General features: G+C 66.2%; 50 protein-coding genes (1 of these 50 cut by a window edge). 23 read left to right on the top strand and 27 right to left on the bottom strand.

Annotation, left to right across the window (positions count from 1 at the left end; all coding sequences use genetic code 11):
• Both GGR17_RS08620 and GGR17_RS08615 read right to left on the bottom strand, forming a co-directional pair.
• Positions 1–280, bottom strand: the 5' portion of a protein-coding gene (locus tag GGR17_RS08620; RefSeq protein WP_054538664.1) for a DNA polymerase III subunit chi. Its footprint begins 185 nt before the window's first position; the window shows 280 of its 465 coding nt (coding positions 1–280); it begins with the start codon at positions 278–280; its stop codon lies off the left edge, out of view.
• Entirely contained in the window at positions 280–1,749 is a 1,470-nt protein-coding gene (locus GGR17_RS08615) for a leucyl aminopeptidase (protein ID WP_054538663.1), read from the bottom strand. Before GGR17_RS08615 ends, GGR17_RS08620 begins: the two co-directional genes overlap by 1 nt.
• Before the next feature lie 127 nt (positions 1,750–1,876).
• Between GGR17_RS08615 and lptF the strand changes: the two genes are divergently transcribed.
• The 6 genes from lptF to rsmA are packed head-to-tail and all read left to right on the top strand — an operon-like array spanning position 1,877 to position 9,331.
• The gene (gene lptF / locus GGR17_RS08610) at positions 1,877–3,007 is read left to right on the top strand and encodes an LPS export ABC transporter permease LptF (RefSeq protein ID WP_054538662.1); all 1,131 of its coding nucleotides are present in this window, start codon (positions 1,877–1,879) and stop codon (positions 3,005–3,007) included.
• The gene (lptG, locus tag GGR17_RS08605) at positions 3,004–4,104 is read left to right on the top strand and encodes an LPS export ABC transporter permease LptG (protein ID WP_054538661.1); all 1,101 of its coding nucleotides are present in this window, start codon (positions 3,004–3,006) and stop codon (positions 4,102–4,104) included. The genes lptF and lptG overlap by 4 nt, the downstream gene beginning before the upstream one ends.
• On the top strand, positions 4,104–6,218 hold the full coding sequence (locus GGR17_RS08600) for an LPS-assembly protein LptD (protein ID WP_054538660.1): 2,115 nt from the start codon (positions 4,104–4,106) through the stop codon (positions 6,216–6,218). The genes lptG and GGR17_RS08600 overlap by 1 nt, the downstream gene beginning before the upstream one ends.
• Positions 6,219–6,242: 24 nt before the next feature.
• Positions 6,243–7,466: a peptidylprolyl isomerase gene (locus GGR17_RS08595; protein WP_054538659.1), complete on the top strand. Its 1,224-nt coding sequence runs from the start codon at positions 6,243–6,245 to the stop codon at positions 7,464–7,466.
• Entirely contained in the window at positions 7,463–8,437 is a 975-nt protein-coding gene (gene pdxA, locus GGR17_RS08590) for a 4-hydroxythreonine-4-phosphate dehydrogenase PdxA (RefSeq protein ID WP_183314775.1), read from the top strand. Before GGR17_RS08595 ends, pdxA begins: the two co-directional genes overlap by 4 nt.
• Positions 8,438–8,488: 51 nt before the next feature.
• Entirely contained in the window at positions 8,489–9,331 is an 843-nt protein-coding gene (rsmA, locus tag GGR17_RS08585; RefSeq protein ID WP_054538657.1) for a 16S rRNA (adenine(1518)-N(6)/adenine(1519)-N(6))-dimethyltransferase RsmA, read from the top strand.
• Positions 9,332–9,335: 4 nt separating this feature from the next.
• Here rsmA and GGR17_RS08580 read toward each other — a convergent pair whose 3' ends face one another.
• The 7 genes from GGR17_RS08580 to dksA all read right to left on the bottom strand — a co-directional run bounded on the left by GGR17_RS08580 (position 9,336) and on the right by dksA (position 15,313).
• The gene (locus GGR17_RS08580; RefSeq protein ID WP_054538656.1) at positions 9,336–9,896 is read right to left on the bottom strand and encodes a DUF4167 domain-containing protein; all 561 of its coding nucleotides are present in this window, start codon (positions 9,894–9,896) and stop codon (positions 9,336–9,338) included.
• 231 nt (positions 9,897–10,127) lie between these two features.
• Entirely contained in the window at positions 10,128–10,994 is an 867-nt protein-coding gene (prmC, locus tag GGR17_RS08575) for a peptide chain release factor N(5)-glutamine methyltransferase (RefSeq protein ID WP_054538655.1), read from the bottom strand.
• The gene (gene prfA, locus GGR17_RS08570; protein ID WP_054538654.1) at positions 10,991–12,043 is read right to left on the bottom strand and encodes a peptide chain release factor 1; all 1,053 of its coding nucleotides are present in this window, start codon (positions 12,041–12,043) and stop codon (positions 10,991–10,993) included. Before prfA ends, prmC begins: the two co-directional genes overlap by 4 nt.
• A gap of 56 nt (positions 12,044–12,099) precedes the next feature.
• Positions 12,100–12,567 carry a DUF1499 domain-containing protein gene (locus GGR17_RS08565; RefSeq protein WP_054538653.1) on the bottom strand — a complete coding sequence of 156 codons (468 nt, stop codon included), beginning with the start codon at positions 12,565–12,567 and terminating at the stop codon, positions 12,100–12,102.
• Positions 12,564–13,535: an agmatinase gene (gene speB, locus GGR17_RS08560; protein ID WP_054538652.1), complete on the bottom strand. Its 972-nt coding sequence runs from the start codon at positions 13,533–13,535 to the stop codon at positions 12,564–12,566. The genes GGR17_RS08565 and speB overlap by 4 nt, the downstream gene beginning before the upstream one ends.
• A gap of 99 nt (positions 13,536–13,634) precedes the next feature.
• On the bottom strand, positions 13,635–14,807 hold the full coding sequence (locus GGR17_RS08555; RefSeq protein WP_054538651.1) for an FAD-dependent monooxygenase: 1,173 nt from the start codon (positions 14,805–14,807) through the stop codon (positions 13,635–13,637).
• A gap of 83 nt (positions 14,808–14,890) precedes the next feature.
• Positions 14,891–15,313, bottom strand: a complete 423-nt coding sequence (gene dksA, locus GGR17_RS08550; protein ID WP_037205536.1) for an RNA polymerase-binding protein DksA — start codon at positions 15,311–15,313, stop codon at positions 14,891–14,893.
• A gap of 179 nt (positions 15,314–15,492) precedes the next feature.
• Between dksA and GGR17_RS08545 the strand changes: the two genes are divergently transcribed.
• The 6 genes from GGR17_RS08545 to GGR17_RS08520 all read left to right on the top strand — a co-directional run bounded on the left by GGR17_RS08545 (position 15,493) and on the right by GGR17_RS08520 (position 20,374).
• Entirely contained in the window at positions 15,493–16,332 is an 840-nt protein-coding gene (locus GGR17_RS08545) for an AAA family ATPase (protein WP_037205533.1), read from the top strand.
• A gap of 109 nt (positions 16,333–16,441) precedes the next feature.
• A complete protein-coding gene (locus tag GGR17_RS08540) occupies positions 16,442–16,888 on the top strand; it encodes a GNAT family N-acetyltransferase (protein ID WP_054538650.1) in 447 nt (148 codons plus the stop codon).
• Positions 16,889–16,892: 4 nt separating this feature from the next.
• Positions 16,893–18,257 carry a DUF2927 domain-containing protein gene (locus tag GGR17_RS08535; RefSeq protein ID WP_157445545.1) on the top strand — a complete coding sequence of 455 codons (1,365 nt, stop codon included), beginning with the start codon at positions 16,893–16,895 and terminating at the stop codon, positions 18,255–18,257.
• Positions 18,254–18,418 (top strand): hypothetical protein, encoded by a 165-nt coding sequence (locus tag GGR17_RS08530; RefSeq protein WP_173585957.1) that lies wholly within the window; start codon positions 18,254–18,256, stop codon positions 18,416–18,418. Before GGR17_RS08535 ends, GGR17_RS08530 begins: the two co-directional genes overlap by 4 nt.
• Positions 18,419–18,423: 5 nt before the next feature.
• Positions 18,424–19,608 carry a vWA domain-containing protein gene (locus GGR17_RS08525; protein WP_054538649.1) on the top strand — a complete coding sequence of 395 codons (1,185 nt, stop codon included), beginning with the start codon at positions 18,424–18,426 and terminating at the stop codon, positions 19,606–19,608.
• A gap of 70 nt (positions 19,609–19,678) precedes the next feature.
• Positions 19,679–20,374, top strand: coding sequence for a M48 family metallopeptidase (locus tag GGR17_RS08520; RefSeq protein ID WP_054538648.1), 696 nt, complete (start codon positions 19,679–19,681; stop codon positions 20,372–20,374).
• 45 nt (positions 20,375–20,419) lie between these two features.
• Here GGR17_RS08520 and GGR17_RS08515 read toward each other — a convergent pair whose 3' ends face one another.
• The 3 genes from GGR17_RS08515 to GGR17_RS08505 form a co-directional block, all read right to left on the bottom strand.
• Positions 20,420–20,962 (bottom strand): RSP_2648 family PIN domain-containing protein, encoded by a 543-nt coding sequence (locus tag GGR17_RS08515; protein ID WP_054538647.1) that lies wholly within the window; start codon positions 20,960–20,962, stop codon positions 20,420–20,422.
• Positions 20,959–22,158, bottom strand: coding sequence for an RSP_2647 family RNA methyltransferase (locus GGR17_RS08510; protein WP_054538646.1), 1,200 nt, complete (start codon positions 22,156–22,158; stop codon positions 20,959–20,961). The genes GGR17_RS08515 and GGR17_RS08510 overlap by 4 nt, the downstream gene beginning before the upstream one ends.
• A 110-nt stretch (positions 22,159–22,268) precedes the next feature.
• The gene (locus GGR17_RS08505) at positions 22,269–22,949 is read right to left on the bottom strand and encodes a DUF6778 family protein (RefSeq protein ID WP_235974465.1); all 681 of its coding nucleotides are present in this window, start codon (positions 22,947–22,949) and stop codon (positions 22,269–22,271) included.
• 307 nt (positions 22,950–23,256) lie between these two features.
• Between GGR17_RS08505 and edd the strand changes: the two genes are divergently transcribed.
• Positions 23,257–25,062 (top strand): phosphogluconate dehydratase, encoded by a 1,806-nt coding sequence (edd, locus tag GGR17_RS08500; protein WP_054538645.1) that lies wholly within the window; start codon positions 23,257–23,259, stop codon positions 25,060–25,062.
• Positions 25,063–25,253: 191 nt separating this feature from the next.
• Here edd and der read toward each other — a convergent pair whose 3' ends face one another.
• From der to GGR17_RS08485, 3 genes are all read right to left on the bottom strand, one after another.
• Positions 25,254–26,714, bottom strand: a complete 1,461-nt coding sequence (gene der, locus GGR17_RS08495) for a ribosome biogenesis GTPase Der (RefSeq protein ID WP_054538644.1) — start codon at positions 26,712–26,714, stop codon at positions 25,254–25,256.
• Positions 26,715–26,762: 48 nt separating this feature from the next.
• Positions 26,763–28,091, bottom strand: a complete 1,329-nt coding sequence (locus tag GGR17_RS08490) for a PQQ-binding-like beta-propeller repeat protein (protein ID WP_054538643.1) — start codon at positions 28,089–28,091, stop codon at positions 26,763–26,765.
• A 66-nt stretch (positions 28,092–28,157) separates the two neighbouring features.
• The gene (locus tag GGR17_RS08485; RefSeq protein WP_054538642.1) at positions 28,158–28,811 is read right to left on the bottom strand and encodes a tetratricopeptide repeat protein; all 654 of its coding nucleotides are present in this window, start codon (positions 28,809–28,811) and stop codon (positions 28,158–28,160) included.
• Between the two features lie 222 nt (positions 28,812–29,033).
• Between GGR17_RS08485 and GGR17_RS08480 the strand changes: the two genes are divergently transcribed.
• Both GGR17_RS08480 and GGR17_RS08475 read left to right on the top strand, forming a co-directional pair.
• Positions 29,034–30,275 carry an efflux RND transporter periplasmic adaptor subunit gene (locus GGR17_RS08480; RefSeq protein ID WP_054538641.1) on the top strand — a complete coding sequence of 414 codons (1,242 nt, stop codon included), beginning with the start codon at positions 29,034–29,036 and terminating at the stop codon, positions 30,273–30,275.
• Positions 30,272–33,913 carry an efflux RND transporter permease subunit gene (locus tag GGR17_RS08475; RefSeq protein ID WP_082386571.1) on the top strand — a complete coding sequence of 1,214 codons (3,642 nt, stop codon included), beginning with the start codon at positions 30,272–30,274 and terminating at the stop codon, positions 33,911–33,913. The genes GGR17_RS08480 and GGR17_RS08475 overlap by 4 nt, the downstream gene beginning before the upstream one ends.
• A gap of 16 nt (positions 33,914–33,929) precedes the next feature.
• Here the strand turns inward: GGR17_RS08475 and GGR17_RS08470 are convergent, their stop codons facing one another.
• Together GGR17_RS08470 and GGR17_RS08465 are read right to left on the bottom strand one after the other, a co-directional pair.
• On the bottom strand, positions 33,930–35,762 hold the full coding sequence (locus tag GGR17_RS08470) for an ABCB family ABC transporter ATP-binding protein/permease (RefSeq protein WP_054538640.1): 1,833 nt from the start codon (positions 35,760–35,762) through the stop codon (positions 33,930–33,932).
• 66 nt (positions 35,763–35,828) lie between these two features.
• Positions 35,829–37,208 (bottom strand): LysM peptidoglycan-binding domain-containing protein, encoded by a 1,380-nt coding sequence (locus GGR17_RS08465; protein ID WP_054538639.1) that lies wholly within the window; start codon positions 37,206–37,208, stop codon positions 35,829–35,831.
• A 98-nt stretch (positions 37,209–37,306) separates the two neighbouring features.
• Between GGR17_RS08465 and GGR17_RS08460 the strand changes: the two genes are divergently transcribed.
• Positions 37,307–37,864: an LOG family protein gene (locus GGR17_RS08460; protein ID WP_054538638.1), complete on the top strand. Its 558-nt coding sequence runs from the start codon at positions 37,307–37,309 to the stop codon at positions 37,862–37,864.
• Here GGR17_RS08460 and rarD read toward each other — a convergent pair.
• From rarD to GGR17_RS08425, 7 genes are all read right to left on the bottom strand, one after another.
• Entirely contained in the window at positions 37,801–38,760 is a 960-nt protein-coding gene (rarD, locus tag GGR17_RS08455; protein ID WP_328705644.1) for an EamA family transporter RarD, read from the bottom strand. The genes GGR17_RS08460 and rarD overlap by 64 nt on opposite strands.
• Positions 38,761–38,851: 91 nt before the next feature.
• A complete protein-coding gene (locus tag GGR17_RS08450; protein WP_037211476.1) occupies positions 38,852–39,460 on the bottom strand; it encodes a superoxide dismutase in 609 nt (202 codons plus the stop codon).
• A 65-nt stretch (positions 39,461–39,525) separates the two neighbouring features.
• Entirely contained in the window at positions 39,526–40,104 is a 579-nt protein-coding gene (locus GGR17_RS08445; protein WP_054538636.1) for a sarcosine oxidase subunit gamma, read from the bottom strand.
• Entirely contained in the window at positions 40,097–43,108 is a 3,012-nt protein-coding gene (locus tag GGR17_RS08440; RefSeq protein ID WP_054538635.1) for a sarcosine oxidase subunit alpha family protein, read from the bottom strand. The genes GGR17_RS08445 and GGR17_RS08440 overlap by 8 nt, the downstream gene beginning before the upstream one ends.
• A 73-nt stretch (positions 43,109–43,181) precedes the next feature.
• Complete coding sequence (locus GGR17_RS08435; protein WP_054538634.1) at positions 43,182–43,511, bottom strand: sarcosine oxidase subunit delta; 330 nt, start codon at positions 43,509–43,511, stop codon at positions 43,182–43,184.
• A 72-nt stretch (positions 43,512–43,583) separates the two neighbouring features.
• On the bottom strand, positions 43,584–43,739 hold the full coding sequence (locus tag GGR17_RS08430; RefSeq protein WP_157445544.1) for a hypothetical protein: 156 nt from the start codon (positions 43,737–43,739) through the stop codon (positions 43,584–43,586).
• A gap of 67 nt (positions 43,740–43,806) precedes the next feature.
• Positions 43,807–45,120 carry a sarcosine oxidase subunit beta family protein gene (locus GGR17_RS08425; RefSeq protein WP_082386570.1) on the bottom strand — a complete coding sequence of 438 codons (1,314 nt, stop codon included), beginning with the start codon at positions 45,118–45,120 and terminating at the stop codon, positions 43,807–43,809.
• Positions 45,121–45,266: 146 nt separating this feature from the next.
• On the opposite strand from GGR17_RS08425, the gene ccmI reads away from it, so the two are divergent.
• The 4 genes from ccmI (at position 45,267) to GGR17_RS08405 (ending at position 48,822) form a co-directional block, all read left to right on the top strand.
• Positions 45,267–46,502: a c-type cytochrome biogenesis protein CcmI gene (gene ccmI / locus GGR17_RS08420; protein WP_054538632.1), complete on the top strand. Its 1,236-nt coding sequence runs from the start codon at positions 45,267–45,269 to the stop codon at positions 46,500–46,502.
• Between the two features lie 26 nt (positions 46,503–46,528).
• Positions 46,529–46,978: a Holliday junction resolvase RuvX gene (gene ruvX / locus GGR17_RS08415; protein ID WP_054540363.1), complete on the top strand. Its 450-nt coding sequence runs from the start codon at positions 46,529–46,531 to the stop codon at positions 46,976–46,978.
• The gene (locus tag GGR17_RS08410) at positions 46,975–47,208 is read left to right on the top strand and encodes a DUF1289 domain-containing protein (RefSeq protein WP_037211089.1); all 234 of its coding nucleotides are present in this window, start codon (positions 46,975–46,977) and stop codon (positions 47,206–47,208) included. Before ruvX ends, GGR17_RS08410 begins: the two co-directional genes overlap by 4 nt.
• 66 nt (positions 47,209–47,274) lie before the next feature.
• A complete protein-coding gene (locus tag GGR17_RS08405; protein WP_054538631.1) occupies positions 47,275–48,822 on the top strand; it encodes a phytoene desaturase family protein in 1,548 nt (515 codons plus the stop codon).
• Here the strand turns inward: GGR17_RS08405 and GGR17_RS08400 are convergent.
• Positions 48,819–49,643, bottom strand: coding sequence for a sulfite exporter TauE/SafE family protein (locus tag GGR17_RS08400; protein ID WP_054538630.1), 825 nt, complete (start codon positions 49,641–49,643; stop codon positions 48,819–48,821). The genes GGR17_RS08405 and GGR17_RS08400 overlap by 4 nt on opposite strands.
• A gap of 96 nt (positions 49,644–49,739) precedes the next feature.
• A complete protein-coding gene (gene dusA, locus GGR17_RS08395) occupies positions 49,740–50,753 on the bottom strand; it encodes a tRNA dihydrouridine(20/20a) synthase DusA (protein ID WP_054538629.1) in 1,014 nt (337 codons plus the stop codon).
• 108 nt (positions 50,754–50,861) lie between these two features.
• On the opposite strand from dusA, the gene GGR17_RS08390 reads away from it, so the two are divergent.
• Complete coding sequence (locus tag GGR17_RS08390; protein WP_054538628.1) at positions 50,862–52,046, top strand: site-specific integrase; 1,185 nt, start codon at positions 50,862–50,864, stop codon at positions 52,044–52,046.
• Positions 52,047–52,080: 34 nt separating this feature from the next.
• On the opposite strand, the gene GGR17_RS08385 is transcribed toward GGR17_RS08390, so the two are convergent.
• The gene (locus GGR17_RS08385; protein ID WP_157445543.1) at positions 52,081–53,397 is read right to left on the bottom strand and encodes a FliH/SctL family protein; all 1,317 of its coding nucleotides are present in this window, start codon (positions 53,395–53,397) and stop codon (positions 52,081–52,083) included.
• Between the two features lie 211 nt (positions 53,398–53,608).
• Here GGR17_RS08385 and GGR17_RS08380 point away from each other — a divergent pair, with 211 nt between their 5' ends.
• Positions 53,609–56,374: an AAA family ATPase gene (locus GGR17_RS08380; RefSeq protein ID WP_207642700.1), complete on the top strand. Its 2,766-nt coding sequence runs from the start codon at positions 53,609–53,611 to the stop codon at positions 56,372–56,374.
• Positions 56,371–56,982, top strand: coding sequence for an McrC family protein (locus GGR17_RS08375; RefSeq protein ID WP_054538625.1), 612 nt, complete (start codon positions 56,371–56,373; stop codon positions 56,980–56,982). Before GGR17_RS08380 ends, GGR17_RS08375 begins: the two co-directional genes overlap by 4 nt.
• Positions 56,983–57,025 lie beyond the last annotated feature (43 nt).

Below are 57,025 nucleotides of genomic sequence, written 5' to 3'. Positions count from 1 at the left end.
CCCCGTCCACCGCCATCAGGCAGGCCGCGCCATTCGGTGCCGCCATGCCCGTGGTCAGCAGAACCGGCTGATCGGCATCAAACCCCGACCCGGCCAGCCCATGCGGAAGGAACCCGTCTTCGGGGCCCAGCCACAGCTTGTCGTCCAGCCAACGCAGCTGCTGCTCGGTTCTGCCCCGCACCACCACCCGCCAGCCCGCCGCGCGGGATTTCTCCAGCAGCATCGGCAGCGTCACCTCCAGCGGGTGCCGCGTGAGGTGGTAGAACAGAACGCTTCCCATCAGCTCTCGAACTTGTCGCGCACCAGCCGGTCAAGCGCCATCACGCCCCAGCCGGTCGCCCCCTTGGGCGCCAGCGTGGTGTCGGATTTCACGCTTGCCACCCCGGCGATATCCAGGTGAATCCAGGGGCAGTCTTCCTTGACGAACCGCTGCAGAAACTGCGCCGCGGTGATTGATCCCGCCGGGCGCCCGCCGACATTCTTCATGTCCGCCACCCGGCTTTCCAGCAGCTTGTCATAGGCCGGCGCCAGCGGCATCCTCCAGGCGCCTTCGCCCTCCTGCGCGGCGGCGTCCAGAAAATCGGTGCTGAACACATCGTTGTTCGAAAACACCCCGGCCATTTCATGCCCCAACCCGATCACGATCGCCCCGGTCAGCGTGGCCAGGTTGATCATCGCACTGGGCTTGAAACGGTCCTGCGCGTACCACAGCACATCGGCCAGCACCAACCGCCCCTCGGCATCGGTGTTAATGATCTCGACGGTGTCGCCCTTCATGGATTTCACCACATCGCCGGGGCGCGTCGCCTCGCCCGAGGGCATGTTCTCGACCAGCCCGACCAGCCCCACGACATTGGCCTTCGCCTTGCGCAGGGCCAGCGTGCGCATCACGCCCGAAACCACGCCGGCGCCGCCCATGTCCATGGTCATGTCTTCCATGCCGGCCGCCGGTTTGAGCGAGATCCCGCCGGTGTCGAACACCACGCCCTTGCCGACCAGTGCCAGCGGCGCCTCGCCCGGCTTGCCGCCGTTCCAGTGCATCACAACCACCTTCGACGGGCTGACAGAGCCGTTGCCGACCGACAGCAGCAGCCGCATCCCGAGCTTTTCCAGATCGCTTTCCTCAAGGATCTCGACCTCCAGCCCAAGTTCCTGCATGGCGGCCAGACGGGCGGCGAAATCGTCGGTCGTCAGCACGTTGGACGGCTCGTTGATCAGATCGCGGGTAAAGAACACGCCCTCGGCCACCGCTGCCATTGGCGCGGCGGCCGTGGCCACGGCCTCGGGCTTGCCGACCATGATGCGGGCCTTGCCCGCCGGCGTCTTTTCGCCCGTCTTGTGCGCGTCGAACGTATAGGCCCGCAGCGCGAACCCCAGCGAAATCTCGGCGGCACGCGGATTGCTGCCCGCAAGGATCAGGCTTTCCGCGCCGTTCTGCAGCTTGGCCAGCGCCGCGCCGGCCTTGCGTGCCTCTTCCACTGTCGGGCGGCGGTCAAGCCGGACGACATCCACAGCCTCCGCCGCCATCCCCGCCGGAAAGGCCAGCGCCTTCGCCTCGCCCGGTTTCAGCTTGGTGAACCTTTCGCTTTGCACGAACCGGGCCAGCGCCCCGCGTGTCAGCCGATTCACCCGGCGGCCCGACGGATCCATCTTGCCTTCGGCGCCGATGAACACGGCAACCCGGCCGGTGGCATTTCCGATCGCATCGAGATCGGTCTCGCAAAAGCTGATTTCCGGCGGCGTCGTCATTGGCAGGTCTCCTCAGGGTTATCAATCCTACCTAGACCTTGCCCGCCGGCTTGACCAGATACCAGTTTTCCACGCCCGGCTTATGGTCTAGGGTCGCCGCCGATCAACCTGCTCCCAAGGAGAGTTCGTGCCGACATTCGACCGATATCTGCTGTCACGGCTGACGGTCCTGTTCGGGTTTTTCTCGCTGGTGCTGATTTCCGTCTACTGGCTGAACCGGGCCGTGATCCTGTTCGATCAGCTTGTCGGCGGTGGCCAGTCGGCCATGGTGTTTCTGGAGTTCACCGCGCTGGCCCTGCCCAACGTGATCCGGCTGGTGCTGCCGGTGTCGGGCTTTGCCGCCACCGTCTTCGTCATCAACCGGCTGACCGCGGAAAGCGAGCTGGTGGTGGTGCAGGCGATGGGGTTTTCGGCCTTCCGCCTGGCAAGGCCGGTTCTGGTCTTCGGGCTGATGGTGACGCTGCTGGTGACCGGGCTCAACCATTTCCTGGTGCCGGCAAGCCGCACCCAGCTGGCCCAGCGGCAGGCCGATATCAGCGGCGACATCACCGCCCGCCTGCTGACCGAGGGCCGGTTTCTGCACCCCGCCGCCGGCATCACCTTCTATATCCGCGAAATCACCCCCCAGGGCGCGCTGAACGACATTTTCCTGTCCGACGCGCGCAGCCCGTCGCACCGCGTGACCTATACCGCCAAGCGCGCGCTGGTGGTGCCCGATGCCGGGGGGCCCAAGCTGGTGATGTTCGACGGGATGGCACAGACCCTGACACTGGATACCCAGCGGCTTTCGATCACCCGGTTCCGCAACACGGTCTATGACGTGGCCGGGCTGATCCTGTCGGCGGGTCCGCGCCACCGCCGGGTCGAAGAGCTTTCGACGCCGGAACTGCTGCGCGCCACGCCCGCTCTGCTGGCCGAAACCGGCGAAACCCGAACCGTGTTCCTTTACGAGGCGCATGCGAGGATCGCGCAGCCCTTCCTTTCCGTTGCCGGCGCGCTGATCGGGCTGGGCGCGCTGTTGCTGGGCGGGTTCAGCCGGTTCGGCGTGTGGCGGCAGATCCTGCTGGCCGTCACCCTGTTGATCGGGCTGCAGCTCATGGATAACGCGATGGCCGATCTGGCGCGGCGCGGCCCCGGGATGTGGCCGATGGTTTATCTTGCGCCCGTCGCCGGAACGCTGGTGGCCATCGGTCTGCTCTGGGCGAGCCAGCGGCCCCGGCTGTTCAAAGGGCCGCGCCGCCGGGGGGCCGCCGCATGATTCTGCATTTCTATTTCGCGCGCAAGTTCATCACCACGCTGATCGCGGTCTTCGCGGTGTTCCTGACGATCCTGCTGTTGCTGGATCTGGTCGATCAGATCCGCCGCTTCGACATCGGCGCGATCACCTTTCCGCAGGCGCTGGGGCTGGCGGCGCTGAACGCGCCGTCCAACATGTACGGCATGCTGCCGCTGACGGTGCTGATGGCCACGCTGATGCTGTTTCTGGGGCTGGCGCGCACGTCGGAGCTGGTGGTGACGCGGGCGATGGGGCGCTCGGCGCTGCGCAGCCTGTTCGCGCCGGTGCTGGCCGCCGCCGGCGCCGGCGTGCTGACGATCACCGTGCTCAACCCGCTGGTCGCGGCCACGTCGAAGCACTATGAAACCCTCTCGAGCCGCTACAAGCGCGGCACCGAAAGCGTTCTGTCGATCAGCCGCGAAGGGCTGTGGCTGCGCCAGGGCGACGAAGAGGGACAGATGGTCATTCGCGCGGCGCGCGCCAATCTGGACGGCACCGTGCTGCATGACGTGACCTTCCTTGCCCTCGGCCCGCAAAGCGGCCCCGCCTTCCGCATCGAGGCGGAGATGGCCGAGCTGACAAGGGGCGCCTGGACGCTGACCAACGCGAAACGCTGGGCGCTGTCAGATCCGGACGCCAACCCCGAACGCGACGCCACCCGGCACGCGCTGCTGAGCCTGCCCTCCGACCTGACGCCGGAGCGGATCCGCAACAGTTTCGGCACCCCTTCGGCGATTCCGATCTGGGAGCTTCCGGCCTTCATCGACAGCCTCGAACGGGCCGGGTTTTCGGCCCGCAACCACCGTGTCTGGTTCCAGATGGAGCTTGCCCTGCCGCTGGTCTATGTCGCGATGGTGATGATCGCGGCCGGCTTCACCATGCGCCACACCCGCCTGGGCCGGACCGGGGTGATGGTCATGCTGGCGCTGGGGCTGGGGCTTGGGCTCTATTTCCTGCGCAATTTCGCGCAGGTGCTGGGGGAAAACGGCCAGATCCCGGCCGAACTGGCCGCATGGAGCCCGCCCGTGGTGGGCATCCTGCTGTCGCTCGGCCTGCTGCTGCATCTGGAGGATGGCTGATGCTGCGGCATCTGGCGATGACATTGTTGCTTTTCCTGCTGCTGTCCCCGGCCGCGCGGGCCGCCCCCGCGACGCTTGTCGCCGACAACGTATCGGTGGACGGCAACAGCCGCCTTGTGGCCGAAGGCCATGTCGAGGTGCTCTATGAAACCTACCGCCTGAAGGCCTCGCGCATCATCTATGATGCCGACACCGACCGGCTGACGATCGACGGGCCGATGACGGTGACCACGCTTGACGGGCGCATCCTGCAGGCCGATCAGGCCACGCTGGCCGGCGATCTGTCCGAAGGGTTGCTGACATCGGCGCGCCTCGTTCTGGATCAGCAGCTGCAACTCGCCGCCGCCGAGATCCGCCGTGTGGGGGGGCGTTATTCCGTGCTGGACAAGACCGTCGCCTCCTCCTGCACCGTTTGTGCCTCCAACCCGGTGCCGCTGTGGCAGATCAGGGCGCGACGGGTGATCCACGACGAGGAAAAGCAGCAACTCTACTTCGATCACGCGCGGCTGGAGCTTGTCGGCCTGCCCATCTTCTATCTGCCGCGCCTGCGCATGCCCGACCCGACGCTGGAACGCTCGAACGGGTTTCTGGTGCCCTCGATCCGGGCGACGAACGGCCTGGGCACCGGGCTGAAGCTGCCCTATTTCGTGACCCTCGGCAGGCATGCCGACGTGACCATCACCCCGTATTTCTCGACCAACCGCACCCGGACGCTCGAACTGCGCTACCGGCAGGCGTTCCGCAACGGCGAGATCGAGCTGAACGGCGCGCTGTCGCGCGACGATCTGCTGCCCGATGACACCCGGCGCTACCTGTTCGCCGACGGGCGCTTTGACCTGCCCCGCGATTTCACCCTGAGCTTCGAGATCAAGACGGTGTCCGACAGGGCCTATCTGCTGGACTACGGGATTTCGGAAACCGACCGTCTGATCAGCCCGATCACCATCTCGCGGACCCGGCGCGACGAGTTCATCCGGGCCGAGCTGACCTATGTTCATTCGCTGCGCGCCTCTGAAAACAATGCCACCCTGCCCAGCACCCTGGCCGGTGCCACCTGGCAGCATCGCTTTTCCCCCGCCACGCTGGGCGGCATCGCCGAGACAGAGCTGGAGGTTTTCGGCTACAACCGCCGGTCGGGCAGCGACATCGCCGGGCGCGACGTCGCCCGTGCCTCCGGCGCGGTCAGCTGGAAACGGGACTGGCGCGGGGCCAGCGGGCTGTTGCTGGAAGCCAAGACCGCGCTGGTGCTGGATTACTACGCGATCGAGGATGACAGCACCCGCCCCGACCCGATCTTCCGCGCCGCGCCTTTCACCGCCGCCGCGCTGCGCTGGCCGCTGGTCAAGCACGGCGCCAGCGGCGCGGTGCACGTGCTGGAGCCCGCGGCGCAGCTGGTCTGGAGCCGCGACGACAGCAGCGACATCCCCAACGAGGACAGCCTGAGTACGGAGTTCGACGAAGGGAACCTGTTTTCCCTCAACCGCTATCCCGGCTCGGACGCCTATGAACAGGGGCTGCGGGCGAATATCGGCATCGGCTGGACAAGGTTCGATCCCGGGGGCTGGTCGCTCAGCCTGGGCGCGGGGCGCATCCTGCGCGCCGAAAACAACAACAGCTTTTCCAGCGGCTCTGGCCTGAACGGCGTGAATTCCGACTGGCTCGCCACGGCCAACCTGACGACGGCGCGCAACCTGCGGCTGACCAACCGGGCGCTGTTCGATGACGAGCTTCGGTTCGAGCGCAACGAGCTGCAGGTCGGCTGGAACACCGAGATGCTCGAACTCTCTTCCAGCTATGTCTGGCTGCGCGCCAATCCGGCGGAAAGCCGCCCGGTGAACAGTTCGGAATGGGAATTCAACACAAGCTATCGATTCCGACGCAACTGGACGGGAGAGGCCGACTGGCGTTATGATTTCACCTCTGAACGCGCGGCACGCGCCGGGCTTGGGCTGGAGTATCGTAACGAATGCATGACCGTGGGCCTCTCCGTTTCTCGCCGCTTCACCTCGACCACGAGCTTGCGCCCGACCACGGATTTCGGTTTGACCGTATCGCTGGCCGGGTTCGGAAGCAGCAATGATTCCCGTGGCTATCGCCAGACATGTACCCGGTAAGACAAAGCAGGACGGACAACAGGCATGAAATCAACGATCCGCACCATAGGTGCCCTTCTTCTGGGGATGACATTCCTGGGCGTTCCGGCCGAAACCGCGCTTGCGCAAAGCGGCGGCGCCTTTGCCGAGCGGGTGCAGGTCAACGGCCGCGCCGTCACCAACTGGGAAGTGTCGCAGCGCATCGCCTTCATGCGCCTTCTGGGCAGCGGTGGCGGCGGCGGCATTGAACAGCAGGTGGTGGACATGCTGATCGAAGACCGGCTGAAGCTTGAAGCGGCCGATCGCGCCGGGCTGCGCATCACCGAAGAAGAGCTTGCCGCCGGCAAGGCCGAATTCGCCAGCCGCGCCGAGCTGACCACCGAGCAGTTCGTGCAGGAGCTTCGCGGCGCCGGCGTCGCCGAGGAAACCTTTACCGATTTCGTCGAGGCCGGCCTGGCCTGGCGCGCGCTTGTCCGCGCACGGTTCGGCCCCCGCGCCCAGATCACAGAGGCCGAGATCGACAGGGCGATGGCCCTGTCCTCGCGGACCGGCGCGGCGCGGGTGCTGCTGTCGGAGCTCGTGCTGCGCGCCGACACGCCCGAGTTCGCCGCCCAGAGCAAGGCGCTGGCCGAACAGCTTCTGCGGCAGATCACCACTCCGGCCGGGTTCGCCGCCGCCGCGCGGGAATATTCGGTGTCGAGCACCCGTGAAACCGGCGGCCGGCTGGACTGGCTCGATCTGGCCAACCTGCCGCCGCAGATCGCATCGCAGATCCTGGCCCTGGCCCCCGGCCAGATGGCGGAGCCGATCGAGGTGCCCAACGCCATCATCCTGTTCCAGCTGCGCGCCCTGGAAGAAACGACGCCCAAGGCCGCCGAAACCCTTTCGGTCGACTATGCCCGGTTCTTCGTGGCCCCCGACAGCCGCGCCAGCGCGCAGGAGATCATCGCCCGGCTGGACAGCTGCGATGATCTGTACGGCGTCGCCAAGGGGCTGCCCGAAGAGCAGCTGCAGCGCCAGACGCTGGCCGTGGCAGACCTGCCGCAGGACATCGGCATCGAACTGGCCAAGCTGGACGAGGGAGAGACCACCATCCTGACCCGCGACGCAAGCCAATCGATCCTGATGCTGTGCGGGCGGACGCCCGAGCTTGGCGAAGGTGTCGACAGAGAGGCGGTGCGCGCCCGGCTGTTCAATCAGCGGCTCAGTTCCTATGCCGACAGCTTTCTGGCAGAGCTGAAGGCCGATGCGATCATCCTGAGCCAATGAGCCTTGCCCCCATCGCCCTGACCTCTGGCGAACCAGCCGGAATCGGCCCCGAGATCACCGTGAAGGCCTGGCAGGCGCTTGGCGCCCGGCTGCCGTTTTTCTGGATCGGCGATCCGGCGCATCTGCCCGATGGCGCGCCGCATCACGAAATCCACGATCCGGCCGAGGCGCTGCATGTTGCCGCCACCGCCCTGCCGGTGCTGCGCCACCCCTTCCCCGCGCCGGCCACGCCGGGCATGCCCGCAGCGCGGAATGCCGCCGCCGTGATTTCGGGCATCGCGCGGGCGGTGGAGCTGACGCAGGAAGGCAAGGCCGGCGCCGTCTGCACCAACCCCATTCACAAGAAGGCGCTGCAGGATGGCGCCGGTTTCGCCTATCCGGGACATACCGAATATCTGGCGGCGCTGGCCGGGGCCGACCGGGTGGTTATGATGCTGGCCTGTGACGCGCTGAAAGTGGTGCCGGTGACGATCCATATCCCGCTGTCGCAAGTGCCCGCCGCGCTGACCGCCGAGTTGCTGGCCGACACGCTGCGCATCACCCATGACGCGCTGATCCGCGATTTCAGCATCGACACGCCGCGCATCGCGGTGGCCGGGCTCAACCCCCACGCGGGCGAAGGCGGCAAGATGGGCAGGGAGGAGATCGAGCTGATCACCCCGGTGCTGGAGCGCCTGCGCCGCGACGGGCTGAACCTGACCGGCCCGCATTCGGCCGACACGATGTTTCACGCCCCGGCCCGCGCGCGCTATGACGCGGCGGTGGCGATGTATCACGACCAGGCGCTGATCCCGATCAAGACGTTGGATTTCGCGGGCGGGGTGAACGTGACACTGGGCCTGCCGTTCATCCGCACCTCGCCCGACCATGGCACCGCCTTCGATATTGCGGGCACCGGCGTGGCCGATGCCGCCAGCCTGATCGAGGCGCTGCAGATGGCCGACCGGATGGCGCGGGCGCGGGCCGCATGAGTTTTCTTGCCTCCGGCGGGGATATTTCAGGAAAGATGAAGGGGAACCGGCATGGCCGCGATTGACGGGTTGCCGCCGCTGCGCGCGGTGATCGCCACGCATGGGCTGTCGGCGAAGAAATCGCTGGGGCAGAATTTTCTGCTGGATCTGAACCTGACCGCCAAGATCGCGCGGCAGGCGGGCGATCTTTCGCAATGCGATGTGCTCGAGATCGGGCCGGGCCCCGGCGGGCTGACGCGGGGGCTGTTGGCCGAGGGCGCGCGCCGGGTGCTGGCCGTCGAGAAGGACGCGCGCTGCATGGCGGCGCTGGCAGAGATCGCCGCCGCCTATCCCGGCCGGCTGGAGGTGGTGAATGCGGATGCGCTGACGCTGGATGCCACCGCGCATCTGACGCCGCCGATCCGGGTGGTGGCGAACCTGCCGTACAATATCGGCACCGAGCTTCTGGTGCGCTGGCTGACGCCGCCCGCATGGCCGCCGTTCTGGGAAAGCCTGACGCTGATGTTTCAGAAAGAAGTGGCCGAGCGGATCGTGGCCCAGCCCGGCGGCAAGGCCTATGGCCGGCTGGCGATCCTGGCGCAGTGGCGCACCGAGGCGAAGATCGTGATGACCCTGCCGCCCGAGGCGTTCACCCCGCCGCCCAAGATCCATTCCGCCGTTGTGCATCTGGCCCGGCGCGATGCGCCGCTTTACCCGGCCGACCCCGCCGTGCTGAGCCGGGTGGTGGCCGCCGCCTTCAACCAGCGCCGCAAGATGCTGCGCGCCAGCCTGAAGGGGGTGGCGCCCGATATCGAGGCAAAGCTGCACGCGGCGGGCCTGGCCCCGACCATGCGCGCCGAAGAGGTTTCGGTGGAAGGGTTCTGTGCCCTCGCCCGCGCCGTGGCCGCGGGCTGAGGCGTTATTCGGCGGCTGGCGTCTGGGGCGTTTCACCGCCGGTTTCGGGCGCATCCGCTTCCCGCGCCTTCGCGGCGGGTTTCTTGCGCGGCGCGCGCTTGCGCGGGGCCGGCTTTTCCTCGGGCGTTTCGACAAGGCCGCTGTCGCCGCTGTCCTGGGACATGTCGATCACCTCGGCGCTGTCGGAGCGGTCCTGCTGGGGCTGGGGCGCCTCTTCCTGTACCGAAGGCTGCTCTTCCTGCTCCTGGCCCTGATCGCGGGTATCGCGCTGGCGATCGCGGCTTTGCTGCTGCTCGTGCTGCTCGCGGCGGGCATCCTGTTCGCGCTGCGCCTCGCTCAGAAGGCGGGTGTAATGCTCGGTGTGCTGCTGGAAATTCTCGGCCGCGACCCGATCGTTCGACAGCTGCGCATCGCGGGCGAGCTGATTGTACTTGTCGATGATTTGCTGCGGCGTGCCGCGCACCTTACCTTCCGGGCCCGAACTGTCGAACACACGGTTGACGATGTTACCCACCGAGCGCGAGCGGTTCGATTTGGACCGCGAACGTGACTTAGATGATCTCATGTTATTTATCTGGTTCCAGCCTTATTGTGGCTTCTTCGGCCCCGTTCCGCGCCTCGTGCGCAGATCAATTTCCAGGTCCGGTTTACTGTCTGGCTTATGCGCAAGGGGGACCGCCTCGGGCATCCCGCCGCTTGCCTGTTCGACTAACCACGGCAATCCTGCCAAGACAAGCAAAAAATGCCAAGCCTGTGCGGTTTTAGGTAATCCGTGGCGCTGCATGGCACGCATGGCTCAGCCCTGTTTCAGCGAAACCCGGCCCGAAACAATGCGCGCTCTGCCATCGAGGTCGGCATGTACGGCAATGTTTTCAAGCCCCGCGGCAAGAAAAAGGGCCGAGACCGCCGCGCCCTGGGTCGGCCCGATCTCGACCAGAAGACGGCCGCCGGGGGCAAGATGGTCCGGGGCCTGTGCGGCGATGATGCGATAGGCCCCGAGCCCGTCGGCACCGTCGCTCAGGGCGATGTGCGGCTCCCAGTCGCGCACCTCGGGCGCGAGGCCGGGCATCTCTTCCGCCGCGATATACGGCGGGTTGGCGACGATCAGGTCGAACCGCCCGTCGACCGCGCCGAACCAGTCCGAGCGGGTGATCCGGGCGCGGGTCTCGAGCGCCAGCCGGGCGGCGTTATCCGCCGCGACCGCACAGGCCGCATCTGACAGATCGACACCCAGGCCGGTTGCTTCGGGCCGTTCGGCGAGCAGGGTCAGCAGGATGCAGCCCGACCCGGTACCGAGATCCAAGACCCGCGAAAACGGTTCGCGCAGCGCCAGTTCGATCAGCGTTTCCGTCTCGGGGCGCGGGTCGAGCACATCTTCGGTCACCCGGAAGCTTCGGCCGTAGAACATGCGTTGGCCGGTGATCTGCGACACCGGCTTGCGGCGGCAGCGCAGGGCGAGCGCGGCGGCGAAACGGTCGGCGGCCTCATCGGTCAGCGGATCGGGCAGCACCAGCGTCAGCCGCCCCGCGGAAATGCCGAGCGCATGGGCCAGCAGGCGCCGCGCATCGCGGGCCGGATCATCGACACCGGCGGCACGCAGCCGGGCGATGGCCGCCGCGAGTGCCGCGGTGCCCGTGGCGCCGGGCGGGATGGTGTTGCTCATCCCTCCATCTCGGCCAGCTTGCGGGCCTGATCGTCGGCGGTCAGCGCGTCGATCACCTCATCCAGATCGCCCTGCATCACCTGATCGAGCTTGTAGAGCGTCAGGTTGATCCGGTGATCCGTCATCCGTCCCTGCGGGAAATTATAGGTGCGGATACGTTCCGACCGGTCGCCCGATCCCACCTGCGCCTTGCGGTCGGCCGCACGCTCGTCGGCGGCGCGCTGGCGCTCCAGATCATAGAGCCTCGTGCGCAGCACCTGCATCGCCAGCGCGCGGTTCTGGTGCTGCGATTTCTCCGATGAGGTGACAACGATCCCGCTGGGGATATGAGTGATCCGCACCGCGGAATCGGTGGTGTTCACATGCTGCCCGCCCGCCCCCGAGGCGCGCATCGTGTCGATGCGGATATCGCCCGCGGGGATGTCGATATCCACCTCTTCGGCCTCGGGCAGCACGGCGACGGTGGCGGCCGAGGTGTGGATGCGGCCGCCGCTTTCGGTGGCCGGCACCCGCTGCACCCGGTGCACGCCGGATTCGTATTTCAGCCGGGCGAACACGCCTTCGCCCTGCACATTTGCAATGACTTCCTTGATCCCGCCAAGCTCGCTTTGCGTTTCCTCGATGACATCGAAGCGCCAGCCCTTCGCCTCGGCATAGCGCTGATACATCCGCAGAAGATCGCCAGCGAACAGCGCCGCCTCATCTCCGCCGGTGCCGGGGCGGATCTCGATGATGGCGGGGCGGGCATCCGCCGCGTCTTTCGGCAGCAGCGCCAGTTGCAGCGCCTGTTCCAGCGCGGGGATCCGGGCCTTCAGCGCGGGCAGCTCTTCTTCGGCCAGGGCCTTCATCTCGGGGTCGGCCAGCATTGCTTCGGCCTCGGCGATATCGTCCAGAAGCTGGCGATAGGCGTCGATCTGTTCGGCCACCGGCTTCAGCTCGGCATATTCGCGGCTGATCCGGGCGAAATCCTGCATCGCCCCGCTGGCGAGCTTTGCCTCAAGGAACTGAAAGCGCTGGGTGATCTGGGCGAGCTTGTCAAAGGGAACCATGCCGCTCTTTTGCGCAAGGCGCGGGCGCGGTCAAGGGGCGGCGGGCGCGCGGCCCTTCAGCCGGCCTGCTCCAGCGCCTGAAGCCAGCGCGTCACGCGGGCGCGGTTGACGCCGATGTCCGACCGCCCGAACCGCGCCCGCGCCAGGATGACCGGCGCGCTGTTGTCGCCTGCCCCGGCAACCGCCACCGTGCTGTAATCGGGAAAGCCGAAGACCCGCGAACGGGTGACATAGGTCAGCCGCCCCCCGGCCAGGCTGCCGGCGAACAGGCGGGTGCGCGGGGTGGCGAGGATGATGGCGTCGAGGTGGCGCAACAGATCCTCGGGGGCCACCGCATGTTCGACGGGCAGGATATCGCCATCCGCCGGCCGCACCAGTACGCCCGAAGGGCCCGGCGGCGCGGCCGACAGCGGATCGACATGCCAGTCCTCCGCCTTGGCCGGGGCCAAGCGCACATAGATCAGGGCCGAAACCACGATCAGCGGCACCAGCCACAGCATTTCGATGATCGAGCTTCGGATCATGGCCCGGCCTGCTTCCTGTTCCAGCACCACAGGCACAAGAGTTCGGTTGCCACATGCGCCCCGGCGATGGCCGTGGCGCCGGTAGTGTCGAAGGGCGGCGACACCTCGACCACATCGCCGCCGACCATGTTGATGCCCGCCAGATCGCGCAGCATGATGGCCGCCTGCGCGCTGGTCAGCCCTCCCCAGACCGGGGTGCCGGTGCCCGGCGCAAAGGCCGGGTCCAGCGCGTCGATGTCGAAGGTGACATAGGTGGGGTGGCTGCCCAGAATATCCTTCACCTTCGCCACGGCGGCCTGCGGCCCCTTCTCATGCACCTCGCGCGCGTCGATGATGTGAACGCCCAGCGTATCGGGATTGTCGGTGCGGATTCCCACCTGCACCGAGCGCGCCGGGTCGATCAGGCCAAGCTTGACCGCCTTGTAGAACATCGTGCCATGGTCGATCCGGGTCATGTCGTCATCGGCCCAAGTGTCGGAATGGGCATCGAAATGCAGCAGCGAGAGCGGCCCGAACTTCTTGGCGTAAGCCTTCAGAATGGGGAAGGAAATATAGTGATCCCCCCCCAGCGTGAGACTGCCCGCCCCGGCCGAGAGGATGCCGTCGATATGGGCGGTCAGCGCGTCGGGAAAGGCCGATGTATTGGCATAGTCGAAGGCCAGATCGCCATAATCGGCGATATAGAACTCCTCCAGCGGATCAAAGCCCCAGCCATAGGGCCTGTCAAACGCCTGCAGGGCCGAGGCCTCGCGGATGGCCCGTGGCCCAAGCCGGGTGCCGGGCCGGTTGGTGACCGCCTGATCGAAGGGCACGCCGGTGATGGCCAGATCGACGCCGGCCAGATCCTTGGTATAGCTCCGGCGCAGAAAACTGGTGGCCCCGCCGAAGGTGTTTTCACAGGACAGGCCCCGAAACCCCTTACGGGTAAAGGCGTTGTCGACCTCTTTTGCTGCGTCTTCTAGTGCCATTCGGAACATCCCTACCGCGTCATCGGAACACCGGCCCGCGCGCGCCGGCGGCACTGTCATTCCTATGCCCGGCGCGGGCACCGCACAAGGGGGGCGCCGTCAGGCAAAGGCGCGGGTGACGTCATGCCGGTAGAGCCAGTCGAACCGGCCCAGCATCGCCGCCGGCGCAAGCGCCCCGCCCAGCCGCAGCGCGCCATGCGCCGCCAGACGCAGCGGCGCGAAGCGCAGGTGATAGTTGCGCGCATTGCGCGACGCGGCGTCAACGATCCGCACGCAGCGGTCGCGCCGGGCGGTCTGATAGGCGGCAAGCCCGGCCTCGATACTGTCATGCCCGCCCAGCGCCGCCGCCAGAACCCAGGCATCCTCCAGCGCCATGTTCGCGCCCTGCGCCAGAAAGGGCAGCGTCGGATGCGCCGCATCGCCCAGCACGGCCGCCTGCCCCCTGTGCCAGTGCCGCGCCACCGGATGGCGGAACAGGCCCCACAGATGCACCTCATCGACCCGCGCCAGCAGCGTCCGCACCTCTGGCGCGAAACCGGCAAAGGCGGCGCGCAGATGCGCCGGATCATCGGTGTGCGACCAGCCTTCATCGGCCCAGGCGCGGCGTTCCTCGACGGCGACGATGTTGATCATCGTGCCGCCCCGCAGCGGGTAGCAGACAAGGTGCCGGCCCGGCCCCATGTAAACGGTGACCCGCGGCGCGGCGGCACCCTCGGCCGGCACAGTGGCGCGCCAGGCCACCTGCCCGGTGAATGCGGGCGGCGCGGGCGGGTTCAGCACGCCGCGCAACACCGAATGCAGCCCATCGGCCCCGATCACCACATCAGCGGCAAAGCGCGCGCCCTGCTCATTGGTCAGTTTTGCGCCGGCTTCGCCCAGCGTGACATCGGTGATGTTCTGAAGAAGCCGGATCTCGACCCCGGCCGCGCGCGCGGCATCGGCCAGCATGGATTGAAGATCGGCCCGGTGAACGAACAGGTAGCGGCCCCCGGCGCGGGTCAGGTCCAGCTCCAGAACCTTGCGGCCCGCGCGGAAATCCCGCAGACAGACCGCCTGCCCCCGCACCCCGATCCGGCCCAGCGCATCGCCCAGCCCCAGCGCGTTCAGAACCGCCCCGCCGTTCGGGCTGATCTGAAGCCCTGCGCCGATTTCGCGAATGGCGGACGCCTGTTCCAGCACCGTGACCCGCGCGCCGCGCCGGGCCAGCGCGGTGGCCGCGGCCAGCCCGCCGATACCCGCCCCGATCACGGTAACCCTGCGCCCGATCAGCATCGTGCCTTCCTTAACGCAACACCGGGGCGCAGGGCCCCGGTGCGTTGCTTCCGGTGTGTATCCTTCAGTCCCGGTCGCGGGACTCAGTCGTCGCGGTGCACCTTCTCGCGCCGCTCGTGCCGCTCCTGCGCCTCGAGGCTCAGCGTGGTCGTGGGCCGGGCGTCCAGCCGCTTGAGAGAGATCGGTTCGCCGGTTTCCTGGCAATATCCGTATTCGCCCTCTTCGATCCGGCGCAGCGCCCCGTCGATCTTGGCCACCAGCTTGCGCTGACGGTCGCGGATCCGCAATTCCAGCGCCCGGTCGGTTTCTTCGCTGGCCCGGTCGGCAATGTCTGGGATGTTTCTGGTGCCGTCCTGCAGCCCTTCGATGGTGGACTTGCTTTCGTCCATCAACTCGGCTTTCAGGGTCAGCAGCTTGCGGCGAAAATACTCAAGCTGGCGTTCGTTCATGAACGGCTCGTCTTCCGCGGGCCGGTAATCCTCGGGCAAGAAAACTTCGGCTTTCATACCTGCTCCTTCTCGCTCGCCGGGCCCGAATGTCGTCGTAACGTCAGTCACCCGGCTCTCCTGCGGCAGGCTTTATCCGAATGCGGAATGGTTGTCACTAGCTTATAGTCCGGCTTTAAGGCTTTTTGAAGTCTTGCTATGACTGTCTGAATTCGAGGCGCTAGGGGCATGGAAAACCGATGAAATTTGCATCGACAGAATCATACGTGGCAACCGAAGATCTTTCCGTGGCGGTGAACGCCGCCGTGGCGCTGGAACGTCCGCTGCTGGTCAAGGGCGAACCGGGCACCGGCAAGACGGAGCTGGCGCGCCAGGTGGCCGCCAGCCTGGACCTGCCGATGATCGAATGGCACATCAAATCCACCACCCGTGCCGCGCAGGGCCTTTATGAGTATGACGCGGTCAGCCGGCTGCGCGACAGCCAGCTTGGCGACGAGCGTGTGCATGACGTGAAAAACTACATCCGCCAGGGCAAGCTGTGGCAGGCCTTTGCCGCGCCGCACAAGACCGTTCTGCTGATCGACGAGATCGACAAGGCCGACATCGAGTTCCCCAATGACCTGCTGCAGGAACTCGACCGGATGGAGTTTCACGTCTACGAAACCGGCGAGACGATCCGCGCCGAAACGCGGCCCATCGTGATCATCACCTCGAACAACGAAAAGGAACTGCCCGACGCCTTCCTGCGGCGCTGCTTCTTTCACTACATCCGCTTCCCGGACATGGAGGTGATGAAGAAGATCGTCGATGTGCATCACCCCGGCCTGAAGCCCCAGCTTCTGACCGCGGCGCTGACCCAGTTCTACGAGATCCGCGAGACGCCGGGGCTCAAGAAAAAGCCCTCCACCTCGGAAGTGCTGGACTGGCTGAAGCTGCTTCTGGCCGAGGATCTGAGCGCCGAAGACCTCAAGCGTGACGCCACCAACGCCCTGCCGAAGCTTTACGGCGCGCTGCTGAAGAACGAGCAGGACGTGCAGCTTTTCGAGCGGCTGGCCTTCATGGCCCGGCGGCAGCGCTGACATGCCATGGATTTGCCGCTTTACTGCCATCGGGAAACACAACAGCTTTCCAATAAGGGTGGGCCGGTTCTATCCTGCGTTGAAATGACTGAAAGATGAGCGCCCCGACGTGCCCGACCTGATCATCCGCCCACTGACCGCCGGCGACGAAGAAGACTGGCGCCGCCTGTGGGGGGCCTATCTGGCGTTCTACGGCACCACCCTCGCCAAGCCGGTGTATCAGAGCACTTTCGCCCGGCTTCTGGGCGATGATCCACAGGATTTCAGCGGGCTGCTGGCGGTTCGGGGCGGCCGCCCGGTGGGGCTGGTGCATTTCCTGTTTCACCGGCATTGCTGGAAAATCGAAAACACCTGCTATCTGCAGGATCTCTTCGCCGAACCCGCCGCGCGCGGCACCGGCGTGGGCCGCGCGCTGATCGAGGCGGTCTATGCCGCCGCCGACGCGGCCGGCGCGCCCTCGGTCTATTGGCTGACGCAAGACACCAATACCACCGCGCGGCGCCTGTATGACAGGATCGGCACCCTGACACCCTTTATCGAGTATGCACGGAGTTGAGGCCATGAAGTTGCGATTTGCCGTTATGGCCTGCCTGGTGCTGGGTGCGTGCGCCGGAAACCCGCTGACCGAAGTCCCCGAGCGCCGGGTCAACCACGTCGCCCTGCCACCGATGAAATATTTCGCCGCGCCCCAGGTGACGCCCCCGGCGCGGTCGAACCAGGCCATCGCGCGTGATTTCCTGAACCTGACCTTCCGCATGGAAAGCGGCCGCGAAGTGCCGATCCTGACCCGGTTCGAAGAGCCCGTCACCGTTGCCGTCGCCCCGGGCGCGCCGCCGGGCCTGGATCACGATCTCGATGCGCTGCTGGCCCGGTTCCGCCGCGAGGCACGCATCGACATTCGCCGCACCGCCCCCGGGCAGCCCGGAAACATCATGATCGAGACCCTGCCCCGCGCCGACCTGCAGCGGCTTGTGCCGCAAGCCGCCTGTTTCGTCGTGCCGCGCGTCTCGGGCTGGGCCGAGTACCGGCGCCTGCGCCGCACCCGCGCGGTGGATTGGGCTACGCTGAAGAAACGCGAAACCGTCGCGGTGTTCCTGCCCTCGGACGTCAGCCCGCAAGAGGTGCGCGACTGTCTGCATGAAGAGCTGGCGCAGGCGCTCGGCCCGCTCAATGATCTCTACAGCCTGCCCGACAGCATCTTCAACGATGATAACTTCCACACCGTCCTGACCGGGTTCGACATGCTGATCCTGCGCGCCTATTACGCGCCCGAACTGCAGAACGGCATGACCGAGGAACAGGTCGCGGCCCGCCTGCCCGCGCTGCTGGCGCGCCTGAACCCGCATGGCGAACATGTGCGCGACGTCCGGCTTGCCCCCACCCCGCGCACCTGGATCGACGCCATCGAAACCGCGCTCGGCCCCGGCACATCGGGCTCGCGCAGGCTGGCGGCGGCGAAACAGGCGGTCATCATCGCGCGCGGCTTCGGGCCCGACGATACCCGCCTCGCCTTCAGCCTGTTCGCCCTTGGCCGGCTGAGCCTGGCAACCGATGCCGAAACCGCCCTGACCGCCTTCCTGCAGGCGGGCCATATCTACGGCGCCTCGCCCGTCACCGCCGTACAGGAGGCGCATGTGGGCATGCATCTGGCCGCGTTCTCGCTGTCGGCCGGTCAGCCCGAAGCGGCGCTGAGCATCGTCAACGCCCACCTGCCGCCCGTCGTCGCCTCCCAGAACGCCGCGCTGCTGGCAACCATGCTGATGATCAAGGCAGAGGCGCTGGATCTTCTGGGCCGCGCCAGCGAGGCGCAGGCGGTCCGGCTCGACAGTCTGGGCTGGGCGCGCTATGGCTTCGGCACGAACAAGGAAGTGCGCGCGCGTCTTCTGGAAATTGCCGCGCTCAGCCCGGGAGGACATCAATCATGATCGTGATTGCGGGGGTAATCATCGGGGTTCTGTGGGGCGCGCTTCTGGCCCGCCGGCGCAAGGGGCGCGGCTTCGACATCGCCCAGTACGCGGTGGGCTTCGGCATCGCCTTCGGCCTTCTGGGCATGATCCTGACCGTCATTCTGGAACGTATGGTGTAGGCGCGATGTTCCTTCCGTTTTTCCAGACCCTGCGCGAGGCCGGAATACCGGTTTCCCTGCGTGAGTATCTGGGCTTTCTGGAAGGGGTGAAGGCAGGCCTCGTCACCTATGACATCGAAGGCTTCTACTACCTCGCCCGCACCGCGATGGTGAAGGACGAGCGCAACCTCGACAGGTTCGACCGCGCCTTCGCCAAAAGCTTCGAAGGGCTCGAACAGATCAGCCTCGACAATGTGCTCGAGGCGGTGAACCTGCCTGCCGACTGGCTGGAAAAGATGGCCGAGAAGCACCTCACCCCCGAGGAACGGGCCGAGATCGAGGCGCTCGGCGGGTTCGACAAGCTGATGGAAACCCTCAAAGAGCGGCTGGCCGAACAGCAGGCCCGGCACCAGGGCGGCAACAAATGGATCGGCACCGCCGGAACCTCGCCCTTCGGCGCCCATGGCTACAACCCCGAAGGCGTGCGCATCGGCCAGGACGAATCCCGCCACCAGCGCGCGGTCAAGGTCTGGGACAAGCGCGAATTCCGCAATCTCGACGATACGATCGAACTGGGCACCCGCAACATCAAGGTGGCGCTGAAACGCCTGCGCCGCTGGGCCCGCGACGGCGCACACCAGGAGCTGGATCTCGACGGCACCATCCGCGCCACCGCCGATCACGGCTATCTCGACGTCCAGACCCGCCCCGAGCGGCGCAACGCGGTCAAGGTGCTGCTGTTCCTCGATGTCGGTGGCTCGATGGACCCTTATATCCGCATGGTGGAAGAGCTGTTCTCCGCCGCCCGCGCCGAGTTCAAGCATCTGGAATATTACTACTTCCACAATTGCCTCTACGAAGGCGTCTGGCGTGACAACCGCCGCCGCTGGGATGCGCAGATCCCCACATGGGAGGTGCTGAACACCTATGGCCCCGACTACAAATGCATTTTCGTGGGCGATGCCTCCATGTCCCCGTACGAGGTCGTCCATCCCGGCGGCGCCAATGAACACTGGAACGCCGAGGCCGGCCAGGTCTGGCTGCAACGCGCCCGGGAAAAATGGCCCGCCAACCTGTGGCTGAACCCGCTGCCCGAAAAGCACTGGCCCTACACCCAGTCGGTGCAGATGATCCGCGATATCTTCGAGCAGCGCATGGTGCCGATGACGCTGGAAGGGATCGAACGCGGAATGAAGGAACTGGGCAAATAATCGCGCGCCCCGCCCAGCCACGGCGCTGCGGGCAATTGCCCCCGGCCCCGCCCGGCCCCATATCCCTATCATGCTGAAGCTGACCCCGATCCTGCTGGCCCTGCTCTACGCGCTCGCGACCTACCGTTTCTCGGTCTGGCGCACCGCGCGCGAGCTTGACGCGCGCTCCAGCGAACTGGCCGATGCACGGCTGCGCGCCCTGATGGCCCAGATGGCCCGGGCGCTCGATCTGCCGCGCATCCGGGTCCATATCTACGAAATCGACCCGGTCAACGGGCTGGCCGCCCCCGACGGGCGCATCTTCATCACCCGCGGCTTCTACGACAAATACCGCGCCGGCCAGGTGACGGCCGAAGAGCTGGCCAGCGTCATCGCGCATGAGATGGGCCATGTCGCCCTGGGCCATTCGCGCCGCCGCATGATCGATTTCTCCGGGCAGAACGCGATGCGCGCCGCTCTGGGCATGATGCTGTCGCGCATCATCCCCGGCCTCGGCATCTACATCGCCAACACGCTTACCTCGCTTCTGGCCGCGCGCCTGTCGCGCCAGGATGAATATGAGGCCGACGCCTATGCCTCGGCCCTGCTGACCAAGGCCGGCATCGGCACCGGCCCGCAGAAAACCCTGTTTCGCAAACTCGAAAGCCTGACCGCCGCGCGCGGCGCCCCGGTACCCGCATGGCTGATGAGCCATCCGAAAACCGCCGAACGCATCCGCGCGATCGAAACGCTCGAAGCCCGGTGGAGCAGTATTCCCACCGCCTGAGCCTTCATCTTTCTGAAAATATCCCCGCCGGAGGCAAGAAATCTGCTACCGGCCCAAGGCCTTGCCCAGCCGGGGCAGGCGCGCGCGCTTCAACAGGGCGCGGGTCTCGAACGCCTCGCCCGACAGGCGCGCCGCCTCTGCCCGCACCGTCTCCACACTGTCCCGAACCGCCTCCGGCGCCGCCTGCCACAGGGTCAGAAGAAACGCATCCGGCCCCTGCCGCTGCACGCCCTCCTCGGCCATGCTCCGCTGGGGAAAGTCGCTGGCGTTGAACGTCAGCAGAATATCCGCCGACCCCGCGATCGCGGCGGCCAGCACATGCACATCGGCCGGGTCAGGCAGCCACAGCCGCGCCTCGTCTCCGGCACGGGGCGTCACCGACGCCTCCGGCCAATGCCGCCGCAGCAGCGCGATTTCCGCCCGCGCCTGCGCCTCGCCGGTGGGGCCGATCTTGCGCGCGGCACGGGCCCATTCCTCCAGAATGCGCTCCGACCACAACGGGGTGAACAGCCCGCGCCGCGCCACCCCAAGCAGGATCTCCCGCAAGACGGTGGGGTAGAGAACGCAGGCGTCCAGCAAAACCTTCATGGCGCCAGGCGAAAGAACAGCGCCTTGAGATAGCCGCTCTCGGCCAGTTGCGGCAGCAACGGATGATCCGGCCCGGCAAACCCGGTGTGGATCAGCTGCGCCCGCCGCCCGCCGCGCCCGATGCCGCGGGCCGATGCGGTGCGAAACGCCGTCAGATCAGCGGCATGCGAACAGGAACAAAGCCCCAGATAGCCGCCGGGCGCCACCAGCGGCGCGGCCAGCCGCGCCACCCGTTCATAGGCACGCAGCCCGGCGTCAAGCGCCTGGCGTGACGGCGCGAAGGCCGGCGGATCGCAGACCACCAGATCGAACTGCGCCCCCTCTTCCGCCAGCCCCGCCATCACGTCGAACGCGTCGCCCTTGCGGGTGTCGAACCGCGCCTCCATCCCCATCTGCGCCGCGCCCTGCCGCGCCAGATCCAGCGCCGGGGCGGATCCGTCCACCGCCAGCGCCTGATCGGCGCCCGCCGCAAGCGCGGCCAGCGAAAAGCCCCCGACATGGGAAAACACATCCAGAACCCGCGCCCCCCGCGCCAGGCGCGCGGCAAAGGCATGGTTCGGGCGCTGGTCGAAAAACAGCCCGGTTTTCTGCCCGCCCAGAAGATCGGCCATATAGGTGGCGCCGTTCATCGCCACCGGCACCGGCTCCGCCACCGCGCCGCGCAGCACAACGGTCTCCTCGCCCAGCCCCTCCAGGCCACGCGCCCGGCCGGTGGCGTTCTTGACGATGGCCGAAACCCCCGTCACCTCCGCCAGCGCCGCCGCCAGCGGGCCGATCAGCACCTCGGCCCAGGCCGCGTTGGGCTGAATCACCGCGACATCGCCGAACCGGTCGATCACCACACCGGGCAACCCGTCCGCCTCGGCATGGATCAGACGGTAATATGGCGCGTCGAACAGGCGTTCGCGCATCTGCTGCGCACGGCTCAGTCGAGCGGCGAACCATGCCTGATCAATCCTGGCACCCGGATCAGGGTCCAGCATCCGGCAAATCAGCTTGGAGCCGTTATTGACCGCGACCACCCCCATGGCCTGCCGCGTGTCATCCTCCAGCACCGCAAGGCTGCCGGGCGGCAACGCCTTGGTGCGGCGGTCGGTCACCAGCTCATTGGCATAGACCCAGGGAAACCCGTGGCGGATGGCGCGGGCATTGGCCTTGGGGCGAAGCCGCACGATGGGAAGAGAGGATTGCGTCATGCGCCTCTCCTAATCGGTTCCGCGGGCGCCGGAAAGAGGCAGAACAGCCGCGCAAACGAAAAGGGAGGCAGGCCCGAAGCCCACCCCCCGTCATGCCAGGCGGCGCGGTCTCAGTTGGCGCTGAGCGCCGAGGTGCGCAGCGGCTCGGCCGGCGCGGGCAGCGAGCGGACGTTGAGTTCCTGCGCGATCAGCGCGGCCAGATGATCGCTGATCCGCACCTTCTGCGTCTGGCCGCGGCTCATCGCCTCCAGCGCGCGGGCGCCGCCATAGGCTTTCAGCGATGTCTCGATCAGGCGCGGCCGCTCGAGCTTCTCGCCGGTCGCGGCATCGCGGACGGTCAGGTAGAAGTGAATGTCATGGGTGCCGCCGATGGTATAGCGGGTCTTTTCGGTCAGCGCGTGAAAACGCGTGATCTGGATGTCCACGATCACCGGCCGGCCCTTGTCATGGCTGGCGGCCCCGCGCGTGGCAGCGTCGAGCACGATCGCCTGAACCTGCTCGTGGCGGTTGCCGAAGGGATCTTCGCGCCAGACGATGTCGGCATTGGGGAAATAGGTGTTGGCCTCGGAAACCTTCAGGGTTTCGGGCACGGTCACGTTGATCTGCGTCACTGCGTAGGGCTCGCTCTGAACCGACAGAACCATGTCGGCCCGCGTTGCCGGCTGTGCGTGCGGCGCGGTTTCCACGCCGGGCGCGGATGTCGTGGCGTTGCGCATCGCCGTGTCCACGGACCCGCAGGCCGAAAGGCCGAGGGCAACGGTCAGTGCCATGATCATACGGGTCGGTTTCATCTTGTTCTCCTATCGGCAACTCTGGGCCGGGCTTGCCGGGCATGCTCTTGCCCTTTTGCTATGGCGCAGCTTTTCGCCCCGGATTGGGGCCAAATTGAGGAAACTTAGCTGCGATTCAGGGGCACCCGCATAAAACCGAAACAATCGGTTGATCAAATCGCGACAACGGCTTCATTTTCTATGCCAATGTGACCTGAGGCGCCCCGTGCAGCCCGGGCGACAAAGCCGCCAATACCGCCCAAGGCTGGACTTGTTACCGCTACCACGTATATCAGGCACTCAGACACGCCATTCAGAAGGAAGCCCGATGACCCTGAACAGCACTGTCGCCCAGGTTACCGACCGGATCATCGCCCGCTCGCGCCCCACCCGCACCGCCTATCTGGAACGGATGGCCCGCGCCGTGGCGGCAGGCCCGGCCCGCAGCCACCTGACCTGCGGCAACCAGGCCCATGCCTATGCCGCGATGGGCTACGACAAGGCCGCGCTGGCCGACGCGCGCGCGCCGAACCTCGGTATCGTCACCGCCTATAACGATATGCTGTCGGCGCATCAGCCGTTCGAAACCTTTCCGGCCCTGATCAAGGACGCGGTGCGCAAGGCGGGCGGCACGGCGCAGGTTGCGGGCGGCGTGCCGGCGATGTGCGACGGGGTCACCCAGGGGCAGACGGGGATGGAACTGTCGCTGTTCTCGCGCGACGTGATCGCGCTGGCCGCCGGCGTGGCGCTTTCGCACAACACCTTCGACGCGGCCGTGTTCTTGGGGGTCTGCGACAAGATCGTGCCCGGGCTGGTAATGGCGGCGGCCAGTTTCGGCCATATCCCGGCGGTGTTCCTGCCCGCCGGCCCGATGACAAGCGGCCTGCCGAATGACGAAAAGGCGAAGGTACGCCAGCAATTCGCAGCGGGCGAGATCGGCCGCGACAAGCTGATGGAGGCCGAAATGGCCAGCTATCACGGGCCGGGCACCTGCACCTTCTACGGCACCGCGAATTCCAACCAGATGCTGATGGAATTCATGGGGCTGCACCTGCCCGGCGCCAGTTTCGTGAACCCGAACACGCCGCTGCGCGATGCCCTGACGGCCGCCGGGGCCGAACGCGCGATCGCGATCACCGCGCTTGGCAACGATTTCCGCCCGGCCAGCCAGGTGCTCGACGAAAAAGCCTTCGTGAACGGCATCGTCGGGCTGATGGCCACGGGCGGCTCCACCAATCTGGTGCTGCACCTGCCCGCGATGGCCCGCGCCGCCGGGATCATCCTCGACATCGACGATTTCGCCGCGCTCTCGGCGGTGACGCCACTGATGGCCAAGGTCTATCCCAACGGGCTGGCCGATGTGAACCATTTCCACGCCGCCGGCGGCCTGGGCTTCATGATCGGCGAATTGCTGGACGCAGGGCTGCTGCACCCCGACACCGTCACAGTGGCGGGCGACGGCCTGGCGCATTACACCAAAGAGCCGAAACTGCAGGGCGACCATGTCGAATGGCACGATGGCACGGGCAAGAGCCTGAACGACAAGATCCTGCGCCCTGCCCATGACGCGTTCCAACCCTCGGGCGGGCTGAAAAGCCTGGAGGGCAACCTCGGGCGCGGGGTGATCAAAACCTCCGCCGTGGCTCCCGAACGGCATGTGATCGAGGCCAAGGCCCGCGTTTTCCACGATCAGGAAGACGTGAAAGCCGCATTCCGGGCCGGCGAATTTACCGAAGACACCGTCGTCATCGTGCGGTTTCAGGGGCCGCGCGCCAATGGCATGCCCGAACTGCATTCCCTGACCCCCACCCTCGCGGTGCTGCAGGACCGGGGGCTGAAAGTGGCGCTGGTCACCGACGGGCGCATGTCGGGCGCAAGCGGCAAGGTGCCCGCCGCCATCCATGTCTGCCCCGAGGCGGCCATGGGCGGGCCGCTGGCAAAACTCCGCGACGGCGATCTTGTGCGGCTGGACGCGGGTGCCGGCACCCTTGAAGTGTTGGAAGACGGCTTCGAAATCCGCGCGCCCGTCACCGCCGATCTGTCGGCCAACGGCCAGGGCCTGGGCCGCGAGCTGTTCGAGGTATTCCGCCAGAACGTGGGGCTGGCCACCGAAGGCGCGGCGACCGTCGTATGAGATCATCCGCGCGCCTGCGGCGCAAGATATCCGCTTATTGGGGCTCTGCCCCAAACCCCGGGATATTTATCCCAAAGCAACGGAACAAGCCTGTGCCCTGTGATTGCTTTGGGCAAAATATCCCCGCCGGAGGCACCTGAACCTCTTTCCGCAGGAAAGACGTGAGGCGGCAATCCTGCGCCGCAGGCGCGCTATTCCGAATGGGGTTTCTTATCCAGATGCTTGCGCAGCCGCGACGGGGTCGACTTTTTCTTGCCCTTGTAGGGGTTCTTGTCGGCCTGAGACCGGAGCGTCAGGCGAATCGGCGTGCCGGGCATGTCGAATGTTTCCCGCAGCCCGTTCACCAGATACCGGCGATAGCTTTCCGGCAGCTTTTCAGGGTGTGAGCACATCACCACAAACCCCGGCGGGCGGGTCTTCACCTGGGTCATGTAGCGCATCTTGATCCGCTTGCCGCCGGGGGCGGGCGGCGGGTGCACCTCGAGCATTCCGGCCAGCCAGCGGTTCAGTTGCGCCGTGGTGACCCGGCGGTTCCAGACCTCGTGCGCCTTCAGCACCGCGCCGTGCAGCCGATCGAGCCCCCGGCCTGTCTTGGCCGATACGGTGACCAGCGGCGCGCCCTTGAGCTGTGGCAGAAGCCGCGCGAATTCCTCGCGCAGTTCTTTCAGCTTCTCCTGCTTTTCGGTCTCGAGATCCCATTTGTTGACGGCGATGACCACCGCGCGCCCCTCACGCTCTGCCAGGTCGGCGATGCGCAGGTCCTGCTGTTCGAACGGGATGTCGACATCCAGAAGCACCACCACGACCTCGGCGAATTTCACCGCGCGCAACCCGTCGGAAACCGACAGTTTTTCCAGCTTGTCCTGTACCTTGGCACGTTTGCGCATTCCGGCCGTGTCGAAGATGCGGATCGGGGTGCCGTCCCATTCGGCCCGCAGCGAAATCGCATCACGGGTGATCCCGGCCTCGGGTCCGGTCAGAAGCCGGTCTTCCCCGATGATCGCGTTGATCAGCGTCGATTTCCCGGCATTCGGGCGGCCCACCACGGCCACCTGCAGCGGCCGCGCGGCGGTGGGCACACGGGCGCCATCCTCCATATCGTCGTCTTCGACATCCACGTCGGTTTCGGGGGTATCGCCCGCGGCGCGTTCGGCGAATTCATCGGCCAGCGGCGCCAGCACGGCATAGAGCTCGTTCATCCCTTCGCCATGTTCGGCCGAAAGCCGGATCGGCTCTCCCAGACCCAGCGCATAGGCCTCCAGCACGCCAGCATCGGCGGCGGCGCCTTCGGCCTTGTTGGCCGCAAGGATCACATGGGCGGATTTCTTGCGCAGAATCTCGGCGAAGACCTCGTCGGCGGGCAGCACGCCGGCGCGCGCGTCGATCATGAACAGGCAGATATCGGCCATTTCCACGGCGCGCTCGGTCAGCTTGCGCATCCGGCCCTGAAGGCTTTCGTCGGTGGCTTCCTCCAGGCCGGCTGTGTCGATCACCGTGAACCGCAGGTCGGCCAGGCGCGCCTCGCCCTCGCGCAGGTCGCGGGTGACGCCAGGCTGATCGTCGACCAGCGCCAGGCGCTTGCCGACCAAACGGTTGAACAGCGTGGATTTGCCCACATTCGGGCGGCCCACAATGGCCAGGGTAAAGCTCATATCAAGCTCCGAAACGATTCCAAGCCGCCCGCCTACACCATTCCGGCGTCAGCGGAAAGCGTGGAGTTGCCCGTTCGACGTGACCACATAGAGCGTTCCGCCCGCCACGACCGGATCGGCCGCCGCCCCGCCGGGCAGCGCAAGCTGGCCCAGCAGCGCGCCATCCTGCGGCGCGAAGAACCGGATGAGACCGTCATCCGAGGCCACGATCAGCCGCCCGCCCGCCAGCACCGGGCCAAAATGCGCGAAGACGGACTTGTGCTTTTTCGGAGCGTCAGCGGTGTAATAGGGCAGATCGACGGCCCAGATCCGCGCGCCTGTGGCCGCGTCCAGCCGGACAAGCTGGGCCTGATCGGAGACCAGAAAGACAGAGCCGCCGGCGGGCCAGACGGGGCTGTAGGTGCCCTCTTCCGCCGTCCACAGCCGCTCGCCCGAGTTGGCTGACAAGGCCACGGTGCGGCCCGAGGGGTTGCCGGCATAGATCACGTCACCGTCCACCACCGGATCGCCGCTGATATCGGTGACCGTGGCATAGACCCGGCCGCGCCGCTGCCCGGAAATCGAAGAGGCCCAGACCTGCAGGCCGCTCTTGCGCAGTGTCGCCACCAGTTCGGCCGAGCCGGAGGGGAAGACCGCCAGCCGCTCGGTGACGGCCGGGGCGGCCCCCCCGACCAGACCAGAGGGCGACGGCGTGCCCGGAAGCTGCCATTGCACGCGCCCGTCGGCGGCGCGGATGGCCCAGGCGCGGTTATCGCGCGACACCAGATAAACCAGCCCGTCGTGATAGGTGGGCGCGCCGGAAATGGCGGCGTCGGTCTTTTGTGTCCACAGCGGCGCGCCCGTCGCCGGGTCGAGCGCCACCAGCGTGCCGAAGCCGGTGGTGGCGAACAGCCGCCCGTCGCCATAGGCCAGCCCGCCGCCGGTGGCATCCTCGTTGCGTTCCAGCGCCGGTGTAAGATCGGCCGTCCAGAGCGTTGCACCGTCGGGGCCATGCGCCATCACATGGCTTTGCGCGTCCAGCGTGAAGACGCGCCCCCCCGCGACCACGGGCGCCGCCGTGATGCGGTGTTTGCGGTCTTCGCCGGCACCGATCGCGGCGCTCCACTGCAAGGTCGGCGCAGAGCCAAGCGCGGGGTGGCCTGCGTTATGGGCGGCGTTGCCGCGGGTCTGCGTCCACTCTGCCTGGGTCACCTGCGCGGGCAGTGAAATCGGGCGCGTAAGCTCGGCGGATGCCGCTGCCGCCCCATCCGCCTCGGGGGTGCCGAGAAGGGCTTCGCGCACGCCCAGACGCTCGCCCTGCAAAATCGTTTCACCGCCGGTGCATCCGGCAAGACCCGCGAGAAGAATAAGACCGCCGATCGCGTAAGTTGTTTTCATTGCCCCGTGCCCCTCCGTTTGCCCGGCATATGCCCGGCCCGCCGCCACTGCGCCCTTGTTCAATGGTCAGGCGTCGCCCAGCGATCCGCCAAGCGCCACAATCAACTGAGAGGCCCGCTGGCGCAAGCCCGGGCTTGCCTGGGCATCGTTCAGCACCTCGCGCAGCAGTTCAAGCGCGGCATCGGCCGCACCGGTTTCCGCCTCGATCAGCGCCAGCTGTTCCAGCGCCAGAGGGCGGAACGGCTGGCCCGGCGCGCTCAGCGGCTCCAGCGCGGCGCGGCGTTCGTCGGCCGCAACCGTGGTGCCCTGCGCCAGGATCAGTTTCAGCGTCGCCAGCTGACGGTAGAGCAGCGGAAGATCGGTGGCATCTGCCAGCGCCCGAAGCCGGGCCACCCCGGCCTCGGTCTCGCCCGCGTCGATCTGCTCGCCCGCGGCCAGCAAGGCCACCAGCGCGGCGGCATCGCCCGTCACCGCGACCGCATCCAGCGCGGCAACCCGCGCGGCGGTGCCCGGCTGATCCAGCGCCGCCATGATGCCGTCGCCCAGCGCCTGAGCGGAATTCCGCGCCCTGGTCTTTTGCCATTCGTTATAGGCGGTGCCACCCACCAGCAGCAGAACGGCAACGACCGCGATCCAGCCATAGCGGCGGAAAAGGCCGAAAAGCCTTTCGCGGCGAACCTCTTCGGTGACTTCCTCGATGAAACTTTCGGGGTTGCTCATACGCCTCTCTCCGCCCAACCGGGGCCTGCCCGGCACCTCTTACCCCGAAGCCGTTGCGGTTGCAAAGCCCCGCCCTTCCGTTAAATCAGCGACGGTTGCGCCATGGGGCGGAAGTGCCTACCCTGAACCCGCCGGTTCCGCGACGTCTGGTGCCGCCCCGGAACGGCTTTGCGACCGGCCCGCGCCGCATTTTCCGGCCACGAAGGGGATTTTGAGGATTACATGCGGATCGTTTCCATCATTACCGCCTGCCTTGTCGTCGTCGCGCTTTATCTGATGATCGCCGAACGCGAGCGCGTTCTTGAATTTGCCGGGCGCGAACCCCCCGCCCCCGAAACCGCCCCGGTGCCCGAACAGGCCGCCGCCGGGCCCGACGCGGCGCCCGAAGACCTTCGGGTTTCCGTGGTGGCCCTGCATTCGCTGGCGCAGCCGGTGGAAGACATCGTTCTGGTGCGCGGACGGACCGAGGCGGCGCGCATGGTCGAGGCCCGCGCCGAAACGTCGGGCCGCGTCAATTCCGCCCCGCTGCGCAAGGGCGCCTTCGTGTCCGAGGGCCAGCCGGTCTGCACGATCGATGCCGGCACCCGGCTGGCCGCGCTGGCCCAGGCCGAGGCGCAGCTTGCCGAGGCCAACGCCCGCCTGCCCGAAGCTCAGGCCCGCCTGTCCGAGGCCCAGGCCCTGCTGAGCGAGGCCGAGATCAACGATCGCGCCGCCGTGCGCCTGAACCAGGAAGGCTATGCATCGGAAACCCGCGTCGCCTCGACCGCGGCGGGGGTCTCGTCGCGCAAGGCCGGGGTTGAATCGGCGAATTCGGGGCTGGATGCCGCCCGCGCGGCGATCAGCGTCGCCCAGGCCGCGCGCGCCGTCGCGCAGCAGGAAATCGCGCGCCTGACCATCGCCGCCCCGTTCAGCGGGCTGCTGGAATCCGACAGCGCGGAACTGGGCGCACTGCTGCAGCCGGGATCGCTCTGCGCCACGGTGATCCAGCTCGACCCGATCAAGCTGGTCGGGTTCGTGCCGGAAACCGAGGTCGAGAAGGTTTCGGTCGGGGCCCGCGCCGGGGCCCGGCTGGCCACCGGCCGCCCTGTCGAGGGGCGCGTGACCTTTCTCAGCCGGTCGGCCGACGCCGCCACCCGCACCTTCCGGGTAGAGGTGGAGATCGCCAATCCCGACCTGACGATCCGCGATGGCCAGACCGTCGAGATGATCATCGCGTCGGGCAGCACCCCGGCCCATCTGATGCCGCAATCGGCGCTGACGCTGGATGATGACGGCCGCATCGGCGTGCGCCTGATCGACGCCGACAGCCGCGCCACCTTTCGCCCGGTCACGGTGATGCGCGACACGGTGGACGGCGTCTGGCTGACCGGCCTGCCCGAAGCGGCCGATGTGATCATCATCGGGCAGGAATACGTGACCGACGGCGTGCCCGTGCGTGCCCGCTTCGAGGAGGCGGCCGAATGACCGGCATCGTCGACTGGGCCGCCGCCCATGCGCGCATGGTGCTGGCGCTCGTCATGCTGTCGGTGCTTGCCGGTACGCTGGCCTATACCGGCCTGCCGAAAGAGGGCGAGCCGGATATCGAGATCCCGGCGATCTTCGTGTCGGTCCCCTTTCCCGGCATTTCGGCCTCGGATGCCGAAAAGCTGATCATCAAGCCGATGGAATCCGAATTTTCGGATCTCGACGGCCTGAAAACCATGAGCGCCACCGCTGAAGAGAACTACGCCGGCATCGCGCTGGAATTCGAATTCGGCTGGGACAAGTCCAAGATCATCGCCGACATCCGCGACGCGATGAACACCGCCGAGGCGGATTTCCCCGCCGGGGCCGAGAAATACACGCTGACCGAGATCAATTTCTCGGAGTTTCCGATCATCGTCGTACACCTGTCCGGCAGGGTGCCCGAGCGTACGCTGCTGCGGGTGGCCAAGGATCTGCAGGATCGCATCGAGGCGCTGGACCCGGTGCTGGAGGCCGGCCTGGCCGGTCACCGCGACGAGATGCTGGAGGTGGTGATCGACCCGCTTCGGCTGGAGGCCTATAACGTCACCGCGGCCGAGCTGATCAACGTGGTGGTCAACAACAACCAGCTGATCGCCGCCGGCGAGATCGAGAGCGCGACGGGCACGTTCTCGGTCAAGATCCCCAGTTCGTTCGACGGGCCGCTCGATGTCTACGACCTGCCGGTCAAGACCAACGGCGACCGCGTGGTGACGCTGGGCGATCTGGCCGACATCCGCCTGACCTTCGAGGACCGCACCGGCACCGCCCGCTACAACGGCGAGACGACGGTGGCCCTGCAGGTGGTCAAGCGCAAGGGGTTCAACATCATCGGCACCGCCGATCTGGTGCGCGAAACCGTCGAGGAGGCCCGCGCGGGCTGGCCCGAGGATCTGCGCAACGCAGTCTCGGTGGGCACCGCGCTGGATCAGTCGCGCACGGTGGCATCGATGGTCGAACAGCTTCAGGGATCGGTGCTGACGGCGATCGCGCTGGTGATGATTGCGATGCTGGCCTTTCTGGGCACCCGCTCGGCGTTGCTGGTGGGCTTTGCCATCCCGACCTCGTTCCTGCTGTGCTTCGTGCTGCTGGGGATCATGGATGTGGCGATTTCCAACATCGTCATGTTCGGCCTGATCCTGGCTGTTGGCATGCTGGTCGATAGTGCCATCGTGGTGGTGGAATATGCCGACCGGCGCATCGCCGAGGGCGCGGGGCCCATGGCGGCCTTCACCGAGGCCGCCAAGCGTATGTTCTGGCCGATCGTCAGTTCCACCGCCACCACGCTCTGCGCCTTTCTGCCGATGCTGTTCTGGCCCGGCGTGGTGGGCGAATTCATGGGCATGTTCCCGGTGACGCTGATCTTCGTGCTCTCGGCCTCGCTGGTCGTGGCGCTGGTTTTCCTGCCGGTCATGGGCGGTGTTTCGGGCCGGGTGTCGCGCCTGCTGGCGCGGCTTGCGGGCGGGCTGAAGCGCCTGCCCTGGGCGGCGCGGGCGGCGCTGGTGCCGGTGGCGCTCTACCTGATGTTCCTGGGCGCGATGCAGGTGCTGAACCCGGGTTATCTGTTCGGCGGGGCCAGCCCGATACCGCCGCCGCTGGATCTGCTGCCCGGCGCCATTCTCTTCACCGCGTCGGCGCTGTTGAGTTCCGTCGCGCTGATGGCGGCGCGGCTCGATCCGGGCGCCGGGCGCATCCGCGCCGGATACCGCCGCACACTCTTTGGCCGGGTCATCAAGCTGATCGCGGGCAACCCGATCATGCCGGTGGTCACGGTGGTTGCCGTGGTGGGGTTCGTCGTTGCGGTGTTCGGTTTCTATGGCAAGCACAACAACGGTGTCGAATTCTTCACCGAGTTCGAACCGGAACAGGCCATCGTCTACGTGCGCGCGCGCGGCAACCTGTCTCTGGAGCAGAAGGACAGGATGGTGCGGCGGGTGGAGGCGGCGGTGCTGCGCAATCCCGCCGTCGACAGCGTGTTTGCCTTCGCCGGCAACGGCGGGCTGAACCAGAACACCGGCGGCGCCCAGCCGCCGCTCGACACGATCGGGCAGGTGCAGATCGAACTTCTGCCCTGGGCCGACCGCAAGGATCACCCCGATCTGGACGGCGATCTGGTGCTGGACGACATCGAGGCGCAGCTTGCGGGCCTGCCCGGCATCAAGACCGAGATCCTCTCGCAATCACGCGGCCCGGCCTCGGCCAAGCCGCTGCATCTGCGCCTGAAGGGTGACAACTGGGACGATCTGGTGGCGGCCACGACCCGTGTCCGCACGCGGTTCGAACAGACCCGGGGGCTGACCGATGTCGAGGATACCCTGCCGCTTCCCGGCATCGACTGGCAGATCGACGTGGATGTGGAGCAGGCCGGGCGCTACGGCGCCGATGTGGTGACGGTGGGCGGCATGGTGCAGCTCGTCACCCGTGGCCTGCTGCTCGACACGATGCGCGTGCCCTCTTCCGACGAAGAGATCGAGATCCGGGTGCGCCTGCCCGAAACCGATCGCCTGCTCTCTACCCTCGACAGCCTGAAGGTGCGCACCGCCGACGGGCTGGTGCCCCTGTCCAACTTCGTCACCCGCGCGCCGGTGGCCAAGCTGGGCCGCATCACCCGCGTCGACGGCACCCGCCATTTCGACGTGAAGGCCGCCGTGGCCCCCGGCCTGACCAGTGCCGAAGGCGCCCCCCTTACCCCGACCGAACGTATCGCCCTGCTGACGGGCTGGCTGGAGCAGGAAAACCCCCTGCCCGCCGGCATCGAATGGGAATGGACCGGCGATCAGGAGGATCAGGCCGAAAGTCAGGCCTTTCTTTCCCAGGCATTCCTGGGCGCGCTGGGGCTGATGTTCATCATCCTGCTGGCGCAGTTCAACAGCTTCTACAACTCCGTTCTGGTGCTGCTGGCGGTGGTGCTCTCCACCACCGGCGTGCTGATCGGGATGCTGGTGATGGATCAGGCGTTTTCGATCATCATGACCGGCACCGGCGTTGTCGCGCTGGCGGGGATCGTGGTGAACAACAACATCGTGCTGATCGATACCTATCAGGAATTCAGCCGGTTCATGCCCCGGATCGAGGCCATCGTGCGCACCGCCGAACAGCGCATCCGCCCCGTGCTGCTGACCACGATAACGACAATGGCGGGCCTTGCCTCGATGATGTTCGGGCTCAGCTTCGATTTCATCAATGGCGGCTATTCGATCGATTCGCCCACCGCGCTGTGGTGGAAACAGCTTGCCACCGCCGTTGTCTTCGGGCTGGGCATCGCCACGCTGCTGACGCTGGTGGTTACCCCCGCCCTGCTGGCGCTGCGGGTCTGGTTCGTGGCCGGCGCCTATCGCTCGGCCGCGGGCCTTCGGGCAATGTCGCTGGGCGGCGAAAGCCGGGCCGCGCGCGATCTGGCGCTGAACCGGGCCGCGCGCAAGGTGAAATCGCCCGAGATCATCTGGAACGACGCGCCCGCCGATCCGCCCCGGCAGGAGGGCGATACCGGCCCCCGGCGCCCGCTCGATCCGAGCGATGTCAAGAAAGCCCTGTCCGGCGCGCAGGATGACGCGGATAGCCCGGTAAAACCCGGCAATCCGCTGCGCGCCGCCGAGTGACGGCGGGCGTGGCCGGTCAGGCCGCCTCGCCCTCCTGTTCCTCGGCCTGCTGGCGCTGCCACATCGCGGCATAGCGCCCGCCGCGCGCCAGCAGTGCCTCGTGCCGGCCACGCTCGACGATCACGCCATGTTCCAGCACGATGATCTCGTCGGAATCCACGATGGTCGAGAGACGATGCGCGATGCTCAGCACCGTGCGACCGACGCCCATCGCCTTCAGCTCGTCCTGAATGTCGCGCTCCGTCTCGCTGTCCAGCGCCGATGTCGCCTCGTCGAGCAGCAGGATCGGCGGGTTCTTCAGCAGCGTCCGGGCGATGCCCACGCGCTGTTTCTCGCCGCCCGAAAGCTTCAGCCCACGCTCGCCCACCGGGGTCTCATAGCCATCGGGCAGCCGGGTGATGAACTCGTGGATCTTGGCCGCCTTCGCGGCGGCCTCGACCTCGGCCCGGCTGGCGTCGGGGCGGCCATAGGCGATGTTGTAATAGATCGTGTCGTTGAACAGCACCGTGTCCTGCGGCACCACACCGATGGCGGCATGCAGGCTCACCTGGGTCACGTCGCGCACATCCTGCCCGTCGATCAGAAGCGCCCCGCCGTTGACATCGTAGAACCGGAACAACAGCCGCCCGATGGTGGATTTGCCCGATCCCGACGGGCCGACCAGCGCCACCGATGCGCCCGCCGGCACCTTCAGGCTGACGCCTTTCAGGATCGGCCGCGACGCATCATAGCCGAAGAACACATCGCGCAGCTCGACCGAGCCGCCCTCGACCTTCAGCGCCGGCGCGCCGGGCTTGTCCTTCACCTCGGCGGGCTGTTCGAGAAGATCGAACATCTGGCCCATGTCCACCAGGCTCTGCCGGATTTCGCGATAGACCGTGCCCAGAAAGTTCAGCGGCATGGTGATCTGCATCATGTAGGCGTTGACCATCACGAAATCGCCCACCGTCAGGCGGCCATCCTGCACCCCCATCGCGGCCAGAACCATCACCCCGATCAGGCCCAGCGTGATCAGGAAGGACTGGCCGAAGTTCAGAAAGGCCAGCGAATAGTTGGTCTTGATCGCCGCCGCCTCATAGCCCGCCATGGCGCGGTCATAGCGGGCGGCCTCGCGCGCTTCGGCGCCGAAATACTTGACGGTTTCGAAATTCAGAAGGCTGTCGATGGCTTTCTGGTTGGCGTCGGTGTCCTGATCGTTCATCTCCTTGCGGATCTTCACGCGCCATTCGGTCACCTTGAAGGTGAACTGCACATACAGCGCGATGGTCACCACCACGATGGCCAGATACCAGACATCGAACACCACGTAGAAGATGGCCGCGACCATCAGCAGTTCCAGCACCAGCGGCCCGACGCTGAACAGCAGGAAGCGCAGCAGGAACTCCACCCCCTTCACGCCGCGCTCTATGATCCGGCTCAGCCCGCCGGTCTTGCGCGTGATGTGATAGCGCATCGAAAGTTCGTGAATGTGGGTGAACGTCTCCAGCGCCAGGGTGCGCAGGGCACGCTGCGCCACCTTGGCAAACACCGCATCCCGAATCTGCTGAAACCCCACCGTCAGCACCTTGGCCACGCCGTAGGCCACGGTCAGGCCGATCGCCCCCGCCCCGAGCATCCAGGCGGCCGATTGCCCCTCGCCGGCCAGCCTATCCACGGCGGCCTTGTACAGGAACGGGGTGCCGACCGACACCAGCTTGGCCACCACCAGCGCCAGCATCGCCAGCAGCACCCGCCGCTTCACCCAGGGCTGGCCGTCGGGCCAAAGATAGGGGCCGACCTTGCGGATCGTCCGCATTGCGCTGCCGCGTTCCAGCTTGCCTAAATCTGCGGTGGTGGGTCTGGGGGACATCGGCGGAACCTTCTTCCTTCAAGAGCGGCGCGACCCTATGGGACGCAGCCCGAAAAGGCCAGAGGGTTACTCTGCCTCAGGCACCTCGAACACCTGGCCGGGGTAGATCAGATCGGGGTCGCGGATCTGATCCCGGTTGGCCTCGTAGACCTTCACGTAAAGCAGCCCGTCACCGTAATTCTCACGCGCGATGCCCCAGAGGGTAAAGCCCGGCTGCACCGTCACCGCCGAAATCCCCGCACCGGTGGCATGGGCGCGCAGGGCGCTGGCGGCGGCCAGCTCTTCGGGCGCCTCGCGCTTGAACGGCGTCTCGAACCGCGCCGTCACCTTGCCCGCCGCATCCACCTGATCGGCGCGCAGCGTGTAGATCCCCGGCGCGACCCCTTCCAGCGTGGCGTTCCAACTGCCGCCGCCATCGGCGGTGGCCGAACCGATGGCGCCGTTGTTCAGGTAGAGCCGGACGAAACCCTCCGGCTTGCCCCGCCCCGACAGGATGACCGCGCCGTCAGCGCGATAGGAAATCGCCGCGATCACCACGGTCTGGCCCAGTTCGGGCGCCGATTGCGTCGCGCGCGGCTGCAGGATCCGCACGCCCTGATCGTCGGCCAGAAGCACGGCGGGGGCAGCGGGCGCTGGCGGTTGCACGCCGGCGGCGGGGGCCGGATCGGGATCGACGCTGGCAGAGGCCGCCACATCGCCCGCCGGGGCCGGGCTGGCGTCTGGCGCGTCTGCGGATGCGGGCGCGGTGCCCGCCGCCACCGGTTCGGGCGCGGGCTCCGCTGCGGGCCGGCCCGGCAGATCGGGGGCCAGTGCCGCGGTTTCCACGGGCGCGGCGGAGGTATCGGCCGCGGCCGCCCGCGGGGCTTCGCCCTCCGCCAGCGGCGGCGGCGTGTCGGCATCCGCCGTCACGACCGGCTCGGCGGCCGGAACAGCCTCGGCCACCTGCCCGGCCTCCGGCCCGGATGCGGGCTCCAGGATCACCACGGCAACCGAAGGGATCTCCCCCCCGTCGCCCGTGTCCATCTCCAGCGACAGAAGGCGCGGGAACGGGCTGGGCGCGATGTCCAGGAACGCGACAAACTGTCCCCTCTGGTCGGAGCGGATCGTGGCCGCCTCGGCGCCATCGACCAGCACCCGCACCTCGGCGCCCGGTGCCGCGGCACCGGCGACAATCGTGCTGCCCGAAGGTTCTACCCGGACCACATCAAAGCTGGGCGGCTGCGGCGCGGCCACGGGGTCGGCACCGGCGTTTTCGGCATCTTTCGCGCCCGTTTGCGGCGAAACAGGCGAGATCGCGGCGGCCGGGCCCGGTTCCGGCGCCAAGGCGACAGGCTCTGCCCGGCGCCCGTATTCATAGATCACGAAACCGGCCCCCGCCGCGGCAACCACCGCGAGCCCGACAACGGCACCGCGTCCCGGCGCCCCGAGATTTTCCCAGAGTGACATCAACCTTATCCCCCGCACGGCCCATCCCCATCGGCCACGCTTGCGAGACCATAGCAACCCCGCTATCACGGGTCCAGAACCCAAGGTCCGAGGCGCCCATGACACAAACCCAACGCTCAATCTGTGTCTTTTGCGGCTCACGCGATGGCGGGCGCCAGGCCTATGCCGATGCGGCAGAGACCACCGGCAAGGCCATTGCCGCCGAAGGCTGGCGCCTGGTCTACGGCGCGGGCGACGTCGGGCTGATGGGCCGGGTCGCGCGCAGCGCGCAGGCCGAGGGCGGCACCACCTTCGGCGTGATCCCCGTGCACCTGTTCGACCGCGAGGTCGGCAAACGCGATCTTTCCACCTTCATCATCACCGAAAACATGCACGAGCGCAAAAAGGTGATGTACATGAATTCCGACGCCATCGTGGTGCTGCCGGGCGGCGCCGGCTCGCTGGATGAATTCTTCGAGGTACTCACCTGGCGCCAGCTTGCGCTGCATGAAAAGCCGATATTCCTGCTCAATACCGAAGGCTTCTGGGATCCGCTCGTCACGCTGATCGACCATTTCATCGGCGAAGGCTTCGCCGAAGCCAGCCTGAAGGATTATGTCACCGTCGTGCCGTCGGTTCCGGCGCTGACCCTCGCCCTGCGCTCCGCCCTGTCCTGACGCAGGCTTTCCCACGAATATAGCGCCAGCGCGCTCCAGATCAGCACAAAGGCCGCAACGTGCCAGCGCGTCAGCGGTTCGCGGAAAATCAGCGTCGCCACCAGAAACTGCAGCGTCGGGTTGACATATTGCACCAGCCCCACCGTCGCCATGCTGATCCGCTTTGACGCATAAGAGAACAGGATCAGCGGCCCGGCGGTCAGCGGCCCCGCCCCCATCAGCAGCAGGCTGTGGCGCAGATCATGACCGAAGGCGCCCAGATTGCGCCCGACCAGCCCGGTCCAGCCCCACTGATGCACGCCGACCAGCCAAAGCAGCGCAAGCGGCGACAACAGCAGAACCTCAACCGTGACCGATACCACCGGCCCGGCCGGCATGTTCTTCTTGAGCAGACCGTAAAAGCCGAAACTCAACGCCAGAATGAGCGAGATCCACGGCGCCACCCCCAGCCCCAGCGTCAGCCCGCCCACGGCGATCCCGGCCAGCCCGACCGCCAGCCAGTGCACCGCCGACAGACGCTCGCGCAACAACACGAACCCGAGCATCACCGCGACCAGCGGGAAGATGTAATAGCCAAGGCTGGCCTGTACCGCCCGCCCCACCTGCACCGAATAGATGAAGAAAAACCAGTTGACCGAAATCATCACCGACGCCAGCGCCACAAGCCCCAGCAGGCGCCAGTCGCGCAGCAGCCGGATCACCTGCCCCAGCCGCCCCTGAAACGAGAGCACCACGCCGAAGAACACCAGTGACCAGATGGTCCGGTGGCTGAGCACCTCGAGCGGCGGCACATCGGCCAGCAGCTTGTAGTAAACCGACGACACCCCCCAGACCGCGCTGGCCGCCGCCATCGCCAGAAACCCCTTGCCCGCCTCTCCCATCCTGCGTTCCTTCAACAGCGGCCCGCCGGCCGGATGCGCCAATCGGCAACAGAAATGGCCGCCCCTCAAGGGGCGGCCACGATCGGATCAGACCCGGCATCGCGGATCAGGCGGAGGCCAGACGCTCCGCCACGTTTTCCCAGTTCACCAGATTGTCCAGGAAGTTGGTCAGGTAGGCCGGGCGCTTGTTGCGGAAATCGATGTAGTAGGAATGCTCCCACACATCGCAACCCAGAAGCGCGGTCTGGTCGAAACACAGCGGGTTCACGCCGTTTTCGGTCTTGGTCACTTTCAGCGTGCCGTCGGTATCGACCACCAGCCAGCACCAGCCAGAGCCGAACTGCCCCGCGCCCGCCGCCGAAAACTCCTGCTTGAACGTATCGACGGAACCAAAGGCATCCACAATGCGGGATTCCAGCTCACCGGGCATCGCGCCCTTGCCCGGGCCCATCATTTCCCAGAACTGCATGTGGTTCCAGTGCTGCGAGGCATTGTTGAAAATGCCGTTCTGCGCCACGGCGCCGGCCTGATAGGTGCCCTTGATGATCTCTTCGAGGGTCTTGCCCTCCCACTCGGACCCGGCGACCAGCTTGTTGCCATTGTCGACATAGGCCTTGTGGTGCAGGTCGTGGTGATACTCCAGCGTCTCTTTCGACATGCCGCCCTCAGCCAGCGCGTCGTGAGCATAGGGAAGGTCGGGAAGTTCAAAAGCCATTGGTCAGCCCCTCTTGGTTGGTGCAAAAATCTCCTCCCGTAGATGGAGCCCTGCGCGGCCGAAGGTCAAGCCCCGGCGGGGAAATACCCGATCTCTCCGCCCGGCCGGGCGGCGGTTTTCAGCAGGTCGAAGACATAGCCCGCGACCGAGCGGAAGCAGATCAGCGCGAAGGCGTCATCGGCCTGCATCCAGAAGGCCACCGGCACCTGCGCGGCGCGGGTCCGGCGAAAATCGCCGGGGCCGAAGGCGCCGGGCGACAGATCCACCGGGCACAGCTTGGCCAGCACCTCGCGCGCGGCGGGCCCGCTGATGCGGAACATCGCGCGCGCGTCAGAGACATTCACGACCAGGCTGTGCGTGCCCGCCAGTTCGGCCTGCATGGCGGCAACGGCCCTGTCGGCCTCGGCATAGGGCACCAGCACCAGCAGCTCGTCGGGCGACATCCAGGCCAGCCCGCGCTCGCCCACCGTGTCGCAGGCCAGCGCATCCGGAAAATCCACCCCCGCCACCCCTGTCGCCGCATTCTTGACCGCGACAGAGGCGTGATCGCCGCGCAGCGTGATCATTCCGCGCAGCCCCAGTTCCTCGACGCGGACAACCCCGTCATAGGCGGCGCCGTTCAGGGCGCTGACCGGATCAGACATCCTGCTTCTCCCCGTCCTTGTCATAAAACACCGGATCCACGATCCGCGCGCCGATCAGCCCGCCATCGATGGTGGCAAAGCTGATCACCTCTCCCATCCGGTCGGGGCCGTTCCGCACCAGCCCCAGGGCAATGCCCCGCCCCAGCGTGGGCGAGAAATAGGCCGAGGTGACATGCCCCTGCACATTGCGCTGCCCGTTGGCATTCCGCCCTTCGGCCACCGCATAGGCGCCATCGGGCAGGACCGAACCATCGATGGTTTCCAGCCCCACCAGCTTCCAGCGTTCCGGGTCGGTCATATGGGCGCGCTCCTGCGCGCGCTTGCCGATGAAATCGGCCTTCTTCTTCGACACCGCCCAGCCAAGCCCAAGGTCTTGCGGAATGACGGTGCCATCGGTTTCGTCGCCGATCATGATGAACCCCTTTTCCGCCCGCATCACATGCAGCGCCTCGGTGCCATAGGGCATCAGGCCGAACGCCTGCCCGGCCGCCACGCATGCCTCCCAGAACGCGAGGCCATGGCCGGCCGGCACCGCCACCTCATAGGAAAGCTCGCCCGAGAAGGAGATGCGGAAGACACGTGCCGGGATGCCACCGATCCGCCCGTCGGCCCAGCCCATGAAGGGCAGCGCCTCGCGGCTGACATCCATGCCGCCCAGCGTTTCCAGCAGCGCGCGGGCGTTGGGGCCAACCACCGCGATCTGCGCGAATTGCTCCGTCAGATTGGCGGTATGAACCTGCATGTCCCACCATTCGGTCTGCAGCCATTCCTCCATATGCGCATGGATGCGATCGGCGCCGCCGGTGGTGGTGTGGCACAGGAAGGTCTGATCGTCGATCCGGGCCACCACGCCGTCATCCATCAGAAAGCCGTTTTCACTGCACATCAGCCCGTAACGGCAGCGCCCCGGCGTCAGCGAAGACATCATGTTGGTATAGAGCAGATCCAGAAACCGGCCCGCGTCCGGCCCCTTGACCAGAATTTTCCCAAGCGTCGATGCATCAAGCAAACCAATGGCTTGCCGTGTGTTCCTCACCTCTCGCGTTACCGCCTCGGCGCGGGTTTCATCGCCACGGGGATAGCAATAGGGCCGCCGCCACTGGCCCACGGGTTCGAACGTGGCGCCATTGTCTTCATGCCAGCGCTGGATCGGGCCGCGGCGCAACGGCTGAAACAGCCCGCCCCGCGCCTCACCCGCGATGGCGCCCATGGATATGGGCGTATAGGGCGGGCGGAATGTGGTGGTGCCCAGCCGCGGCACATCCTCACCCATCGCATCAGAAAGAACACCTAACCCATTTATATTGCTCAGTTTTCCCTGATCCGTGGCCATGCCCAGCGTCGTGTAGCGCTTGGCATGTTCGACGCTTTCATAGCCTTCCCGCGCGGCAAGCTGCAGATCGGAAACCTTCACATCATTCTGATAGTCCAGCCACATCTTCATGCGCAGCGCCTCGCCCGCGCCCTGCGGCATCATCCAGACCGGCAACAGCGGCGCCTCGTCCGGCGCCTCCGCCCGATCCGCGGCCCCGCCCGGCGCGCGCAGCCCCAGCGCCCGCACCGCCGCCCGGCCCGCGGCATCGCCATCGGCCAGAGTCTCTGCGGCCCGCAGCGCGCCATTGGCGGCACCGGCGGCACTCACGAAGGGCGCGCCATCATGCGAAGTGGGCGCGCGCGCCACGTCGGGGCGGAACATCGCCTGCGCATCGTCCCACAGCAGCTTGCCACCGCAATGCGACCACAGATGCACCACCGGCGACCAGCCACCGGACATCGCCACCGCATCGCAGGGCAGTTGCTCGAGCACCGCGCCCTCGCCCGCCTGGGCGCAGAGCGCGACGCCGGTGACCCGCTTGCCGCCCATGACCATGGCAATGCCCCGGCCGGTTTCGACGCGGATGCCCAGCGCCCGCGCGGCCTCGGGCAGGGCGCCCTCCGCCCGGGGCCGCGCATCGACGATCACCGGCACTTCCAGCCCCGCCTGCTTCAGGCAGATCGCGGTGCGATAGGCATCATCGTTGTTCGTCACCACCACGGTGCGGTCGCCGGGGGACACGGCCCAGTTGACCACGTAATCGCGGATCGCAGAGGCCAGCATCACCCCCGGCACGTCGTTGCCGGCAAAGGACAGCGGACGCTCGATCGCACCGGTGGCGGAGATGATCTGCCGGGCGCGGATTTTCCACAGCCGGTGGCGCGGCGCATCGGTTTCCGGCGCGTGATCGGTGACACGCTCATAGCCCAGCGCATAGCCATGGTCATAGACCCCCGCGCCCATGGTGCGGCGGTGCAGGGTGACGTTTTCCATCGCCTCGAGCCGGGCCACGGCCCGGGCGATCCACTCCTCGGCGGGCGCTCCGCCGATCCGCACCCCGTCAACGGGCGCGCGGCCACCCCAATGGGCGGTCTGTTCGATCACCAGCACGCGGGCCCCGGCCCGCCCCGCCGCCAGCGCCGCCTGCAGCCCGGCAATGCCGCCGCCGATGATCAGCACGTCGGCGAAGACGTGAAAATGCTCATACCGGTCGGCATCGCGATCCTGCGGCGGTTTGCCCAGCCCGGCGGATTTGCGGATGAACGGCTCGTAGACATGTTTCCACAGCGGGCGCGGGTGGATGAAGGTCTTGTAGTAGAACCCCGCCGGCAGGACCCGCGCGAGCCGCCCGTTCACGGCGCCGATATCGAACTCGAGGCTGGGCCAGTGGTTCTGGCTTTCGGCCTGCAGCCCGCCGAAAAGCTCGGTGGTGGTGGCGCGCTGGTTCGGCTCGAACCGCCCGCCCCGCCCCAGCCCGACCAGCGCGTTCGGCTCTTCCGCGCCCGAGGCGACCAGCCCGCGCGGGCGATGGTATTTGAAGGAACGACCGACCAGCATCCGGTCATTGGCCAGCAGCGCCGAGGCCAGCGTATCCCCAGCGTAGCCGGTCAGGCGGCGGCCGTTGAAGGTGAAGCTTTCGCGGCGGCCCCGATCGAGCAGGCGGCCGCCGGTTTGCAGGCGTGTGCTCATGCCCGACCTCCATGCCCGTGGCGCTGTGGGAGCCTCCGGCGGGGATATTTTGGGAAAGATGAAAGCGGAGGGGTCATTTGCCCTCCTTCCACGCCCAGCCCGGGTGTTTCGCCGCGATCGCGTCACGGATGGGCTGCGGCGGGGCGGTGATCTGCGCGGGGTAAGTGCCGAACACCTCCAGCGTGCGGGTGCAGCGGGCGGCGTGGAACCACTTGCCGCAGCCATGGGCGTGGCGCCAGCGCTCGATATGCACGCCGCGCGGGTTTTCGCGGTGGAAGAGGTAGGATTCGAAAGCCTCATCCGGGGCGCCGGGGCCGACGCGTGTCAGATGGGCCGCGCCGCCGGGCTGCAGTTCGGTTTCATCGGCTTCGGCGCCGCAGCAGGGGCAGGTCAGCAAGAGCATCCGGCACCTTTCGGCATGAAAACGGCGAGCGCCGGGCGGCCCCCGCCGGAAAGCTGTCCGGAAACGGGCGGCTCAGCCGCCGTCGGGCAAGTCGATCTGGATTTCGGGCTCATTCTCGCCGGGGATCTCGCCGCCGGAATAGACATACCAGACCACGCCGCCCAGAAGGACGACCACCGCGCCGAGGATGAAGGCAAGTGCGGGGGTGCTGTTGGTGTTTTCAGCCATTGTCGAAGCTCCATTCGATTGCGTATCGGATGGTCAACGCGGCGGGGCGGGATTGGGTTCCGGGCCATCAATGCGCCACCCCCGCCGCCACGCTTTCGTCGATGAACCGGCCTTCGCGGAACCGCTCCAGCCCGAAGGCGGCGGCCAGGGGGCCCGGCTCGCCCTTCGCCATCATCTCTGCCATCGCCCAGCCCGAGCCGGGGATCGCCTTGAATCCGCCCGTGCCCCAGCCGCAGTTGATGAAACACCCCCCAAGGGGAGTTTTCGAGATGATCGGCGAGCGGTCGCCCGTCATGTCGACGATCCCGCCCCATTGGCGCAGCATCTTCAGGCGGCTGATGATCGGGAAGGTTTCGATCAGCGCGCGCACGGTTTCCTCGACATGATGGAATGATCCGCGCTGGGTATAGCTGTTGTAGCCGTCGGCGCCGCCGCCGATCACCATTTCGCCCTTGTCGGACTGGCTCATGTAGCCATGCACGGTGTTGGCCATCACCACCACATCCATGCAGGGCTTGATCGGCTCGGACACCAGCGCCTGCAGCGCCACGCTTTCGATCGGCAGGCGGAACCCGGCCATGCCGGCCAGCACGCCGGAATGCCCGGCGACGACGAGGCCGAGCCGGCCGCAATCGATGGCGCCGCGGGTGGTATCCACGCCCGCCACCTGCCCCCCGCGCGCGCGGATGCCCGTCACCTCGCAGTTCTGGATGATGTCCATGCCCATCGCGGAACAGGCGCGGGCATAGCCCCAGGCCACCGCATCATGCCGCGCGGTGCCGCCGCGCGCCTGCCACAGCCCGCCGAGTACCGGGTAGCGCGGGCCGTCGAGGGAAATGATCGGCACCAGTTCCTTCACACGCTCGGGCCCGATGAATTCGGTGCTGACCCCCTGCAGGGCGTTGGCATGGGCGGTGCGCCGGTAGCCGCGCAGCTCATGTTCTGTCTGGGCCAGCATGATCACGCCGCGCGGGCTGAACATGACGTTCATGTTCAGCTCCTGGCTGAGCGTCTCATAGAGGGCGCGCGCCTTTTCGTAGATCGCGGCAGAGGGATCCTGCAGGTAGTTGGAGCGGATGATCGTCGTGTTGCGCCCGGTGTTGCCGCCGCCGAGCCAGCCCTTTTCGATCACCGCGACATTGGTGATGCCGTGGTTCTTGCCCAGGTAATAGGCCGTCGCCAGCCCGTGGCCGCCCGCGCCGACGATGACCACGTCATAGCGGGGCTTCGGCTGCGGCGACGCCCAGGCCCGCGCCCAGCCGCTGTGATACCGCGCGGCCTCTCGCAGCAGGGCGAAGGCGGAATATCGTTTTTTCGGCAAAGGCGAATCCCTATCGTGCGGCGGTCTGCGTGAAATCTGTCTTGGAACGGGAACGAGCATGGCCCGCGACCGCCAGCGGCACAATGTGGAAAAAACACGACATTGTGCCGCTGCAGGTCGTCGCAGCCCCGCCCCGCGCGCCGCTTTACCCTTTCGGATCGGGGCCGAAGCGCATACATCCCGATCAAGACGGATGGGGAGGGCCTATGTGGTTCTATGTTACCACGGCCGCCACGGCGGCCATCATCGCCTTTGTTCTGCTGATCACGATGATCCGCGGGCGCAGCGGCGACGCGCCGGCGGCCGCCTATGACCTGAAGGTCTACCGCGACCAGCTCAAGGAGGTCGAGAAGGATCTTGCCCGGGGCGTGATCAGCGGCGAAGAGGCCGCGCGCGTGCGGCTGGAGGTGTCGCGCCGCATTCTAGAGGCCGACCGCGCCGCGCAGGCCGAAGGCGCCGGCGCGAGGGCACCGAAGGCGGCGACCTGGGCCGTGGGCGGTGTGCTGGCGGCGGCGGTCGTCGGCGGATCGCTGCTGCTGTATGATCAGGTCGGCGCACCCGGCTATCCCGATGTGCCGCTGAAGGCGCGGGTGGCGGCGGCAGACGAGCTGCGCCAGACCCGCCCCCGCCAGGCCGAGGCGGAAGAGCAGATGCCCCAGGCCCCCGGCCCCGAACAACCCGATCCGCGCCATCTGGAACTGGTCGAGAAGCTGCGCGCGGTGGTGGCGCAGCGGCCCGATGACATTCAGGGGCTGAAGCTTCTGGCCGGGAACGAGGCCGCGCTCGGCAATTTCCGCAACGCCTATATCGCGCAGTCGCGCATGATCGCGCTGAAGGGCGACGCGGCCACGGCCGAGGATTTCGCCGCGCTGACCGATCTGATGGTGCTGGCCGCGGGCGGCTATGTCTCGCCCGAGGCGGAGGCGGCGATCGAGCAGACGCTGAACCGCGATCAGGCCAACGGCACCGCGCGTTACTATCTGGGCCTGCTCTATGTACAGACCGGGCGGCCCGACATCACCTTCCGCATCTGGCGCGGGCTGCTGAACGACAGCGCGCCGGATGACCCCTGGGTGACGCCGATCCGCGCCGGGATCGAGGAACTGGCCTTCCGCGCCGGCGAGGATTACACCCTGCCGCCGCTGGCCACCGGCCCCGCCCTGCGCGGCCCCTCGGCCGAAGACATGGCGAATGCCGCCGACATGACGCCGCAGGAGCGGATGGAGATGATCCGCGGCATGGTCGAGAACCTGAACGACAGGCTGGCGAATGAAGGTGGCACCGCCGCCGAATGGGCCCAGCTTATCGCGGCCCTCGGCAATCTGGGCGAAACCGACCGCGCCGCCGCCATCTGGGGCGAGGCGCAGCAGGTCTTTGCCGCCCGCCCGGACGATCTGGGCACCATCCGCGCCGCCGCCGAACGCGCCGGGGTGGCCGAGTGAGCGTGCATGACACGATCGAGGCGCTGATGGCCGCCCTGCCCGCGCACCGGGCGCTGATGGGGCTGGATCTGGGGGAAAAGACCATCGGGGTGGCGGTGTCTGACAGGCTGCTGTCGGTCTCTACCCCGCATGAGACGATCCGGCGCAAGAAATTCGGTGTCGATGCCGCGCGCCTGCTCGAGATCGCCACCGAGCGCGAGATTGGCGGGATGATCCTTGGGCTGCCGCGCAACATGGATGGCACCGAGGGGCCGCGCTGCCAGTCAACCCGTGCCTTTGCCCGCAACCTTTCGCGCCTCACGGAGATTCCGATAGGGTTCTGGGATGAACGCCTGTCCACGGTTGCGGCAGAAAGGGCACTGTTGGAGGCCGATACCTCGCGCAGACGCCGTGCGGAGGTGATCGACCACGTTGCCGCGGGCTATATTCTGCAAGGCGCACTGGACAGGATGCGCCATCTGAGGGCCACGACATGAGCGATGACGAGATCTGGAACCGCGACGAGCAGCAATCGCCCTGCGTGCGGATCTGCGTGATCCACCCCGAGGAACGCCTGTGCACCGGCTGCCTGCGCACGCTAGACGAGATCGCCCGTTGGTCGGGCATGGAGCCCGACCGCCGCGCCGCGATCCTGGCGGAGCTGCCCTCCCGCGCTCCGCGCCTGCAAAAGCGCCGGGGCGGGCGAAAGGCACGGCTGGCGCGCTGATCCCTGCGCCAGATCAATTTTCCTGACACACAAGCATGGCAGACTGGCCCCAAAAGGAGCCGTGTCATGAAATCGCACTACGACGCCATCGTTATCGGATCGGGCCTGGGCGGCCTGACGGCGGGGGCCCTGCTGGCGAGGGCGGGGCACGAGGTGCTGGTGCTGGAAAAGAATCCGGGCTTTGGCGGGGCCGCCAGCACGTTCGAGCGTGGCGGCCACCGGTTCGAGGTTTCGCTGCATGAAACCACCCTGCCCGGCTCCGGCGCCGACCCAAAGGCCGCCGTGTTCCGTGCGCTGGATCTGGACGCGCATATCACCTTCGTGCCGATCGAAACCTTTCAGGAGATCCGCTCGCCCGTTCTGGGCGCACCCCTGACGCTGCCCCATGGCCTGGACGCGGTCGAGGCGGCGCTGGCCGCGCGTTTCCCCGACCGGCGCGAGGCGATCCACCGCTTCCTCAAACAGATCGGCCGCAGCCAGGAGGCGCTTGCCGTCTTCGCCGAGAAACATGGCGGCCACTGGTGGCTGGGCCATGCCGCCGACCTGCCGCTGGATCTCTGGGCGCTGGTACGCGACATGCGGGCGTCGCTGAGCGAGGTGCTGGAACGGTATTTCGGCAAGGATGAGCTGCTGAAGCTCGTGCTGACGGCGAACCTGCCCTATTACGGCGACGATCCCGACAGGCTGTGGTGGCTGGCCTATGCCATCGCGCAGGGCGGATTTCTGTCGGGCGGCGGCTATTACATCAAGGGCGGCTCGGGCAAGCTGACCGAGGCGCTGGTGGAGGTCATCCGCGATGCGGGCGGCGAGGCGCTGACCGGGCGGCGCGTGACCCATGTGTTGACCGATGAGGCGGGCCGCGCCACCGGCGTGCGGTTCCAGACCGGCGCCGATGACGTGGCAGAGGTTTCGGCCCCGGTGATCTTTGCCAATGCCGCGCCACAGGCGGTGGCGCAGATGCTGGACGAACCGCTGCGCGACGATTTCCTGGCCCCCTATGCCGGCCGCGATCCTTCGATCTCGCTGTTCAGCGTGCAATATGCGCTGTCTCGGCCCGCCTCTGACCTGGGGGTCACATCCTATTCCACGGTTCTGCTGCCCGGCTGGATGCAGACACCCGATGATTTCCGCGCCGCCGCCCCCCTGCTGGGCGCCGCGCCCGGCGACCGGCTGCCGCCGCTGATCGCGGTGGATTACGGCCAGATCGACAGTGGCCTGGCCGAAGACGGCCCCGCGCCCTTCAGCGTGACCGGGGTGGACCGGCTGGAAAACTGGGAGGATCTGTCCGAAACCGCCTATGCCGCCCGGAAATCCGAATGGATAGGGGCTCTCACGCAGCGGCTGGACGCCGAGTGGCCGGGCTTTGCCGCCGCCGTCACCAGCGCCGAGATGATGACCGCGCGCAGCATGCGCGACGTGTTGGGAACGCCCGGCGGCGCGGTCCACGGCTTTGCGCCCGAACCGCCCTCCAAGCTGCTCTCGGGGCCGCCGTCAACCGTGCGCTCTTCGGTGCCGGGGCTGTGGATCGCCTCGGCCTGGTCGGGCTTCGGCGGCTTCACCGGCGCGATGAGCGGCGGCGCGATGGCCGCGCGCGCGGCCTTGCGCCGCCTCTAGACCCCCGCGACCTTGCGCAGCATGTTCAGCGCGACCACGATGATGAACCCCGCGAAGATCCGCTTCAGCGGCTTGGGGTCCATCGCGTGGGCCAGCCGCGCGCCGATCGGCGCGGTGATCAGCGTCATCGAGATGACGATCAGGAAGGCCGGCAGGTTGACCGCGCCCAACGTATAGGGCGGGCGCATCCCGGCCGGGATCTGCACGAAGAAAAAGGCCAGGACAGACGGCACCGCGATCAGCACGCCAAAGCCGGCAGCGGTGGCCACCGCCCGGTGGATGGGCTGACCGTAAAGCGTCATGGTCGGCACCGCGAAGGAGCCGCCGCCGATGCCCATCAGCACCGACAGAAAGCCGATCATCGTCGACAACACCGCACGCACGGGCCCGCCCGGCATCTGTTCGGCGATCTTCCAGCTTGATTTTCCGAACGCCAGATAAAGGCCGATGCACACCCCCAGCACCCCGAAAATCCCCTGCAGCACGATCGACCGCAGGTTCGACGCCACGACCACCCCCAGAACCGCACCGGTCACGATCCCCGGCGCCCAGGCGCGCAGCACCGGCCAATCGACCGCGCCCTTTCGGTTATGGCTCATCACCGATCGCGTCGAGGTGACGATGATCGTGGAGAGCGACGTGGCCAGACAGATCTGCATCAGCTGCGGCCCGCCGTAGCCAAGCGCCGAGAACGTGTAGAAAAACGCCGGCACCAGCACGATTCCGCCGCCGACGCCCAGCATGCCCGCGATCAGCCCCGCGAGCGCGCCGATGCCCAGAAGAAGCGCGACCAGCGGCGCCAGTGTTGCGAGATCGGGCATGGTGTCCTCCCATATGTCCGGAGCGCCAGATAACCCGGCCCGGCCCGAATGCTCAATGCAAAATCGCGCCGGTGGCAATGGCCGCCGCGCCCCGGCTCATCCCGCCATTGCCGCGGGCGCGACCTGTGCGAGCGCGGCGTCCAGCACCTCGAGCCCGGCGCCAGGCCGGGGCGCGCCCTCTGAGAGAACCCGCCGCCAGCCACGCGCGCCGGGGCGGCCCGCGAACAGCCCCAGCATGTGGCGCGTCACGTTGTGCAGCCGACCGCCGGCTTCCAGATGCCGCGCGATATAGGGGCGCATCTCGTCCACCACCTGCTCGGCCGTCTTGCGGCCGGGCTGCCCGAAAATCTCCTCATCCGCGCCCAGCAGGATGTCGCCGGGCGTGTGATAGGCCGCCCGCCCGATCATCACCCCGTCCAGCCCCGCCTCGAGAAAGCCGCGCGCCTGTTCCAGCGTGTCGATACCGCCGTTGATGCTGATGTGAAGCTGCGGAAACTCCCGCTTCATCCGCAGCACCAGGTCGTAGTCGAGCGGCGGGATATCGCGGTTTTCCTTCGGGCTCAGCCCCTCCAGCCAGGCCTTGCGCGCATGGATGGTAAAGCGCCTGACCCCGGCCGCGCTGACCGTTTCGAGAAACGCCGGCAGAACCTCTTCGGGCACCTGGTCGTCCACCCCGATGCGGCATTTCACCGTCACCTCGACCCGCGTCGCCGCGATCATCGCCGCCACACAATCGGCCACCAGCGCCGGCTGCTTCATCAGAATCGCGCCGAAACACCCCGATTGCACCCGGTCGGAGGGGCAGCCGACATTCAGGTTCACCTCGTCATAGCCTTCATCGCAGCACATAGCGGTGGCCTGCGCCAGCTCGGCCGGGTCCGAACCACCAAGCTGCACCGCCACCGGATGCTCGGCCGGACCGAACCCCAGCAGATGCCGCGCATCCCCCCGTACCAGCGCGGGCGCGGTGACCATTTCGGTATAAAGCAACGTGTGCGCCGACATGAGCCGGTGCAGATGGCGGCAATGGCGATCTGTCCAATCCATCATCGGCGCGACCGCCAAAAGGGGTATATTGAAATTATTTGATTTTTTATTTTTATCAGCCATTTATCGCTCAATCCTCAAGCCCGTTCTTGTCTCATTTGTTGTAAATCGCGCCCGTTTCGGGTAGGATTTACAACAAATGTTGTAACTTGGGCCAAATGTTGTAACCCCATGGGTACCATCATCAAGCGAAAGCGCAAAGACGGCTCTGCCGCCTGGCTTGCCCAGATCGCCGTTCGGCGGGCTGGAAAAACCGTCTGGCGCGAGAACCGGACCTTCGAGCTGCGCTCGACCGCCGCGGCCTGGATCGAGAAGCGCGAGAAGGACCTCGCCAAGCCCGGCGCCCTCGAAAACCTGCCCATCGGGGAGACGCGCCGCCGCGAAGTGACCCTCGGCGACGCCATCGACAAATATGTGGAAGACAGCGCGAAGGCAATCGGTCGAACCAAGGCGCAGGTGCTGAAAAGCATCAAGGAGTTCGACATCGCGAACAAGCTCTGTGCCCAGATCGACAGCGCCGACATCGTGGCCTTCGCCAAGGAGAAGCTGAATACCGGTGTCTCGCCGCAAACCGTGTCGAACTACCTTTCCCATCTTAGCGCAGTCTTCACAGTGGCCGGCCCGGCCTGGAACTACCCGCTGGACGAGCGCGCGATGCGCAATGCGATGATTGTCGCTAAGAAGCTGGGGCTCACGCAGAAAAGCCGCCACCGCGATCGGCGGCCGACGCTGGACGAACTCGACCAGTTGATGGCGCATTTCCTTGACCGCTCGATTCGTCGTCCCTCCTCTGTCCCCATGCATCGCATCATCGCTTTCGCGATCTTCTCGACGCGTCGGCAGGAGGAGATCACCCGTATCAAATGGGCAGACCTCGACAAGGAGGGCAAACGCGTCCTCGTGCGCGACATGAAGAACCCCGGTGAGAAAATGGGTAACGACGTCTGGTGCGACCTGCCCGATCCGGCGCTGGCAATCATCGAGGCGATGCCCAAACACGCGAGCCAGATCTTCCCGTATTCCACCGATGCGATCAGCGCTGCGTTCACTCGGGCAACGCAATTTCTGGGGATCGAGGATCTGCGCTTCCACGACCTGAGGCACGAAGGCGTCTCGCGTTTGTTCGAGATCGGCTACAACGTTCCACACGCGGCAGCTGTTTCCGGCCACCGATCATGGACGTCGCTCAAGCGCTACACCCACCTGCGCCAAACCGGCGACAAGTTCGCTGATTGGAGCTGGAATGCGGAAGTCACCACGCGGGACCCGAGGCAGCGCAAAAGAAACCCCACGCGGCCGGGTTCTACAGCCAAACTTCGAACAAAACGGGTTCGACACCCCGGAGAAGACATATGAGCATCGTCCCTCAAATTTCTGTAATAAAATACAATTATTCGTCAGGATACTGCCGTCGATAGCGCTCATCCGGCGCGACCCACCGCTCCAGGAATTCCAGCGGATCGAGCGTTCCCATCATGGACCGCGCAAGATCAAGCCGAGAGGACAAGGCCTGGCGCCTGTCGGTCTCGACGTCGGCAAGTCGCTCTTCCGCCTCTCGGAAAAAGCTTTCGATCGACATCGCGGCGGACCATTTCTGGATCACTTCGGAGAGTTGTTCGCGGCTTTGGGCAAGGGCCTTGTCCGCGTTGCGTCGATCCTGTTCGCGCTTCCAGCGTTCCTGCTGTTCCTCCCATTCGCGTTGCTTGCGGATGGCCGCCGCCTCGGCTTCTGCAGTCTTGGACTTGAGGTCCGGCACGACGGCTTCCAGCTCCTTCACGATCCTTGGGAACATGGACGACAAGTTTCGCTTTGGTGTCTCTTGCCATATCGCCGACCACTCTACGTCCCGGCGCGGCACGTAGGCGACAAGTCGGAAGCGCCCGGACGGAACATCGTTCTCGGTCGTCCAGGAATGGACCAGCTGGTGTGATCTGGCGGCCTTCACGACCGCACTGTCGTCCCGCACATACTTGCCCTTAAAGTATCTGAGCGTGACCCGTTCGGACATTTCGACGAGCGCAAGACCGATGGGAACCTCGCCGATATAGGCGACGGTCGGGCGGTGCGGTGCCCAAATCCGTCCGCAGGAATAGCGCCCGTATTTGCGATCCTTCTCCGGAACCTCCCGCTCTTCGATCTGCGCCCGAAACAATGGTTGATCAGGCGGTGCGAAGGTCACGCGATACCCTTTCCGCTCGAACGCATCGTAGAGTGCATTGGCGAGGTCCAATGCACTCGGCAGCTGCGTCTCGGACGTCACGATGTCCGGCAGGAGGAGCTTGTAGGGTCGAAGAAACTCGTACTCGTCAATCTTGCGCGTCTTCCGATAATGCGGCTCGACGCCGCGAAGGATCGGATGCCGGGCATCCTTGCGTTGCCCGTCAAGACTAGGTGACGACACAGAAGATCTGGCGGCAGGCGTCACGGGACGCGCGAGCGGCGTATCCGCCGACCAGACAAGCTGATCGCCTGGCTTTGCAGGGGGAAGTGGAGGGCGTGGAGCGGCCTTTCCGACCGCCTTCTTCTGCCAATAGCCTGCGGGAGGCCGGGGCACAGCCAGCGCCGTACAGACCCGCGCGAGATAGGAACCGGAGACACCATACTCGGCCGCCAGGTGGCTGATCGGTATCGACCAGACCTTTTCGTAAAGCTCTTCTCTCGTGACTTGTCTGAAGCGGGACACAGTGGTGGTGGTGTCGTCGGGCAACTCTTCATTCTCGTAAATTCGGCCCAATGGGACGTTCGCTAATCAGCCCCATACGGTGCCGCCAACTCAGGTTACATCTGTCTGAAATACCGTCTATAATTCCGATATCCGAAGCTCAAGACGCGAAACCAAATGATCACGATCGCGGGCAGTGTCTTGAAGCGTAGCCCCGTTGAAGACTGCAGTCAGATGAACAACGAAGGACAGTGATTTGAGGTACGAAGCAGAGTTCAAGGCGTGGCTGGAAGAGAAAGGGCAGTCACTCCAGACGGTTTCATCTCGGATCAGCAGTGCGAAACGGGTAGAGCAGTACCTTGGTGATCTCGATGAACTTTTTTCAACTCAGACGAAAGAAAAGGTTCTCGAGAAGTTCGCCTATAGCACTGAAGATGAACGTGAAGGACGACCAAACCCTTCACCAGTACCAATAAACGGTGTCTTGAGAACTGGGCTGGCCAGCATTCGGCAAGCACTCGAACTCTACCACAGCTTTCTGGCAAACCGTCGAAACATGCCAGATAAATCGGCCCATCAGACTTTGGTTGATCGCCTGTCGCGCAAGGAGATTGAAGGCGCGATGGAAGAGTGCCGGAAACTCGGCGAAAAGGTCTTTCTGCAACGCCGCGGCTTTGCCACTCCGAAAGTGCGGGTTTCTGGATATGGAGACCTTCAAACATACCCTGCAAAGGCCATCGTTGCCGCCGCAGTTGCGCATTTGCCTGAAAATTCTGTCCTTACGGCGAAGGAATTCTTCAACGGATTTGGCGAGGCACAGGCCTTCTCGAAGCTCGAGGAACTCGGCTACGAAATCTTGCGGCCTTCGGAAACGCAAGACAAGGGCACTTTGACACGCGAAGTGATCGAGGCAGCCATGGATGCTTTCGATTTGCGTGAAACGGCCGAGTTTGAGACCGTGTTTTCTGCTTTCAAGGAACCAACGAAATACTGGGTCAGGTCGACAAAGCCTCGAGAGGACAGAAAGTACCCGACAAAACCAATCGTCGGATTTTTGAGCCAGAAGACCTCCAGCACGTTGAATGGTGGCTGGAGCCAACCTTCTGATGCGGCGGCAAAACTGCACGAAGCGGGATATGTCATCGTTGACAAGAATGACGTGCCGCTACCGCTGCCGGATGAATATTTGCACCTGATGCGCGGTGCCGACAGAGCCCGTTTCGTGGCCCTCAACTACTTCATCGAACCGGCGCGGGAAGCTGGGCAGTCAAGCGTCACCATTCGCGCAGGTGATCTTCACGATCTATGCGGGCTCGAGAAAAACTGGGCGAATGTCTGTCAGGCCTTGGAAGGCGAAAAATTTCAGTCTCTGGCCCAGGTGGCTGCTCCGAAAATTGAGGGACCTGCAAGAAGTACCACGACAATGTTCACCTTCGAGCTCGGACCAAAGGACTTCATAAAAGGCGAACACATGCCGCATTCAGCAAACACAGCCGCAGAAAACTTGATCCTGTTCGGCCCGCCAGGCACCGGAAAGACCTATCGTACGGCGGCCGAAGCCGTAAGGCTATGTGGGGAGAAAGTGCCAGAGGACCGCGACGATCTCATGGCCGTCTACCAGGGCCTGCTGGCCGCGGGACGGATCGAATTCGTCACCTTCCACCAATCCATGGCCTATGAAGAGTTCGTCGAGGGCCGACAGCCGATGACTGGCGCGGATGATAGCGAGGACACATCCTCGGCCGGTTTCCGGCTGGAGACTGTGCCCGGCATTTTCAGACGTATCGCGAAACGCGCGGAGACCAGCCGTGGGCATGCATCCGACGAGGAAACGATACGTGTTGAAGGCCGCCAGGTCTTCAAGATGTCGATCGGCGAGGCGAACAACCCTGAGGACGCGCATCTCTTCGAAGAGGCGATCAAGGGCGGCTACGCCCTCCTTGGCTTCGAGGACATCGACTGGTCAGACGACAAGTTCGCGAACCGCGAAGCCATCATCGAAGCCTGCAAGGCGCAGGGCCACCACAAAACCAATGTGGATGCGCGGTCGGGTATGGTGCAGATGCCGTTCATTTTCCGGAACTGGGTCCGAGACGGTGACATCGTCATCGTCTCGAAGGGCAACGGACTGTTTCGAGCCATAGGGGTGTTTAGCGGCGGCTATGAATTTGCCCCCCGCCCGGAAGGAGACTATGCCCATCGCCGTGCTGTCCGCTGGCTCTGGATAGACCGTGAAGGGGTTCCTGTCGGCGAAATCTACTCCCGGAAATTCTCACAAAAGTCGATTTACGCGCTCTATGATGCCGAGCTCAACGTGCCGGCCCTTGAACGCTACATGAACAGCCAGCAGAACGAGGGGCCATCTGATCCCGAACCTTTCGTCCTGATCATCGACGAGATCAACCGCGCCAATATCTCCAAGGTTTTCGGCGAGCTGATTACGCTCTTGGAATCGGACAAGCGTCTCGGTCAGGCGAACCAACTGAAGGTGCGCCTTCCCTATTCCGGGGACGAGTTTGGTGTTCCGTCGAACCTGCATATTGTCGGGACGATGAATACGGCAGACCGCTCCATCGCCCTGCTCGATACGGCGCTGCGGCGGCGGTTCACATTCCGCGAAATCCTGCCCAATCCGGCCGTTCTGAAGGAGGCTGCGGCCCGCACAGGTATCGATCTGCCGACCCTTCTGACGATCATCAATGAACGGATCGAGTACCTCTATGACCGTGACCACCAGATCGGCCATGCCTATTTCACCGGCTGCGACACCCGAGCGAATGTGGACGAGGTCATGCGGCACAAGGTGATCCCGCTGCTGGCCGAGTATTTCTTCGAAGACTGGGGCAAGATCGCCGCGGTGCTGGGCGATCTGGATACGCATGACGGGCCGATAGAGGGCGGCTTTCTGAACAGGTCCGTCCTGAAGGCACCACCGGGGCTCGACAATGGCGAAGCGATGCCGCGCTTCCGGTGGGACGTGCGCGAAGACAGCTTCAATTACGCGCGGCTGCTCGGTTCATGATCCGCCGCACGCTCCGCGAATGGCAGCGCATCGGCTACGGGGATGACGACACGACCATCCCGCCCGCCGAGGCTGATCGCATTGCCGCCATCGCGGCGCGCTCGAGCTTCGCGGGGCGTGGCGGCGAAGGCGTGCTCGAACACGGCCGCAAGGGGTTGCGGGCGCGCGGCGTGGTCGGCGTGATTGCCGCCCCGGGCTGTCAGCTGGAGATCCTCCCGAAGATCGAGGGCCTGGGAGAACACGAGACCACGGACGAAGCCCTTCGCCGCCGCCTGATCCACATGCTGGCGGTTGTTCACGATCTGCGGATCGATGCCGGATCGTTGGCCCAGCTCGGATGGCAGAAGGACACCATCCTGGAATTGTTGATCCGGCTGTTTTGTGCGCGCCTCATGGAAGCGGTGCGCATGGGACTGCCGCGCCGGTATGTGGATCACGCAGACGACCTCCCTGCCCTGCGCGGCAGGCTCGATGTCACCCGGCAGTTTTCACGCCATGCGGTGGCGCCGCAAAAGCTGGCATGTCGCTATGATGACTTATCCTCTGACATTGCGCTTGACCTGCCCCCGATAAATCGGGCCATTCATTCGGAGAGTTTGTTCTCGTAAAGTTCGTAGCAACGAGGAGAACAGACGATGCGCAAATCACGCT

The sequence above is a fragment of the Actibacterium naphthalenivorans genome (assembly GCF_014196965.1).
GTDB classification, from domain to species: Bacteria; Pseudomonadota; Alphaproteobacteria; order Rhodobacterales; family Rhodobacteraceae; genus Actibacterium_A; species Actibacterium_A naphthalenivorans.
This window is presented reverse-complemented; position numbering and strand designations above follow the sequence as displayed.

Coding starts and splice junctions, on each gene's coding strand:
- GGR17_RS08615 (WP_054538663.1), bottom strand. CDS start 1,749: ATGACGACGCCGCCGGAAATCAGCTTTTGCGAGACCGATCTCGATGCG.
- lptG (WP_054538661.1), top strand. CDS start 3,004: ATGATTCTGCATTTCTATTTCGCGCGCAAGTTCATCACCACGCTGATC.
- GGR17_RS08600 (WP_054538660.1), top strand. CDS start 4,104: ATGCTGCGGCATCTGGCGATGACATTGTTGCTTTTCCTGCTGCTGTCC.
- GGR17_RS08595 (WP_054538659.1), top strand. CDS start 6,243: ATGAAATCAACGATCCGCACCATAGGTGCCCTTCTTCTGGGGATGACA.
- pdxA (WP_183314775.1), top strand. CDS start 7,463: ATGAGCCTTGCCCCCATCGCCCTGACCTCTGGCGAACCAGCCGGAATC.
- rsmA (WP_054538657.1), top strand. CDS start 8,489: ATGGCCGCGATTGACGGGTTGCCGCCGCTGCGCGCGGTGATCGCCACG.
- GGR17_RS08580 (WP_054538656.1), bottom strand. CDS start 9,896: ATGAGATCATCTAAGTCACGTTCGCGGTCCAAATCGAACCGCTCGCGC.
- prmC (WP_054538655.1), bottom strand. CDS start 10,994: ATGAGCAACACCATCCCGCCCGGCGCCACGGGCACCGCGGCACTCGCG.
- prfA (WP_054538654.1), bottom strand. CDS start 12,043: ATGGTTCCCTTTGACAAGCTCGCCCAGATCACCCAGCGCTTTCAGTTC.
- GGR17_RS08565 (WP_054538653.1), bottom strand. CDS start 12,567: ATGATCCGAAGCTCGATCATCGAAATGCTGTGGCTGGTGCCGCTGATC.
- speB (WP_054538652.1), bottom strand. CDS start 13,535: ATGGCACTAGAAGACGCAGCAAAAGAGGTCGACAACGCCTTTACCCGT.
- GGR17_RS08555 (WP_054538651.1), bottom strand. CDS start 14,807: ATGCTGATCGGGCGCAGGGTTACCGTGATCGGGGCGGGTATCGGCGGG.
- dksA (WP_037205536.1), bottom strand. CDS start 15,313: ATGAAAGCCGAAGTTTTCTTGCCCGAGGATTACCGGCCCGCGGAAGAC.
- GGR17_RS08545 (WP_037205533.1), top strand. CDS start 15,493: ATGAAATTTGCATCGACAGAATCATACGTGGCAACCGAAGATCTTTCC.
- GGR17_RS08535 (WP_157445545.1), top strand. CDS start 16,893: ATGAAGTTGCGATTTGCCGTTATGGCCTGCCTGGTGCTGGGTGCGTGC.
- GGR17_RS08530 (WP_173585957.1), top strand. CDS start 18,254: ATGATCGTGATTGCGGGGGTAATCATCGGGGTTCTGTGGGGCGCGCTT.
- GGR17_RS08525 (WP_054538649.1), top strand. CDS start 18,424: ATGTTCCTTCCGTTTTTCCAGACCCTGCGCGAGGCCGGAATACCGGTT.
- GGR17_RS08520 (WP_054538648.1), top strand. CDS start 19,679: ATGCTGAAGCTGACCCCGATCCTGCTGGCCCTGCTCTACGCGCTCGCG.
- GGR17_RS08515 (WP_054538647.1), bottom strand. CDS start 20,962: ATGAAGGTTTTGCTGGACGCCTGCGTTCTCTACCCCACCGTCTTGCGG.
- GGR17_RS08510 (WP_054538646.1), bottom strand. CDS start 22,158: ATGACGCAATCCTCTCTTCCCATCGTGCGGCTTCGCCCCAAGGCCAAT.
- GGR17_RS08505 (WP_235974465.1), bottom strand. CDS start 22,949: ATGAAACCGACCCGTATGATCATGGCACTGACCGTTGCCCTCGGCCTT.
- edd (WP_054538645.1), top strand. CDS start 23,257: ATGACCCTGAACAGCACTGTCGCCCAGGTTACCGACCGGATCATCGCC.
- der (WP_054538644.1), bottom strand. CDS start 26,714: ATGAGCTTTACCCTGGCCATTGTGGGCCGCCCGAATGTGGGCAAATCC.
- GGR17_RS08490 (WP_054538643.1), bottom strand. CDS start 28,091: ATGAAAACAACTTACGCGATCGGCGGTCTTATTCTTCTCGCGGGTCTT.
- GGR17_RS08485 (WP_054538642.1), bottom strand. CDS start 28,811: ATGAGCAACCCCGAAAGTTTCATCGAGGAAGTCACCGAAGAGGTTCGC.
- GGR17_RS08480 (WP_054538641.1), top strand. CDS start 29,034: ATGCGGATCGTTTCCATCATTACCGCCTGCCTTGTCGTCGTCGCGCTT.
- GGR17_RS08475 (WP_082386571.1), top strand. CDS start 30,272: ATGACCGGCATCGTCGACTGGGCCGCCGCCCATGCGCGCATGGTGCTG.
- GGR17_RS08470 (WP_054538640.1), bottom strand. CDS start 35,762: ATGTCCCCCAGACCCACCACCGCAGATTTAGGCAAGCTGGAACGCGGC.
- GGR17_RS08465 (WP_054538639.1), bottom strand. CDS start 37,208: ATGTCACTCTGGGAAAATCTCGGGGCGCCGGGACGCGGTGCCGTTGTC.
- GGR17_RS08460 (WP_054538638.1), top strand. CDS start 37,307: ATGACACAAACCCAACGCTCAATCTGTGTCTTTTGCGGCTCACGCGAT.
- GGR17_RS08450 (WP_037211476.1), bottom strand. CDS start 39,460: ATGGCTTTTGAACTTCCCGACCTTCCCTATGCTCACGACGCGCTGGCT.
- GGR17_RS08445 (WP_054538636.1), bottom strand. CDS start 40,104: ATGTCTGATCCGGTCAGCGCCCTGAACGGCGCCGCCTATGACGGGGTT.
- GGR17_RS08440 (WP_054538635.1), bottom strand. CDS start 43,108: ATGAGCACACGCCTGCAAACCGGCGGCCGCCTGCTCGATCGGGGCCGC.
- GGR17_RS08435 (WP_054538634.1), bottom strand. CDS start 43,511: ATGCTCTTGCTGACCTGCCCCTGCTGCGGCGCCGAAGCCGATGAAACC.
- GGR17_RS08430 (WP_157445544.1), bottom strand. CDS start 43,739: ATGGCTGAAAACACCAACAGCACCCCCGCACTTGCCTTCATCCTCGGC.
- GGR17_RS08425 (WP_082386570.1), bottom strand. CDS start 45,120: ATGCTCGTTCCCGTTCCAAGACAGATTTCACGCAGACCGCCGCACGAT.
- ccmI (WP_054538632.1), top strand. CDS start 45,267: ATGTGGTTCTATGTTACCACGGCCGCCACGGCGGCCATCATCGCCTTT.
- ruvX (WP_054540363.1), top strand. CDS start 46,529: ATGGCCGCCCTGCCCGCGCACCGGGCGCTGATGGGGCTGGATCTGGGG.
- GGR17_RS08410 (WP_037211089.1), top strand. CDS start 46,975: ATGAGCGATGACGAGATCTGGAACCGCGACGAGCAGCAATCGCCCTGC.
- GGR17_RS08405 (WP_054538631.1), top strand. CDS start 47,275: ATGAAATCGCACTACGACGCCATCGTTATCGGATCGGGCCTGGGCGGC.
- GGR17_RS08400 (WP_054538630.1), bottom strand. CDS start 49,643: ATGCCCGATCTCGCAACACTGGCGCCGCTGGTCGCGCTTCTTCTGGGC.
- dusA (WP_054538629.1), bottom strand. CDS start 50,753: ATGGCTGATAAAAATAAAAAATCAAATAATTTCAATATACCCCTTTTG.
- GGR17_RS08390 (WP_054538628.1), top strand. CDS start 50,862: ATGGGTACCATCATCAAGCGAAAGCGCAAAGACGGCTCTGCCGCCTGG.
- GGR17_RS08375 (WP_054538625.1), top strand. CDS start 56,371: ATGATCCGCCGCACGCTCCGCGAATGGCAGCGCATCGGCTACGGGGAT.